This window comes from Austwickia chelonae (assembly GCF_003391095.1).
GTDB classification, from domain to species: domain Bacteria; phylum Actinomycetota; class Actinomycetes; order Actinomycetales; family Dermatophilaceae; genus Austwickia; species Austwickia chelonae_A.
Window position 1 is genome coordinate 1,036,667 of sequence record NZ_CP031447.1, and the last position, 56,888, is coordinate 1,093,554.

The following is a 56,888-nucleotide window of genomic DNA, read 5'->3' on the forward strand; positions in this document are numbered from 1 at the left end:
ACGGATGCACCCGTTACCCCTGGCCGGTGACAGGTCAGGAACCTTGAGGAATCGGCCTTGTCGATCTCGGTCATTCCGATCGGGATCAGGTCTCAACTACTGGTCGGTCTGAGCACGATGGGAGCCAACCGGATCATCCGGAGCGGGTCGAGATAAGCCTTGTCTCGGCGTAGCCCCCAGTGCAGACAGGTCTGTGGAGCACAGTGTGAGGCGTCGACGTCGATCTGTCCGATGACTTGCCCGGCGACAACTGCCGTGCCTGGAGAGAGTGATGAGGAGACCGGTTCATAAGTGGAGCGAAGACCGCCGGGATGATCGATCGACACGACCGGCCGTCCTGCGACGATTCCTCGGAAAGCCACAGTTCCTGGAGCAGGCGCCAGCACTGAGCTTCCCCTGGCGGTGAGTAGATCGACACCTCGGTGTCCGGCGAGCCAGGGCTGGGGCGGCGCATCGAACGGCCGGGCGACCAACGGTTCAGGAGATAGCGGCCACAGCCATCGCCCGCGAGGCCTGATCGCGGGCTTCGACGTCGTCCGGTGACCGCTGGGGGATAGCTGATCTGGACCCTGTGTCAGGAAAGACACGGAGCTAGGCCGAGCGTCTGCCGAAAGCGGCTGTGGGGGAGCCAAGATCGGAAGAAAGGCTCCCATGGCCAGAAGAGTCAGGGGGAAAGCGGCGGAGGGCACCTGCCAAGGGTGGCCGACATCCGACCACTTCCGGCCTTCTCAGCGGTCGCATGTGGATGGTGTCGGCGGCACCCGAGGGTTGTGGGTCAGGATCTCAGCTATGCAGGGTCCTGAGTCGACGCGCCGCTTCGATGAGGACGTCCTCGCGTTTGCAGTAGGCGAATCGAACCAGGCTGGAGTACGGCCCCGGCTGGTCACAGAAAGCAGTCACCGGGATCCCCACCACGCCACAACGGGCAGGAAGTTCTTGACAGAAGGTGGACGCGTCGGTGACTCCGAGGGGGGCGGCGTCGGCCAACAGGAAGTAGGTTCCTTGACCGCCACAGACGGTGAAACCCGCATCGAGGAGTCCTTCGGTGAGGATGTCGCGTCGCTTGCGCATACTCGAGGTGAGTTCGTCGAAGAGTTCGTCGTCCTGCCGGAGACCCGCGGCCACCGCAGGTTGGAAGGGCGCCCCGCCGGAGAAGGACAGGTACTGCTTGACGGTGGCTGCCGCAGCGATACCCTCTGCAGATCCGGTGATCCAACCGACCTTCCATCCGGTGACCGAGAAGGTTTTTCCCGCCGAGGAAAGGGTCAGGACCTGGTCACTCAGTGCGGACAGCTCCGGCAAGGTGCGAGTAAGTGAGGCCAAAGGGAGGTGGCGGGCGTCGTCGTAGACGAGGTGTTCGTAGACCTCGTCGGTGATCACCCAGCAGCCTGTTTCGAGGGCTACCTTGCCGATGAGTGTTAGTTCTTCTGCGGTGAAGACCTTTCCGGTGGGATTGTGCGGTGTGTTCACCACGATGGCGCGGGTACGAGGGCCGACCGCTGCTCGTAGGTCCGATTCTTCCAGGTGTAGATCGGGACCGCGCAAGGGAACGGTCCGACGACGGCCGCCGGCCAGGGCGACTGCGGCAGCGTAGGCGTCGTAGAAGGGTTCGATGAGGACGACTTCGTCTCCTGGCTCGCAGAGTGCATTGAGGCAGACGGAGAGGCCTTCGGTGGCACCCGCGGTGACGAGGACCTCGCTGTCGGGGTCGACATGCAGGCCATAGAAGCGTTGCTGGTGTTCGGCGATGGCTTCACGCAACGTCGCGCTTCCGCGTAATGCAGGGTATTGGTTGTGTCCGTCCTGCAGGGCTTGTGCCGCAGCACACAGGATGTGCGAGGGGCCGTCGGTATCGGGAAAACCCTGCCCCAGGTTGACGGCTCCATGGCGGGCGGCCAGGTCGCTCATGACGGTGAAGATCGTCGTACCGAACTCGCGCATACGGGATGTCAGGGGAGCGGTCATGCGCACAATGTATCCAGCGCTTTCGTGGAGGCACGATCGGCATCCACGGAGGGGACGGCCCTGCTGAGGAACCTTGGGTGAACGTCCGGCGGTGGATTCGTCGTGGACCCGGGAACGGCCGTAAGATGGAAGCACCGTCTCGGCTGACCGAGATGGAATTCGCGCGTACGCCGTTCCGGATGTGAAGGTCTTTGACCTCACAAAGGGGATGCTCCGTCGCAGTCCGGGTCGTTAGCTTTTCCGCACTTGCGGCTTGTCGACCCGGTGGCAGGGCATCGCGTACGCCAGGCACGACAATCGCAAACCCGCGGTCGTCGTGGACAACTGGAACTCATGAGGGGAGACCTCGGCATGGCCGTCGTCACCATGCGCCAGCTCCTTGAGAGCGGCGTCCACTTCGGACACCAGACGCGTCGCTGGAATCCGAAGATGAAGCGCTTCATCATGGCGGAGCGCAACGGGATTTACATCATTGACCTGCAGCAGTCGTTGACCTACATCAACGACGCCTTCGAGTTCGTCAAGCAGACGGTCTCCCACGGCGGCACCATCCTGTTCGTCGGGACCAAGAAGCAGGCGCAGGAACCGATCGCCGAGCAGGCGACCCGGGTCGGTATGCCTTACGTGAACCACCGCTGGCTCGGCGGAATGCTCACCAACTTCAACACCGTCCACAAGCGCCTCGCGCGTCTGAAGGAGCTCGAGGAGATCGACTTCGACGACGTGGCTGGCAGCGGCCGCACGAAGAAGGAACTCCTGGTTCTGCGCCGGGAGAAGGAGAAGCTGGAGCGCACCCTCGGCGGTATCCGCGACATGCAGAAGGTTCCCTCTGCGGTGTGGATCGTCGACACCAAGAAGGAGCACCTCGCGGTCACCGAGGCGCGCAAGCTGCGACTTCCGGTCATCGCGATTCTCGACACCAACTGCGACCCCGACGAGGTCGACTACAAGATCCCGGGCAACGACGACGCCATCCGCTCGGTCACCCTGCTGACCCGTGTGATCGCCGATGCCGTGGCCGAGGGCCTGATCGCTCGTAGCCAGGGACGTGGAGAGGGCGCAGGCGCTGCTGCTGAGGAGCCCATGGCCGAGTGGGAGCGCGAGCTTCTGTCCGGTGAATCTGCTGCTCCTGCTGCTGAGACTCCGGCCGCTGAAGTTGTGGCTGAGGCCGCGCCTGTCGCCGAGGAAGCCCCTCAGGCCTGAGGCGCAGCCTGTCGTTCCAGACTTCCGCATCGAACAGATAGGGATATCGCATGGCGAACTACACCGCCGCTGACATCAAGGCCCTCCGCGAGGCCACCGGTGCCGGCATGATGGACGTCAAGAAAGCTCTCGACGAGGCCGACGGCGACGCGGCCAAAGCCACTGAGCTGCTGCGCGTCAAGGGTCTCAAAGGCGTGACCAAGCGTGAAGGCCGCTCTGCCAGCAACGGCTTGGTCACCGCTCATGTTGACGGAGGCCTCGGCGTCATGGTCGAGGTTAACTGCGAGACCGACTTCGTGGCCAAGGGCGAGAAGTTCATCGCGCTGGCTCAGACCGTTCTCGACCAGGCTGTCAAATCCGGGGCCACCTCTTCTGAAGAGCTTCTGGCCAGCGAGATCGATGGCAAATCGGTCAAGGTCGTCCTCGACGAGGCCAATGCCACCATCGGCGAGAAGATCGAGGTGCGTCACATGGCGCGCATCGAAGGTGCCAAGGTCGTCTCCTACTTGCACAAGACCAGCCCTGACCTGCCTGCGCAGATCGGTGTGCTGTTCGCTTACGACGGAGACGACGTCGCGGCGAAGGATGTGGCTATGCACATCGCCGCTTTCTCCCCGACGGTGTTCACCCGCGAGGAGATCCCCGCCGAGACGGTGGAGAACGAGCGTCGTATCGCCGAGGCCACGGCCAAGGAGGAGGGCAAGCCAGAAGCGGCTCTTCCCCGTATCGTCGAAGGCCGAGTCAACGGCTTCTTCGCTGAGAACGTGCTCTTGGAGCAGAAGTTCGCGAAGGACCAGAAGAAGACCGTTCAGCAGGTTCTTAAGGAAGCGGGCACCGAGGCCAAGGGCTTCGCGCGCATCCGCGTCGGCCAGTGAGCTGACTCTGCTTCACGCGGGGCCGGTTCCTCTCCCCCTCCGGGGAAAGGCACCGGCCCCGTTGTCATGTCCGGCTCAGGCTTGACGGAGAACAGCGACGAGGAAGCCGTCTTCCGGGGTGAACGGACGCAGATCCCACGTGGACAGCAGCAAGTCCTCGGCGAGCCCAGCTGAATCGACGTCACTGCGGAATTCTTCGAAGGAATAACCGCGGCCTGCTCCGAAACCAAGGATCACCCGGCCGCCATCGCGCAGGTGCAGGCCGAATCGGCGCAGCACCTCCCCTCGAGTGCTGGGTGCGAGGAAAGTCATCACATTCCCAGCGCAGACGATGACGTCGAATCCCTCAGCGATGCCCTGCGCGGGAAGATCCAGCAGGGAGAGGTCGCCGACGAGCCATGTAGCACCCGGATGATCCTCCTGAGCAGCTTCGATCAGGACTGGATCAACATCCACACCGACCACCTCGTGGCCACGCTCATGGAGTGCGCTACCTACACGACCTGGCCCACAACCAGCGTCCAGGACTCGTGCGCCACGGGGGATCATCGCGTCAACGAGGCGCGCCTCGCCCGCGAGATCGTCCCCTCGGCGGGCCATAGTGCGGAATCGCTCGATGTACCAATGTGAATGGTGTGGATTTTCGGCGACGATACGTTCCCAGTTGCTTGGCTCGCGGTTCACGCGTTCTCCTCCAGATTGGATGATGCTCAATGACCACCGTAAGGGCAGGTGAGCACTCCACCAGGATCGACTACTGCCGCCTCGACTCGTGAGGCGGTCGGGGCGGTTGGGCGTGGTGACACGCCTCTCCAGTACAGGAGCGGACGACTTGGCGCGGCTGGGGCAGCCTGTGGGAGGATCGGGTGACCGCATCCGCCCCCACCAGGGAGACGACTTTGAGCACGGTACCTGCCCCGGAGAATGACCAGCGCGACTACCAGCGGGTGCTGCTGAAGCTCTCGGGAGAGGCTTTTGGGGGCGGGCAGATCGGGGTCGATCCGGATATCGTCCGTGGGATCGCTAAACAGATCGCTGACGCTGCACGCACTGGGATCCAGGTTGCGATCGTCGTCGGTGGCGGTAATTTCTTCCGCGGCGCAGAACTGCAGCAGCGGGGTATGGACAGAGCCCGCGCGGATTACATCGGCATGCTGGGCACGGTGATGAACTGCCTGGCCTTGCAGGACTTCCTGGAGAAACAGGGGATCGACACGAGGGTGCAGACCGCGATCACGATGGGGCAGGTCGCCGAGCCGTACATTCCTCGACGTGCGATGCGGCACCTCGAGAAGGGGCGCGTGGTCATCTTCGGTGCAGGCGCAGGGATGCCCTATTTCTCCACCGACACGGTGTCAGCTCAGCGGGCGTTGGAATGTCGTTGTGATGCGGTCCTGATGAGTAAGAACGGTGTCGACGGTGTCTACGACGCAGATCCCCGGATCGACTCCCAGGCGCGCAAACTTGAGCGAGTCAGCTATGGGCAGGCGTTGTCCGAGGGCCTCAAGGTGGTGGACGCAGCTGCCTTCAGCCTGTGCATGGAGAACCGGCTTCCCATGATCGTGTTCGGGATGCAGGGAGAGGAAACTATCCGGCGTGCTCTGACCGGAGAGCGCATCGGCACGGAGGTGTACTCGGCTTAACTCCATCCCGGGTGGGGCAAGAAGCCTGTGCTGGACGGCGCCTGCTCCGCCGATCGATCTTCCGACACACCGTATGGGCCGCGGTGTGCAGCGGAGTCTGACACGATGGGCCCCACTACACCACCGCACCGGATGCGTACCGCCGAGCCTCAGCAGCCGGCACACCAGGACAGGAGCAGTCATGCTGGACGAGATCATGTTCGAGGCCGAGGAGAAGATGGAGAAGGCGATCGAGGTCACCAAGGAGGACTTCGCCGGTATCCGGACAGGCCGGGCCAATGCAGGGATGTTTACCAAGCTCCTGGTGGACTACTACGGGGCACCGACGCCGATGCAGCAGCTCGCCAGTTTCCAGACGCCGGAAGCCCGGACGATGCTGATCACTCCGTTCGACAAGAGCGCGATGGCTGCTATCGAGAAAGCTATCCGTGATTCGGAACTAGGCGTGAACCCGAGCAACGACGGTAACGCGATCCGTTGTGTCTTCCCTGAGCTCACTCAGGAGCGGCGCAAGGAGTACATCAAGATGGCGCACCGCAAGGGGGAGGACGCCAAGGTCTCGATGCGCAACGTGCGACGTCACGCAAAGGATGCGATCGACAAGCTGATCAAGGACGGCGAAGTCGGCGAAGACGAGGGCATGCGTGCGGAGAAGGAACTGGACGCCACCACCAAGAAGCACACCGAACTCGTCGACACCTTGTTGAAGGGCAAGGAAGCCGAACTGCTCGAGGTCTGACCTCGATCAGTTCGCGGAGAGCCCACGACGAGCGAATGTCTACACCTCCCCTACCTGCCATGACCAAGGAGTCACAGGTCAAAACACCCAAGGCCGGGCGAAATCTGCCTGTGGCTATCGGGGTCGGAGTGTGCCTGGGCGCACTCATTATCGCTAGCTTGGTGCTTGTCCCCTGGGGGTGGGTGCTGCTCTACACGGTGGCACTCACCATCGGGATTTTCGAGCTGCGTCGAGGATTTGCTGCTAGCAAAGTGCACCTTCCTGTAGCACCTTGCCTGGTGGCAACGGTCTCGATGGGGCCTGCGGCCTATCTCGGCGGAGCTGGGGCGTTGTTGCTCACCATGGCGGCGACGCTGCTGCTGATCGTTCTCTGGCGTGCTGCCAGAGGGCTGGACGGCGCCGCGCGTGACGTGAGTGCAGGAGCCTTCGTCGTGGGGTATGCGCCTTTTCAGGCAGCATTCACCGCGTTGATGCTGACTGAACCAGACGGCGTCCGGCGGATCGTGGTCTTCGTTCTCGTCACGATCGCCAGCGATATCGGAGGCTATGCGGTCGGCGTAGTGGCAGGAAAGCACCCGATGGCGCCATCGGTCAGCCCGAAGAAGTCCTGGGAAGGATTTGCCGGGTCGGCGTTGGCCTGTGTGCTGACCGGTGGAGTGACAGTTCCGCTCGTTCTCGGCGGGCCCTGGTGGGCGGGGGCATTGATGGGTTTCGTGATTGTCTGGCTGGCCACCCTGGGCGACCTGGTGGAGTCCATGATCAAGCGTGACCTGGGGATCAAGGATCTGGGACGGATCCTTCCTGGCCACGGAGGGATCATGGACCGGATCGACAGTCTGCTGGTCGTCGCTCCAGCCGCCTGGCTGATGATGTCCTGGATCATCCCGTCGGCCTGATCCGTACGTTTTCCGGGGTACTGAGGATCAGTCGTCTCCGACGAGCAGGCTGAGGGCAGGGGGGATAACGATCTGGGACTTCTCCCGTTCTTGGCCAGAGAGCTGATCCCACTGGTCGTACTGGGGCCCATGCACCCAGTAGACCTTGGAGCTGACCGGGCCTTCACCGTTCTCGTGCCATTGGATTGCGTACCGGCTCATGTCGGTCAATACCGAGAGGGACGTTGGACCGTCGAAAGCGCGGTAGACCAGACGGGATTGGTCCGGCATCGCCACGGCGATCCCCCTCGCGGGATCATGCCCGGGGGAGAGCCGTGATACGACGGAGGACAGGACGAGAGCCAGGCTGGCCGCAGATTCCCCGCCCGGCCTCCGCACTACGGTGAAGCCGGTGTGAGCGGAACCCGGGACCAATTCCTGCTCGAGCTCCTGATCGAGTGAGCTGCGAAGGTTCTCCTTGCCGAGAGAGACCATCTCTGCAGTGCTTCCTACACCGGCTAACTCGTGGCTGGTCGGGATGATGACCCTCCCGTCGAGTTCTACAGTGAGGACTTCCACCACCGCAGGCATGACCGCACGTAGATGGGGAAGGCCGGAGACGGTGAGCAGGCTGTCCAACCCGACCACGCGTAGTCGTAGCGCGGCTTGGATCTGCTCGACACTCACGTCGAGGGCGTGCGCGACGAAACGATGGGCATGTTCCTCCTCGGTCGGGAGCTGAGCGAGCAAGGGGGAGGGCTCGGTGATCCTGGTCTCGGCTGCGGGCCTCTCCGGTGAGGATTCGACAGCACCGGCCAGGCAGGCAGCGGGTCCAGGAACCGGTTCAGGAACGGGGACGGAGTCTCCGCTTAGCAGCCGTCGCAAGGCATTTCGCCACGCCATCGATGTACCCCTCTCCACAGTGCCGCCAGAATAGATGTCTGACCAGTGTCCTGAGAGACTGGGGGCATCATGTCATCGCCAGCTCATCCTCCAGCGCACACGGATGTCCTCCCCCGAGGACGCCGTGATGCCTCCGCCATGTCCAAGGCTGACACACGCTCATCGACGGCTCCCGAGCGGGTGCGCGTCGAGCTGCAGAAGCGCCGACCCGGTCCCGGGCAGGTGACTTTCTCCGAACCAGGCAACCCGATGCCGCCGACGCACTTGGCAGATCTCGATATGCCGGGCCGAATTGCCGCTGTGAAAGCGCTGGGACAGCAAGGCTTTCGAGCGAAACAGTTGTCCACTCACTACTTCGGTCACCTGGCCACCGACCCCGCCGAGATGACGGATCTGCCCAAGAAGGGCCGCGAAGAATTGATCTCGGCGCTGATGCCATCCCTGATGACGCCGGTACGGACCCTGTCGGCTGACAACGGAGCCACCTTGAAACTGGTCTGGCGCCTGCACGACGGTGCTCTGGTCGAATCAGTGTTGATGAGGTACCCCCAACGCGTGACGATGTGTATCTCGAGCCAAGCCGGATGCGGAATGAACTGTCCTTTCTGCGCGACCGGTCAGGAAGGATTCACCCGCAACCTGTCCACCGCAGAGATGGTTGAGCAGGTGGTCGCCGGTGCTCGGATGCTGCGTTCGGGAGAACTGGCCGGGGGGACGGCGGACGAGGACGATACCGCGAGTGCGCTGCGGGTCAGCAATGTGGTGTTCATGGGTATGGGTGAAGCCCTGGTCAATTACCGCAGGGCTGTTGCTGCTATCCGCAGGCTCGTCGATCCGGCGCCGGATGGATTGGGAATGTCGGCTCGGGGCATCACGATGTCCACGGTTGGTCTGGTCCCGGGTATTGACAGGCTTGCCGGGGAAGGACTCCCTGTCACCTTGGCCTTGTCCTTGCACGCGCCGGACGATGAGCTCCGTGATGAGCTGGTGCCGATCAACTTGCGCTACAAGGTGGATGAGGCGTTGGACGCTGCATATCGGTACTTCGAGGCGACCGGTCGGCGGGTCTCCATCGAGTACGCACTGATCCGGGACATCAACGATCATGCGTGGCGGGCAGACCTCCTCGGGGAGAAGCTCGCAGCCCGGGGCAGAGGGTGGGTGCATGTCAATCCGATCCCGTTGAACCCGACCCCTGGCTCCAAGTGGACGGCTTCCCGTCCGGGAGTCGAACAGCAATTTGTCGAGCGACTCCGAGCACACGGGATCCCGACGACCGTGCGCGACACCCGAGGCAGCGATATCGATGGTGCTTGCGGGCAGCTCGCTGCGGCAACAGCCTGAACAAGGACGACTCGGGTCGGGAGCTGCCGAGGAGATCTGAGGCTCCCGACCCGTCCGGCTTATCGAGTGGCGTCGAACTCTTCCCTGGTGGCATAGGACGACTGAGTGCCACGGCGGGTCACGCTGTCTGCGGCATAGGAAGTGGCTTCGTGCAGAGCACAGCTGATGTCGCTGGTCCGGACGAAGGCTTCAGCGAAACAACCGATGAAGGCATCTCCGGCTCCGGTGGAGTCGACGGCGTCGACCCGGCGCGGTGCGATCAGCTCGGTCGACTCCGAAGCCACCCACAAGGCTCCTCGTTCCCCGAGGGTGACGATCACGTGCGGGCATCCCTTGTCGGACAAGACGCGCGCGGCTGAGGTGATCTCCTCGATGGTGCCGACCGGCATCCCGGTCAGTAGATGGAGTTCGCTCTCATTGGGCATGAAGAACTCACATCGGGCGACAGCTTCGTCGTCCAGGTCGGCTGTGGCTGGGGCAGGGTTGAGCAGTACCGGGATACCGAGCCGACAGCCCAGGTCGATCGCGGCGTAGACGGTGGGCAGTGGTATCTCAAGCTGCAGGACGATCAGTCGGCAGCCGGAGATGGCTTCAGCGGCTGCTTCTAGGTCTTGCGGGGTGAGTAGGTCGTTGGCTCCTGGGATGATCAGGATCCGGTTGGTGCCATCAGGCTCAACGAAGATAGGAGCGACTCCGCTGGTCCCGGTGGTGGTCAGGACGAAAGTGGTGTCTACACCGTTCGCGGCGAGATTGGCGACGGTGTTCGGGCCGAACTGGTCGTCACCGACGCGGGTCACCATCATGACTTCGGCGCCGAGTCTGGCTGCGGCGACAGCCTGATTGGCGCCTTTCCCACCGCAGCCCACTTGGAAGTCCGGTGCTCGTAACGTCTCGCCGGTTTGGGGCATGCGGTCCACATAGGAGATCAGGTCGACCATGTTCGACCCGATGACGGCGATATCCATCCCTGGTTCCTTAGTTGTGAGGGTTCTGTGCTGAGGCCTGGGGGCAGGACAGGCCGGTGGTCACGGTGAACGAGCGAGTTTTCCCTGCACCGAGTTCGATGAGTGTTCCCGCCCGTCGGGCTGCTTCACGGCCTTCCGGTCGGCTGGTGCCGGGGAGGACGAAAGCGGCGACTCGTTGATCGGCGTTGTGCAGGATCCACCGAGTGGCTACCGGGAAATCAGCGGTGGCGAAGGAGGTGACGAAGGTGTGTCCGTCGGGAGAGCGCAACTCGAAGCATGCCTCGGGGCCGAATCTGGCCAAGTCATCGGCGAAGTAGACAATCTCGGGGTCGCACAGGTCTGGTTTGTCGAGGGTGTCCAATCGCAGACGCCCGGCCAGGATGTCGGCAGTGAAGGATTCCCAGGCAGGGGTGGGGTGTACGTGGGCGGGAACACTTTCACGCAGATGCCAGGCCTCGTCCGGGATGGACTGGGCGAAGGCGGCGTCAGGTAGATAGGCGTGGTTCATGTGGCACATGTACTGCAATGGCATGGCTTGGCCGGCGGAGAGGTTGGTCACCTCCATCGTGATGTCGAAGACAGGACTTCCTGCAGTCAGGACGATTCCGGGACGGGCACGGTAGTGGTGGCCGAACCCTTGTACGTATTCGTAGTGCCCGCCGATGATGAGCGTGTCCTCGTGGATGGTCACCCAGCAGCTGTCCATCGGGGCACAAGCCATCTCGCCGTGCAGGGGGTGGTCGTCCTCCGACGCGGGGCAGCCTCCGGCCAGGAGGCCGGAGTGGAAGGAGAAACAGCCGTAGGTGTCGACGATGACTTCTGCTGGTCGGGGTGCATCGAACATGTCGTCCATGCCCAGATCGATTCCGTCGACATGGGCTTCCCAGATCATCTGTCCCAGATAGGGGAGGACCTCCAGCTCGACCCGGTCGCTGACGACCTTCAAACCGGCGACACCGGTCGAGTAGCGGAAGGTGGTCACGGTGAAGGGACCGGCCTGGACGAGCTCGCGGGATGTTTCGCCGAAGTCCTGGGGGCGCAGATGAACTGTGGTTCCGAAGGGTGTGGTCATGCCGGTGACTCCGTTCGTGCGGTGCGCTTCTGATCGATGAAGTAGAGGCCTACGGCGGCGAAGCAGGCCAGGCAGACGGCGAAGGACAGCTGTAGGGAGCTGAGGTCGGAGATCTTGCCCTGCACGATCGGGATGACGGCTCCACCGATGATTGACATGACGATGACGGCTCCACCGGTTTCGGTGTGTCGTTTGTCGGTGATGGTGTCGAGGGTGCGGGCGTAGATGGTGGCCCAGCAGGGCCCGAACAGGCCGCTGACGAGGACGCAGGCGTAGACCGCGGTCATATTGGGCACGAGCACGACGTAGAGCAGGGTCGCGCAGCCGAGGACCGAGTATCCGACCAGGACATTGTCGGCGCTGAAGCGCGTCATGCAGAGGTTGGCAAGGAATTTTCCGACGAAGAAGGCGACGAAGGACCACACCATGTAGGTCGAGGCTGCACGCTCGTTGATCGACCCGTCCAAGGTCAGCGCCAGACGGATGGTGAACGACCAGACAGCGGTCTGCATGCCGACGTACAGGAATTGTGCGGCGATTCCTTTGAGGAAGGCCGTGTTACCGAGCAGATACCGCAGGGTCTCTGCGATTCCGGCCTGAGTATGAGTGTTCGGATCACTCTTCGGCTTGCAGGCAGGGAACTGGGTGATGGCGACGAGGAGGAGCATCACGACCAACACCATGATGATGTATTTGTACGGCAGCAAAGTGCGTTGGAGCAGTTCGGCGGCGAACTGGCGTTTGGCTTCGTCGGTGAGAGCGCCCATCTGGTCACCGAGTCGGTCGCCGTCGGTGAAGATCAGGTATTTGCCCAGCAGGATGCCGAAGATCGAGCCGAGTGGGTAGAAGGTCTGACTGATGTTCAGCCTGAGGGTGGAGTACTTACGCGGGCCGATCATCGAGCTGTAGGTGTTGCAGCTGGTCTCCAGGAAGCTCAGGCCGACGGCGATGGCGAAGAGTGCCACCAGGAAGACGCTGTAGGTGGCGACATGGCTGGCGGGGAAGAAAAGCGTGCACCCGATGATGTAGCAGGTCAGGCCGATGAGGATGGCGGCTTTGTAGGAGCTCTTCTTGATCACGCGGGAAGCTGGGATGGCGATGACGAAGTAGCCGCCGTAGAAAGCGCTCTGCACGAAGGCGGAGGCGAAGTCACTCAGTTCGAAGACGGTTTTGAACTGAGTGATGAGGATGTCGTTCAAGCTGGCGGCCACGCCCCACAGGGGGAAGCAGATCGAGAGCAGGATGTATTGGTAGACAGGGGTTTTGTCGAGATACCCGTCGTCCTGCTGTACCGAGTGGTCACGGAGCAGTGCGGTGGCCATCATGCACCGTCCGGTGAGGGGAGGGCGGGCGGTGTGCTGGGGCCCGTGTGGTCGAACCGCGGCCTGGTGGCGTCGGGTGCCAGGAGGGAGCGGTCGAGGGGCGATGACGTCGTCATGGCGTTCAACCTCCGTTGGGATCGGTCCGACCCTACGACGGAGGTGAACCCTTGTAAAGGTTCTCTTTTTACATCTGTTCCACTCTCTTCCAATCAGCAGTTCACGTGCCCTGGAAGGAGAATCATCGACTCAAGTCGCGAGCAATCTGGTCGCGGTGAAACGATCGGTCACCAGCTCGGTGGCATAACCGGCGCGGAGTGCCACGCGGACCCCCTCCACCCGCTCCCGCCCCCCGGCGACCAGAAGGCGGTGTTGTTTAGTCCGTAGCTCCTCCAAGCCGATTCCTACCGTGCGCGCGTCCAGCTCGGGGTCGCAAACGGTTCCTTGGCCATCCAGGAAGCGGGAGCAGATGTCGCCGACAGCGTGTTTCATCACCCGGCGTTGTTCTGCTGCCGAAAGGTAGCCCAGCTCGAAGATCAAGGAGTCGGCGGAGACGGCGCCGACGGTGAAGACCGCGATATTTGCCTCACGGCCCAGCTCGATCACCCGTCGGATATGTCTCTCCTGCTCGACCAGTCGTTTGACCTCCAAACTGTCGAAGATGGCCGGCAACGGGAGGAACCGCATGAAGGCGTCGAAAGCCTTCGCGAAGAGTTGGATGGTCTCCACGTCCTGCGAACCAGGGGAACTCTGGCTCATGCCGCCCTTCAGCTGGATCACCTCCACCCCGCGCACATCCTTGTGCTGCAGGTGGCGGGCTACCGAGTAGAGCGTGCGCCCCCAGGTGACCCCGAGCAGATCTCCGTCCTGAACCAGGTCGCCGAGAACCCGGGCTCCCGTCCGGCCGAGTGATTCGCGCACCATGTCGGCCTGCTCGGTCGGAGGTGAGGCCACGTGCACTGCGCGCAGCCCGTACTCTGCGCGCAGAGCGTCTCCCAGGTCATTCGCGCTCTCCCGTGGATCATTGATGACGATCTCGACGTAACCCTGATCCTTGGCGAACTGGATGAGCTTGGAGACCGTGGGGCGGGAGACCCCGAGAGTCTGGGCGACCTCACCCTGGCTCATGCCTCGCTCGTAGTACAGGCGTACTGCGTCGATGGACTGCGCGTCCCGGCTGCCCAATGTCATGGCTGTTCTACCCTCCGAGTCGTCACATGCAGGCCTCCAGCATGTCGATTCGGAGCGGCCATGTCCTGGTGGCGCGCGGAATTCGGCTGTGTCCTGCTCAGGCCGCGGCGTCCCCGGCGGCCCGCGCGCGTCGAAGTCCCAGCGTACTCAGCAGGAACATCACGGCAGCGCCGGCAAAGCAGACATACGAGGCGATCTGTGCGATTTTACCCATGGTTCCGAATGCATAGGCAGTGAGCAGCATGCTGCGCAGGGTGTCGCCCATGAAGAGGGTCTGGCGCAGCTCGCCGAGCTTCTTGGTCTCTTCGGTGTCGGCGCGCGCTGGGTCCTTCGATGCCGCCATGAATTCACCGCTGACTTCGTTGTAGGTCTTCCCCTTGGCGGCGGTGTCCAGGTGCACCTGGATGTAATGGTCGGCGAAGGCTTTGGCCTTGTCTCCGCTGTCCATGGTGGTGCCGGCGTACTTTTCAAGATGAGGCTTGATCTTCGGGTCTTCGATCGCCTTGCCCGAGGGCATGGTGATCCGTTGTGCTGCCAGTTGGCTGCTGACCTGAGAGTTGGCGAAGTGCGAGGCCCAGGTGAGAAGTCCGCCGACGACAAGAAGAAGTGCGGCGATTCCAACGCCGGTGAGGGCGAGGAATCGATTGAAGGATGTACGAGTCATTGGGCGGCCTCCTGGGCGGCATTCTTCGTGGAAACACGGCGCTTGTGCGCGAGGTGATGTTTCACCGACTCGAGATTAGGTGACTCGTCACCTGTTGTCGACGGCAGGGGGTGTGTATCCGTCGCAGCAGGACGTTCGTCCAGGTCGGGGCGATGCCGGACGAGAGGAGCAGGGAGGGTGCGAGTCGCCGCTCAATGAGTGAAAAACGAAGCAGTCATGCGAAGTCGTATCCGTCCTGTGTCGATTTCGTAACCGGATTGAGGACTGTGATTTGTCAGACTGGAATGGCGTCAAAGGATCTATGCGGTGGTGCGGAACGCCGGAAGCCGACCCTGGCCAGGGGAGGGCGAAGGGCGAACAGGGCCAAGTTTTGTCCGTAGAACCGCGAGTTTCTCGATTGCTCAATCGTTGTGGCGGCTTCGTCATGGCGACCGGAGGCCACGGTGCCGCCCGCCGGCTTGTAGGGGGCAGGTGGGAAAGGCAGCGTGAGGCGCCGAGCGCGAAGGGCCTCGGCGTGCACAGGGGAGCGCCGACGCGGGATTGTAGGGGTCCCGCGTCGGCGCGGCCATTTTCCAGCAGAGACCACCTGTCCGATGTCGGACGTCGTCCTCTGCAGAAGAAGGGCTTCTGCTGAAATTCGACTTGCTGCCTGATATATCACTGCCTGGGTGGCATCCGCGTCAAGGTCCTGTCCATGATCGCTGCCACCAGCGGACTCAAGTTGCTCCCGCTGGGCGACGAGCAGCCAGCCGTCGACCGCGAACTGGCAACCGCCCGTCGAAGGGCGGGGAGTCGCCGGAATTTCCCGCCGCGCAACAAGGCCCGACAGCTCCCCAGACGCCAGGATGACTCCCATGAGCAATGGCGCTTACGCGAAGATCCACCGGGCCAGCGCGACCGACCCCGCAGCCTTCTGGGCCGGGGCCGCCGAGGTCGTCGACTGGATCAGGAAACCGACGCGGGTCCTGGACGACTCGCGGCCGCCGTTCTACCGCTGGTTCCCCGACGGCACCCTCAATACCTGCTACAACGCCCTCGACCGGCACGTGATCGTCGGACGTGGTGAGCAGGTGGCCGTCTACTACGAGAGTCCGGTGACCGGGACTGGCACCCAGTACACCTACGCGCAGACGCTGGAGAAGGTCGCCAAGTTCGCAGGGGCGCTGCGCAGCCTCGGTGTGGTGAAGGGGGACCGGGTCGTCATCTACATGCCGATGGTTCCCGAAGCCGTCATCGCCATGCTGGCCTGTGCGCGACTCGGCGCGGTCCATTCGGTGGTCTTCGGTGGCTTCGCCCCGGCCGAACTCGCCGCCCGGATCGAGGACGCCGCGCCGAAGGTCGTCGTCGCTGCGAGCTGCGGCATCGAGCCGACCCGGACGATTCCCTACAAGCCTTTCCTGGACGCGGCGATCGAGCGCAGCAGCCACAAGCCCGACCACGTGGTGATGCTCCAGCGCGAACAGCTCACCGCCGAGATGGGCGAACGCGACATCGACTGGACCGCGCTCATGGCCTCGGACGCGATCCAGCCCGCCGAGTGCGTGGAAGTCGCCGCGACCGACCCGCTCTACGTCCTGTACACCTCCGGAACCACCGGCAGACCGAAGGGCATTGTGCGTGACAACGGCGGCCACGCCGTCGCGCTGACCTGGTCGCTGCCCAACCTGTACGGCGTCCGCGCAGGTGAGGTCTTCTGGGCCGCCAGCGACGTGGGCTGGGTGGTCGGGCACTCCTATATCGCCTACGCCCCGCTGCTCACCGGAGCGAGCACCGTCGTCTACGAGGGCAAACCGATCGGCACCCCCGATGCCGGTGCCTTCTGGCGGGTCGTGGAGAAATACAAGGTGGCTGCGCTGTTCACGGCTCCGACCGCGATCCGTGCCATCAAGAAGGAGGATCCGCAAGCAGCCGAACTGGCCAAGTACGACATCAGCTCGCTGCGCAGGCTCTTCCTCGCCGGTGAGCGGCTCGACCCGGACACCTACCATTGGGCCGCCGACTATCTCGGCATCCCCGTCATCGACAACTGGTGGCAGACCGAGACAGGATGGCCGATCGCCACCAACCCGGTCGGGATCGAGGAACTGCCCGTGAAACCGGGCTCGCCGACGGTGCCCACTCCCGGGTACGACGTCCAGGTCCTCGACGACCAGGGTCGACCGGTCGCCGCGGGGGTCGAAGGGTCGATCGCGATCAAGCTGCCGATGCCGCCAGGCACGCTGCCGACCCTGTGGCAGGACGACGACCGCTATGTCAGCAGCTATCTGTCGGCCTACGAGGGCTATTACCTCACCGGCGACGGCGGCTATCTCGACGCGGACGGCTATGTCTACGTGATGGGCCGTACCGACGACGTGCTCAACGTGGCGGGACACCGGCTGTCGACGGGCTCCATCGAGGCGGCGCTCGCAGGTCACCCGCAGGTCGCCGAGTGCGCGGTGATCGGCGTGGCCGACCAGATGAAGGGTCAGGTCCCTCGGGCGTTCGTCGTGCTCAAGGCCGGGGTCGAGGTGACCGATCCCCAGGTCGCACAGCGGTTGAAGCAGGAGCTCGTGCAGCGGGTGCGCGACGAGGTCGGCGCGGTGGCGGCGCTCAAGCTGATCGACGTCGTCGTCGCCTTGCCCAAGACCCGCTCGGGCAAGATCCTGCGCAAGACGATGCGTCAGATCGCCGACGGTCAGGAGGCCCAGGTGCCGAGCACGATCGAGGACGTGGGCGTGCTCGACACCCTGCGCCCGGTGCTGCGCCCGGGACGGGGTGCAGGCGAGTAGGGCCGGGCGCGGGACCGACCAAGGGCGGGTGTGGTGGGCAGACATCGCACCCGCCCCTGTCGTGCGCCGGTGGCAGTTTCCGGAGCAGGCCAGGGAGGAAGACGACTTAAGTAGGTAGTTGTCCTGACTAGATCGCTATACGATCTAGTCATGTCCGACTCCCGTACGGCGAGCCCATCTCGCGCCGTCGACCCCTGGCCGACCGAGTGGATGCGCGGGGCGCTCGAAGTATGCGTGCTCGCGGCCCTGGCCCCCGCGCCGACATACGGCTATGCGATCGCCACCGACCTCGAGAAGGCCGGGCTGGGACAGATCAAGGGCGGCACGCTCTACCCGCTGCTCGGGAGGTTGGAGGCCGCCGGCCTCGTCGACGTCGAATGGCAGGCAGGGGAATCCGGCCCGGGCCGCAAGTACTACGCCCTGAACGACGCCGGTCGGGAGCACCTGACCTCGCGACGCGCCCACTGGCGCCGGTTCACCGACGTCACCCGGAATTTCATAGAGGAAGGACCACGGAGATGATCGGCAGCAGGAAGTCCCTCGCCCAGACCTATCCACACGTCGATCCCCGCTGGATGGAGGACCTCCTCCTGTCCCTGCGGCTGCGTGAACTCTCGGGTAGGCGCATCGGCGAGGTGATGGCTGAAGCGAACGCGCATTGCGAAGCCTCCGGAGAGGACGCCCGCGAGGCCTTCGGCGCCCCCGAGGAGTACGCGAAGAGCCTCGATTTCCCCGGCCAACAGCGAGCCGCCAGGCGGGTAGAGTCCTCCGACCTGTGGTGGGGTGGGGCCATGGTCCTCGGCGGTGCTCTTGCCTCCTGGGGCGGCTCGGCCGCGGTGCAGGGTCAACCGATGACCCTGCACCTCGGGCACCTCGGCACGGTGGCATTGCTCGTCGGCCTCTTCGCAGTGGTCGTCCATCGGCTCGAATGGGTTCTCACCCATCTGGTGGCGGTCATGGTGTTCAACGGCCTCGCGACAGCGGCCATGGTCGGGCTCCTGCTCTGGAAAGGGCCCAAAGTGCTTTCGGTGTCCTCGGTAGGTGCGCTCGTCCTCGGCTACGTCGTGCTGATCGTGGGCGCAACGCTGAAGACCCGATCACTGATGAAGGTCGGCGACGACATCGTCATCATCCCCGGGCAGGAGACCGCAATGGGCGAGCGTCGACGCGCAGCGGCGCTCGGGGTCGCCGGCGTCTGGATGCCACCCCTGGTGCTCGCCGCTTTCCTACTGATGCAAGGGGGCGTGCATATCTGAACGCGAGCCGTGGCCTGTGCCAGGTCGGGTGAGACCTGGTGACTCCGCACAGGAGGCACAATGTTCTTCGTGCCTTTGAACTCCGAGATCCACCCGCCTGACGGGACGGTCCCCGACTGGGCTTCTTCCGGGCCCGCCGACCCGAAGGTCGTGCGGGCCCTCATCGCGTTCTCCCGCTCGGCGATGACCCGGCGCCGCTTCCTCGCCGGTGCTACCACAATGGTCGGTGCCGCTGCAGTCGGTGGTCTCGCAGGTTGTGCGCCGCCTGTCCCGCACTCGGCCGGCACGACCACCCGTACCCTGCCCCCCGATACCTCGGCTACCGACAAGATCGTCCGTTTCGCGAACTGGACCCAGTACATAGACCGGGCGCCCGGCGGTACTTCACCCACTATGGCCGCGTTCACTGCCCAGACCGGCATCAAAGTCGACTACGTCGAGGAGATCGACGACAACGACACCTACGTCAACACGATCTCCCCGCGGCTGCGGGCCGGTCAGGACGCAGGTCGCGATCTGGTCGTCTTCAGTGACTGGATGGTCAACCGACTCATTCGCAACGCACTGGTAGCGCCCTTGGACCTCATCCGTATCCCCAATGCGGTCAACCTCCTCGAAAAACTCAAGGACGTCAGCTTCGACCCAGGACGCCGTCACAGCCTCGTCTGGCAGTCCGGATTCGCGGGGATCGGCTATCACAAGGGCCGCATCGGACGACCCTTGAAATCAGTTGACGACCTGTGGTCCAAAGACCTCGCCGGAAAGGTCGTTCTGCTCTCCGAGATGCGTGACACCCTCGGCATGATCATGCTCGCTCAAGGAATCGACCCCGCAGGAGAATTCGCCCGGACCGATATCGAACGTGCCGCCGATGTGGTGCGCAAGGAGATCGCCGACGGCCAGGTGCGCCGGATCCGCGGCAATTCCTATCTCGAGGATCTCAAGAGCGGCAACGCTCTCGCCGGCATGGTCTGGAGCGGTGATATCGCCACCTTGCGCGAGGAGACCGGTAGTGAAGACTGGGAGTTCGTCCTTCCTGACTCCGGCGGCATGATCTGGAGCGACAATGCGGTCGTCCCGGTCACCTCGCCACACCGTAGGGCCGCTGCTCAGCTGCTGAACTACTACTACACGCCCGCAGTGGCGGCCCAGGTCGCTGCCGCCGTCGGCTATGTCTGTCCCGTCCAAGGAGCCCGGGCTGCTGCGGAGAAACTCGATCCCGAACTCGCCGCGAATCCGTTGGTCTTCCCCGAGCAGCCCTTCATCGAGGCCCACGCCCGGGAGTTCCGAGCGCTGACCCCTGCCGAAGACGCCGAATACAGCGCGCTATGGGCGAAAGTGGTGGGCAACTGATGTCGATCTCCTCATCCACCGGGAACGCCGGCGACCTCCATCTGGAACATCTGACCAAGACCTACGAACGGACCCTTGCCGTCGACGGCATCGACCTCGACGTGCGCGCCGGACGCTATGTTGCGCTCCTGGGACCTTCCGGTTGCGGGAAGACCACCACACTACGGATGATCGCCGGCTTTGAACGGCCTACCAGCGGACGGATTCTCCTGGGCGAGGACGACCTGACCCGATCGCGTCCCCACGAACGACCCATCAACACCGTCTTCCAGAGCTATGCGCTCTTCCCTCATCTCGACGTTCTGGGAAATGTGGCCTTCGGCCCACGCCGACGCAAGGTCAAGGACGCCGAGACGCGGGCACGTCAAGCACTGGATCTCGTGCAGCTCGGAGCATTGGCTCGCCGCCGACCCGCCGAACTCTCCGGTGGTGAACAACAACGCGTCGCCCTGGCCCGAGCACTGGTGAACGACCCTGCGGTGCTCTTGCTGGACGAACCCCTGGGCGCACTCGACCTGCGGCTGCGCCGTGCCATGCAGGACGGCCTGAAAGAACTGCAGCACCGGCTTGGAACCACCTTCCTGCACGTCACCCACGACCAGGAGGAAGCCTTGACGCTGGCCGACGAGGTCGCGGTGATGCGCGGAGGACGGATCGAACAGTACGGAAGCCCACAACAGGTCTACGAGCTGCCACAGACCGCTTTCGTGGCGACTTTCCTCGGGCGGGCATTGTTGGCTCCGGCACGCCGAGTGGGCGGCATCGGTACGGGAGCGGGGGAAGCTGTCGAATTTGCTGTCGGCTCGGCGGGGATCGTCCGCGTTCCTGCCGACCGGATCGCGACGGCAGCGTCTTCTGACTCGGACCTGCTCATCGGGATCCGTCCTGAGCGGGTACGTCTACGCCCCGGAGCACCCGTGGAACCTGTAGAGGAGAAGAACCAGACATTGCTCGCGACGGAGCGTCCCTCACCCTACGGGCTGGACCTCATCGGTCCAGGAACGGTCACCTCAGCGACCTTCACCGGGCCAGGCACCGCCTATCAGGTGGCCATCGACGGGTTGCCCGACTGGCAGGTTCTTGCTGCCAACGACGGCGTCACCCCTCGCTTTGCGCCAGGTGACATCGTGCATCTGGTTTTCGATGCAGGTCACGCCTTCGCCGTGTCGGCAGCGGAGTTCTCCTCGTGAGGGAGCTGAGGTCGCGGTGGTCAGGGTGGATGTTGCTCATGCCAGGTTTGTCGTGGCTGGGTGTCTTCTTCGTCTTTCCGCTCGTGCAGCTCGCTTCGGTGAGTCTGCAGTCGGCCTATCCCGGGCACCCCGGGTACTACTACCGAGACATCAACCTGGGTAACTATGTCGAGGCCTGGGGACAATTCGCCGGGCATCTGGGGCGTTCTGTGCTTTACGCCGGAGCAGCGACCGTCCTGGCCTTCCTGCTGGCCCTACCCATCGCCTACGTCCTGGCTTTTAGAGCAGGCCGTTGGCGCACCCTGCTCATGGTTCTGACTTTCGCGCCTTTCCTGGTGGCTTTCCTGCTCAGGACCCTGGCATGGCGGCAGGTCATGTCCGATGAGGCACCGGTGGCCAAAGCACTGGGGGCGCTCGGGCTGCTCCCGGATGGGCATCTCACCGAGACCTCGGTGGCCGTCGTCGCGGGATTGGCCTACAACTACCTACCTTTCATGATCGTTCCTCTCTTCGCTGCTCTCGAACGTCTCGACCCTCGACTCCTGGAAGCTGCACACGATCTGTACGGAGGTCATCTGTCGACCCTCGTCCGGGTCACCTTGCCCCTGGCCACGCCAGGTATCACTGCTGGCGTCCTGCTCACTTTCATCCCTGCGCTGGGTGACTACGTCAATGCAGAGCTTCTCGGTACCGAAAGCACCAAAATGGCCGGGAACGCGGTTGAATCGCAGATGCTCCGGGTCGTCGGTGGCTATCCGATCGCCGCAGCGACCTCCATGATCCTGCTCATCGGGGTCCTCGTCCTCATTACTGCCTACCTGAAGCGGTTCGGCACTCGGGAGCTGACATGAGGACCCTGAAGAAGGCCACCGGCTGGATCGGCGATCACGCAGTCTGGATCGCCGCTGGAAATGTGCTGGTCCTGCTGTGCATCCCCGTGGTCTACACCGCTGTCTTCTCCTTCAACGATTACCATCGCAGCAACCTCGTCTGGAATCCCGAAGGGTCACCGACACTGACTCACTGGGCCGACCCCTGCGGTGCCGCAGGCATCTGCGACGCCCTGGCCACGAGTCTGCGAGTCGGGTTGATCTCCACGACCATCGCTACCGTTCTGGGCACCCTGATGGCGATCGCTCTGGTTCGTACCAGACTGCGTGGACACGGCCCGTTGGAAGTCCTGCTCCTGTTGCCGATGGCCACCCCCGACGTCGTGCTGGGCGCCGGACTGCTGACCTTGTTCGTTCAGGGACTCTCCACCGTGGGGCTCCAACTCGGTGAGACTGCGATCATCGCTGCCCACGTCATGCTGGCGCTGTCCTTCGTGGTGGTGGCGGTCCGTTCCCAGCTGGAGAGCATGGACCCACGCCTGGTCGAAGCCGCCGCTGATCTCTACGCGGGAACCTTCGCGACCTTCCGCCACGTCACTCTTCCGCTGGCAGCCCCAGGAATTATCGGTGCAGCACTGCTGGCCTTTGCGATCAGCATGGACGACGTCGTCCTGGCCACTTTTGTCGGTGGTGACGCCATGACCTTCCCCCGCTACGTCTATGTCACCGCTCTACGGGGGATACCTGCCCAAGCCAATGTGATCGGTGTCGGGCTTGCTCTTCTGGGCTTGGCTGCGGCGTTGGCCTTCGCCGCAGTGGGCTGGCTACGCCGACAGCGCAGGAGGGTTGGTTGATCTCCGTCCCTTGACCGAGAACGACCAGCCAATTGCACCCGACGACCAGTCCATCTCTCGACGGTACCGGCTGGCTCAGGAACCGGAGGCAGCCCGTTTCGTCCTGGCCTCAGCGATCTTGGCCTCTCGCTCGGCATGCAATTTGGCCATCGGGTCCTGGTCGCTGCTGAGCTGCGCCGGACCGAAGAAGGTCATCGCCAGTTTCCTCAGCCGCCAGCCGATGCGGTAGCCGATGCTCAGTCCATCCCTGCTCATGCCCTGTCCTTCTGCTTCGAGGGGAGAGGCAGCCGACCTGGACGGTGCCTCGATATGTGGGGCAATACTCAGGTCCTTGATGACCGATGAACATCGGAAACATCTGTTCCCCAAGGCCTCACAAGGCTCACCGTACCCCGGTGGCAGGTGCACACAGGGCGCTCCGGAGGACCAATATGGGGTCATGACGGATGCTGCTCAGAACCTGGTTCCCCTGCCCCCCTGCCCGACCGAGCTCTACATCGCAGGGCGTTTCCGGCCTGGTTCAGGCCGAGCCACCATCGACGTCGACGATCCCGCCGACGGGCGGGTCCTGGCGCGGGTTGCCGATGCCACCGTCGAAGACGCGAGATCAGCACTGGACGCGGCCTGCGCGGCCCAATCCGAGTGGGCATACACCCCTGCCCGGGAACGCAGCGAACTTCTCCGCTCTGCCTATGAGCTCATCCATGAACGCGCAGATCTGCTGGCGACGCTGATGACCTTGGAGATGGGGAAGCCCCTGGCGGAGGCGCGCGGCGAGGTCACCTATGGGGCCGAATTCTTTCGCTGGTTCTCCGAGGAAGCCGTCCGGATCCGCGGAAGTTACACCACCGCACCCACCGGCGGATCCCGCCTGCTGACCATGAAGAAAGCTGTCGGGCCCACTCTCATGATCACCCCCTGGAACTTCCCCCTGGCCATGGGCACCCGCAAGATCGGCCCGGCACTCGCCGCAGGATGCACCTGTGTCGTCAAACCCGCATCGCAGACGCCGTTGACCATGCTGGCGCTGGCGCAGATCCTGCATGACGTCGGCGTCCCGGCCGGTGTGGTCAACGTCATCCCGAGCTCCTCGACCGCTCAGATCGTTCCGGAGCTGATGGCTGATCCGCGGTTGCGCAAGATCACCTTCACCGGATCGACCGAGATCGGACGGTGTCTGATCGAGCAGAGTGGGCAGAACGTGTTGCGTGTGTCCATGGAACTGGGGGGTAATGCGCCCTTGATCGTCTTCGAGGACGCCGATCTTGATCAGGCAGTCGAACAGACGCTGTTGGCGAAGATGCGTAACATCGGGGAAGCCTGCACTGCGGCCAACCGGCTCTACGTGCACCGGTCGGTGATCGACGACTTCGCGGACCGCTTGAGCCAGCGGATGTCTGCGCTGACAGTGGGCCCGGGGAGCGCTGAGGGCACCCAGGTCGGACCGCTCATCGACGCCGTCGCGCTGAACCGGGTCCACGGGCTCGTCCAAGATGCGCTCGCGCACGGTGCCCGAGTGCTCTGCGGGGGAGAGCCGCTGTCCGGGCCAGGACATTTCTACCCTCCGACAGTTCTCGTCGGAGTGCCTTCCGGCGCGAAGTTGTGTCGTGAGGAGATCTTCGGCCCAGTAGCTCCCCTGGTGCCCTTCGACACCGAGGAAGAGGCCGTCCGTTTGGCGAACGACTCCGACTACGGGCTGATGAGCTACGTCTTCACCACGAATCTCACGAGAGCTCTGCGCATGGGAGAAGCCTTGGAATATGGCATGGTCGGAGTGAACTCGGGCGTGGTCTCCAATCCTGCAGCGCCCTTCGGCGGGGTGAAACAGTCTGGGCTGGGGCGTGAAGGCGGGGCCGAAGGCATTGAAGAGTTCCTCGAGACGACTTATCTGGGGATCTCGTTGTGAGACATCTGGCCGGTTTCCGTCCAGGACACCAGCTGAACGACCTGTCGATGTGTCGGAGCCGGGTCGGGAGCTGCGTCCCCGATCGGTAGGGGAGAATTGCCCGGTGAGCACGCAGAACAGCATCCGGGACATCGTCATCCTGGGATCCACCGGTTCGATCGGTACTCAAGCCCTGGACGTGATCGGGCGCAACCCGGAGCGTTTCCGGGTCGTCGCGCTCAGTGCGGGCGGTAGCGACCTGGGCCTCTTGGCGCGACAAGCCGTAGCTTTCCGGGTACCGACGATCGGAACTGCTCGGGGTTCCTCTGAAGAATTGCGAGCTGCTGTCGAATCTGCAGCCCGCGCTCAAGGCGTCGAGTGCTATCGGCCGACCCTGATCGTCGGTGAAGCGGCGTCCACGGAGATCGCGGGACTGCCGAGCGATGTCGTCCTCAACGGGATCACCGGTTCGATCGGTTTGATGCCGACGTTGGCGGCGCTGCGTGCCGGCTCGATCCTGGCCTTGGCGAACAAGGAGTCTTTGATCGTGGGTGGGCCGATCGTGAAAGCCGCGGCGAAGCCCGGCCAGATCGTCCCGGTGGACTCCGAGCACTCTGCGATTGCTCAGTGTCTTCGTGGCGGCGCTGCCCAGGAGGTGCGACGTCTCGTCGTCACCGCTAGCGGCGGCCCTTTCCGTGGTCTGAACGGGGAACAACTCCGCGAGGTCACTCCTCGCCAAGCTCTGGCGCATCCGACCTGGGACATGGGCCGTGTCGTCACGACCAATTCAGCCACCCTGGTCAACAAAGGGCTCGAAGTCATCGAAGCACATCTGCTCTTCGACATCCCTTTCTCGGCGATCGACGTGGTCGTGCATCCGCAATCCGTGGTGCATTCCATGGTGGAGTTCACCGACGGGTCAACCTTGGCCCAGGCCAGCCCACCGTCGATGCTGATCCCGATCGCTCTGGGCCTGGGATGGCCGGACCGGGTGGTCGATGCAGGGCCGTCTTGCGACTGGACCAAAGCTCAGGAGTGGGAGTTCTTCCCCTTGGACGACGATGCCTTCCCCGCAGTGCGGCTGGCCCGCAGATGTGGTGAAGCCGGGGGAACCTTCCCCGCCGTCTACAACGCGGCCAATGAGGAATGCGTCGACGCCTTCCACGATGGTCACATACGGTTCACCGACATCGTCGACACCGTTGACCGAGTCGTCGAGGAGTGGGCGAGTCAACCGGAGAACATGCTGGTGAATGAGGCCAGAACGGTAGGCGGGAGTGAAAGCCCGACGCTTGACGTTGAGCAGGTGTTGTCGGCCGAGCGGTGGGCCCGGCACCGTGCCCACCAAGTGCTCGAGACGCGCTGACGGAAAGGTTTTCCCACGTGCTGATGTATCTGCTCGGTGTCGCACTGATCGCCCTCGGCATCGGTGTGTCCATCGCCCTGCACGAAATCGGGCATCTGGTGCCGGCGAAGCTCTCCGGCGTGAAATGTCCGCAGTACATGATTGGTTTTGGCCCGACTCTGTGGAGTCGGCAGATCGGTGAGACCCAGTACGGGATCAAGGCGATCCCGCTGGGCGGCTACGTCCGCATGATCGGGATGTTCCCACCGAAACCCGGGGATCCTGAAGGCACGCTCCGAGGCTCCAGCACCGGGCGCTGGTCGGCACTGGTCGAGGACGCACGCGCGCAGTCTGCCCAGGAGGTGAGCTCGGGCGACGAGGACCGGGTTTTCTACAAACTGCGCACCTCACGCAAACTCGCCGTCATGCTCGGCGGTCCTCTCATGAATCTGCTCATCGCCACTGTGCTCATGGGCGGGATCGTCACTCTCCACGGACAGCACGTCCCGATCGACGGTGCGCGGGTCAAAGGTGTGGTGGCTTGCGTCAAACCGGTCACGGAGAGCAAGGACCGGGGTACTTGCCAGGACAGCGACCGTAAGTCCCCTGCGGCGGCGGCCGGAATGCGGGCTGAGGATGTCATCGTCGAGATCAACGGTTCGCCGGTCCGATCCTCCTCTGATGTCAGCAAGCTGGTGCGTCCTCGCATCGACCAGCAGACGCCTGTCGTGGTGCAGCGGGGCGACCAGCGAGTGGCCTTGACCGTCACTCCGATTCGGAACTCCTTGCCCGAGTACGACGAGAAGGGCGAACCACGGCGGCAGGCTGACGGCTCCTTCCTCCTGACCGAGGCCGGATATATCGGAACGTCCACCGGGCAGAACACCCGATTGGAGCAGCAGTCGCCAGCAGTGGTTCCGGGTCTGGTCGCTCAGGGAGTGGTGCAGACCGGAGGCGTGATCCTGCGCCTGCCGGAGAAACTTGTCGGGATCTGGGATGCCGCTTTCGGCTCGGCTGAGCGTTCTAGTGACAGCCCCATGTCGGTCGTAGGGGTGGGCCGGGTCGCTGGCGATGTGGCGAGCAGCATGGAGTTCATGGGGGTTCGACTGGCCGGGATAGGGGACCTTCTGGTCATCCTGGCGATGTTGTTGGCCGGGCTGAACATTGCGCTCTTCGTGTTCAACCTGATCCCCTTGATGCCTTTGGACGGTGGACATGTCGTTGGTGCGCTCTGGGAAGGGCTTCGCCGTCAGATCGCTCGTCTGCGGGGAGCCCCGGACCCGGGCTATGTCGATGTGGCCAAGGGACTGCCCATTGCCTATGCCGTATCGATACTGCTCATCGGCATGTCGGTGCTGCTGATCTATGCGGATCTGGTCAAGCCGGTGAAACTCTGAGATGTCCCGTGGGCTGTTCGAGGGACGCAACCACTGTCTGCTGCCTGGAATACTGGACGCATGACCGTTGATCTGGGCTTTCCATCCTTGCCTGCGCCCACGCTGAACCCGCGTCGTCAATCCCGCAAGATCCGGGTCGGCTCGACGGCTGTCGGCGGTGATGCGCCGGTATCGGTGCAGTCGATGACCACCACGGTCACCGCGGACATCAATGCCACCCTGCAACAGATTGCCGAGCTGACGGCGTCGGGGTGCGACATCATCCGGGTGGCTTGCCCGAGCCAGGACGACGCAGCCGCTTTGCCTGCGATCGCGAAGAAGAGCCAGATCCCGGTCATCGCGGACATCCACTTCCAGCCGAAGTACGTCTTCGCTGCCATCGAGGCCGGCTGCGCAGCCGTTCGGGTGAACCCTGGAAACATCCGTCAGTTCGATGACAAAGTGAAAGAGATCGCCAAGGCAGCCAGCGACCATGGCACCTCGATCCGCATCGGGGTCAACGCGGGCAGCCTCGACAAGCGTCTCTACGCCAAATACGGCGGGCCCACTCCCGAAGCGCTCGTCGAATCAGCGGTCTGGGAGGCCGGTCTCTTCGAGGAACATGGCTTCCACGATTTCAAGATCTCGGTGAAGCACCACGACGTGGTGACGATGGTTCGCGCTTACGAACTCCTGGCCAGCAAGGGTGACTGGCCGCTCCACTTGGGAGTGACCGAGGCCGGTCCGGCATTCCAAGGAACGATCAAATCCTCCGTGGCCTTCGGCCATCTGTTGGCACAGGGGATCGGTGACACCATCCGGGTCTCTTTGTCCGCGCCACCTGTGGAAGAGGTCAAGGTCGGTAACCAGATCCTGCAGACTCTGGGCTTGAAGCCCCGGAAGCTGGAGATCGTTTCCTGCCCGAGCTGTGGACGCGCTCAGGTCGACGTCTACACCTTGGCCGAGCAGGTCACCGCAGGGTTGGAGGGGATGACTGTCCCTCTGCGGGTCGCAGTGATGGGCTGCGTCGTCAACGGGCCCGGCGAGGCACGTGAAGCTGACCTGGGGGTGGCCTCGGGTAATGGCAAGGGGCAGATCTTCGTCCGCGGTGAAGTCATCAAGACGGTGCCGGAGGCGGCGATCGTGGAGACGCTCATTGAACAGGCGATGATCATCGCCGAGGAGATGGGTGAGCCGATCGACGGCGGCGACGGCCCCGTGGTCACGGTCGCGGGGTGACCGCGTCGGCCCACGGCCGGGACGTTCGATGAGACCGTTCGCCGTTCGCAGTGTTCGCCCGGTCGGGGAATCCGACCGGGCGGCTGCGCTGGAGCTCTGTGGGCGTGATCCCTTAGCGAACTGCTATGTCGTGGCTCGTATGGGCGAAGTCAACCTGGACCGAGCCAGGGGCGCACTGCTGGGGCACTATCCGCGGGGGCGTTTGGAAGCCTTGTGCTGGGCTACTGCGAATGTCATCCCCGTCGAGTGCGGTCCGCAGGATGCGGCAGCCTTCGGGGAGCGGCTGAGACGGCATCAACATCGATACTCCTCGGTTTTCGGGCCGTCTGCACAGGTCTCTTTGTTGTGGGAAGGTCTCTCACACGCCTGGCAGGAACCCCTGGACATCAGGCCACGCCAGCCTTTGTTGGCAATCGGCCCCGAAGAGAGCTTGGGAGTGGCCTCGGACAGACGGGTTCGTCCGGCCAGGTTGGAGGAGCTGACCCAGGTCGTTCCTGCAGCTGTGGCCATGTTCACCGAGGAGATCGGTTATCCGCCTTATCAGGACCGAGCGGGGGAGGCCGCCTACCGGTATGCGGTCCAAGGCCTGGTGGTCCGGAAGCAGTGTTTCGTCCTCATCGAGGACGGCCGGGTGGTCTTCAAAGCCGATATCGGCTCGATCGGGTTGGGGGTGGCGCAGATCCAAGGGGTGTGGGTTGCTCCGGATCGGCGTGGCGAAGGCTTGGCCGCTCCTGCGATGGCCAGGGTTGTGCAACTGGCGAGAGCCGAAGCGCCGTGGGTCAGTCTCTATGTCAATGATTTCAACAGGGCGGCGCTGCGCGCTTACTCGAGGGTGGGCTTTCGTCAGGTAGGTGAGTTCGCCACCATCCTCTTCTGAACAGCGACTCAGGGGAAGCCGGCCTCTGGGCGCTTTGGCCCGCGGCGCTCGCCCCCGACGCAGCGGGCCGATGGTGGCAGCGGGATATCCTGACGGTCATCAGTCGAGCCCTGACCGGGTGCTCATGCACCGGACGGGCCGCACCATCAGCCGAGGAGAGATCGATGACCGTCCTGCGCATGTCCACCTTGTTCCTGCGGACCTTGCGCGAAGATCCGGCCGATGCCGAACTACCAGGCCATCGGCTTCTCGTCCGAGCAGGGTACATCCGCAGGGTCGCTCCAGGGGGATACACCTGGTTGCCCTTGGGGCTGCGAGTGCTGCGTAAGGTTGAAACGGTCGTCCGGGAGGAGATGGACGCCATGGGCGCCCAGGAGCTTCTCTTCCCGGCCTTGCTGCCCCGCGAACCCTATGAAGCGACGAACCGGTGGACCGAATACGGGGACAATCTCTTCCGGGTCAAGGATCGCAAGGGCGCAGACATGTTGCTCGGGCCCACCCACGAGGAGATGTTCACGCTTGCCGTGAAGGATCTGTACAGCTCGTACAAGGATCTTCCGCTCTCGCTCTACCAGATCCAGACCAAGTATCGTGACGAAGCACGCCCGCGGGCCGGACTGTTGCGCGGTCGGGAGTTCGTCATGAAGGACTCCTACAGCTTCGACATCGACGACGCAGGGCTGCAGAACAGCTACGACGCACATCGCGCCGCTTACATTCGCATCTTTGACAGGCTCGGTTTCGATTATGTGATCGTGCAGGCGATGTCGGGAGCGATGGGAGGATCGGCCAGCGAGGAATTCTTGGCCGTCGACCCCAATGGCGAAGACACTTTTGTCCGTTGTGAAGGCTCGGAGTATGCCGCGAATGTCGAAGCGGTCGTGATCCCTCAGGCGCAGGCGCTGCCTACTGAGGTCGTCGAGGCGACGCCGGACAGGGTACTGGCATACACCCCGGACTCTCCGACAATCGACGCTCTGGTGGCTCGGCTGAACGCAGACCACCCGCGCGCAGATGGACGGTCCTGGACGGCTGCGGACACACTCAAACATGTCGTGGTGATGCTCAAAGCAGGTGACGGGGCACGGACGCCTTTGGTCATCGGGCTTCCCGGTGATCGGCAGATCGACCCGAAACGTCTGGAGGCGCAGGTCGCTCCCTACGAACTCGACGATTTCACCGAGGCGGACTTCGCCTCCTACCCGTCGCTGGTCAAGGGTTACATCGGCACCGGCCCTCTCGGACCGAACTCAGGGCTCGCCGACGACGACCAGCAGCGCGTCCGGTACCTGCTCGATCCTTCGGTCGCCGAAGGGTCGTCCTGGGTCACCGGCGGCGACAAGGCGGATTACCACGCGATCAATGTGGTGCTCGGACGTGACTTCCAGGCTGACGGTGTCGTCCAGGCCGCGGAGGTTCGGGACGGGGACCCCAGCCCTGATGGTCAGGGTGTGCTGCGCACGGCTCGCGGCATCGAGATGGGACATATCTTCCAGCTCGGACGCAAGTACGCAGAGGCCTTGGGGCTGAAGGTCCTCGACGAGAACGGCAAGCTTGTCACAGTCACCATGGGCTCGTACGGGGTGGGGGTTTCTCGCGCAGTGGCTGCGGTCGCGGAGAGCAGCGTGGACGAGGCTGGTCTGTGCTGGCCGCGGGCGCTCGCGCCTGCTGATGTACATGTCGTCGCCACAGGTAAGGACGAAGCTGTCTTTTCCCGGGCTGCCGAGCTGGTGGCAGACCTGTCCCAGGCCGGCCTCGAGGTGGTCTTTGACGATCGCCGCAAAGTCAGCCCCGGGGTGAAGTTCAAGGACGCTGAGCTGATCGGTGTGCCCACCATTGTGGTGGTGGGTCGGGGTCTGGAGAAGGGAGTGGCAGAGATCAAGGACCGCAGGTCCGGGGAACGCCGTGAGGTCGGAGTGGATTCCTTGGTCGATGAAGTGTGTGCGGAGGTCCGAAGCGCCTGATCGTGACCGGGCCGGTCTGGTGAAGACCTGACCGACCCGGTTCGGCACCGCAGGGGGCGGGATTCGCTAGTGGGACCGGCGGATCCCACCCCTTGCGTGTGGCACGAGAAGGCGATGGGTTCGGTTCTGCTCCAGAACGGTCAGGCAGTTTTGCCCGGCTCTGTCGGTGGCCGATGGATATCCGCCTCGCCCAGCCCAGCAGCGCTGGTGCGGACCTCGTCGATGTTCTCCTGTTCACGTGGTCCACGTCCGACGTGGTTGAACAGCAGGTTCAACAAGATCGCGGTCAGACTTCCCAAGGTGATTCCGGACCCGAAGATGATCTGTGCCCATTCCGGAACAGCGGTCTTCACATTCGGCTGAGCTGTGGCCAGCATGGCCAGGCCGATGCTTGTGGCGACGATCACGATATTGCGGTCGCTGGTGAAATCGACGCGTGACAGGGTCTGGATACCCACCACCGCGACTGTGGCGAACATGGCCAATGCGGCGCCTCCGAGAACAGGCGCTGGGATCCCGGCCACGATCGCGCCAGCCTTGGGAAGCATCCCCAGGACGACCATGATCACTCCAGCGGAGGTGACAACCCAGCGGCTCTGGATCCGAGTCAACCGGACAAGACCGACGTTCTCGGCGAAGCAGGTGTAGGGGAAAGAGTTCAAGACCCCGCCGAGGAAAGTTGCAGCCCCGTCTGCGCGCAGCGCGCGGGCAATGTCCTCTGACTCGATCTTCTTGTCGACGATCTCACCGGTGGCGAAGACATCACCGGTGGTCTCCACCGCAGTGATCAACATGACGACGATCATGGAGATGATCGCGGCAGCGGAGAAGACCGGCCAGCCGAAGTAGAAGGGCGTAGTCACCCCGAACCAGGAGGATTGGCCGAGCGCATCGAAGCGGGCATCACCCAGGAGGTAGGCCACAGCGGTGCCGGTGACCAGGCCGATCAGGACAGCGATCGTCCCCAAGAAGCCTCTGAAGAAACGCTGTACGAGCACGATCAGCGCGAGAGTGCCGATCGCGTACCCCAGATCCTTCGCGGAGACATCGGCCGACGCTCCGACCCGGTTGGTGGCGTCGAGAGCAGCAACCGGGAGCAGCGCGATACCGATGATGAGGATGACCGACCCGGTGACCACAGGGGGGAAGAAGCGAATCAATTTGCTGAAGTACGGAGCGATGAAGAAGGTGAACAACCCGGCGACGATCACCGACCCGTAGATGGTGACCAAGCCTTGTTCGCCACCGCCGGCCGCGAGACCGATGGCGATCATCGGTGAGACGGCGGTGAAGGTGACACCTTGGACGAGCGGGAGACGTACCCCGACTTTCCAGAAACCGGCCGACTGGATGATGGAGGCTATGCCGCAGGTCAACAGGTCAGCGTTAATCAGGTGGATGAGCTGTTCCTGGTTCAGCCCGATCGCGCTCGCCAGCAGGATCGGGACGATGACAGCACCTGCGTAGAAAGCGAGTACGTGTTGAAGACCGTAGATCGCCAGTTTAGGGACGGGGAGAACCTCATCGACAGGATGGACCTTGGCGTTCTGATCAGAGTGGACGACATTGGTCATGATGCACCTCCAGATGTGCGCGGCACGGCCGATTCCGCCGAGTCAGCGTCTGGGGCGCGCTGGATTCCACAGGGGCTCCCTTGCCCGAACACGCGTGAAGACGGGAACGGACTGTCACCGACGTGGGCTCAACGACGAGCGCTCCCGTCTTGACAAGTGCTTGTGAGAACACTGTGCCTGAGGAGAGGGCTTTTACCCGGGAGCGCCGCGCCGAAGGATATCACCGATAAGTCCATAAGACCGGAATGCCCCATGTTCGGCGTGTCCTGATCGCCAGGGAAGAGGACCGGGCCGAGACCTATCCTCCTTTAAGGTGACTGACGTGGACGAGATTTCGCTGACGGTCCTGCTGTCGTTGACCGCAGCTGCCTTCTTCGCCGGGTGGATCGACGCTGTGGTCGGAGGTGGAGGTCTCGTCCAACTTCCCGCGCTCATGGTTGCTCTTCCGCAGGCTGCCCCGGTCTACCTTCTGGCCACCAATAAGTTCTCCTCCGCCTGTGGCACCATAGCCAGCGCCGCAACCTATGTCCGCAGGGTTCGTCCGGATCCAGCTGCAGCGATTCCTTTGGTCATCTGCGCTTTCATCGGCTCAACAGTTGGAGCGATGCTGGCCTCGATGATCCCAAAATCTGCTTTCTCTCCGCTGGTCCTGGCCGTTCTGTTGAGCGTCGGGGCCTACACGCTGTGGAAGCCGTCGCTCGGTAGCGTGGAAGCACTACGGCACCGTGGGCTGAGGCATGCTTCCGGAGCTGGGGCAATCGGCGTAGCCGTAGGTATCTGGGACGGAGCGCTCGGGCCGGGGACCGGGTCCTTCTTCGTCTTCCTCTTAGTGGGCGTCCTCGGATATGCCTTCCTGAACGCCACTGCGCTGGCCAAACTGGCCAATCTCGCGACCAACCTTGCTGCGCTGGTGGTGTTCATCCCACAGAACGCCGTGCTGTGGCAGGTCGCACTGCCCATGGGGCTCGCCAACGTCGTCGGTGGTTACCTCGGAGCGCGGGCGGCCGTTTCCAGAGGGCATGCTTTCGTCAGAGCGGTCTTCATCGTGGTTCTCGCGGCCTTCATCTTGAAGATCGGCGCGGACGTCTGGCAACAGTTCTTCGGATGAATTGAGGCGACAAGTTGATTGACGGCCGTGTGAACGGAAAAGACACCGCCTGGGAGCTCGCCACCGGCAGCGAACGGGCAGTTCGACTGTTCCGAGAGCATTTCGACGAGCAGCCGGCCGGAGTCTGGGCTGCACCTGGGCGGGTCAACATCATCGGAGAGCACACTGACTACAACGGTGGGCTTTGCTTGCCGATCGCGTTGCCACATCGGGCCTATCTAGCCTTCCGCTCTCGCACGGACGATATCGTCCGAATGGCGACCGATCTTCCTGGAGAAGGGAGCTGGATCGGCACGAAGGACCTGGTGCGTCCCGGTGGGCTTTCCGGATGGCCGGCCTACTGCGCCGGACCTGCCTGGTCCTTCCGACAGGAAGGCCTTGATGCCGGAGGCTTCGATGCCGCGATCGTCTCCTGCGTACCTGTGGGAGCGGGGCTGTCCTCGTCAGCAGCAGTGGCCTGCTCGATGGCGTTGGCGCTCGCCCAGACTGCAGGGCAACCTACTGACGACGTAGCCCGTGCCCGGCTCGCTGACCTGTGTATCCGGGCAGAGAACGAGGTCGTCGGAGCCCCCACCGGAGGGATGGACCAGACCGTTTCCCTCCGCGCTCAGGACGGGCACGCGCTCCTCCTCGACTGCCGATCCGGTCAGGTCGATCATGTACCGCTGGACCTACCGAAGGCGGGGATGACCTTGTTGGTCGTCGACACCCGAGCCCCGCATTCTCTCGTCGACGGACAGTACGCCGAGCGTCGACGTACGTGTGAAGAAGCCGCTCAACAATTAGAGGTTTCCACCCTGCGCGAGGTCGAGGATCTGCCCGAAGCGCTACGCCGCTTGGAGAGCGACCTGGCCCGCCGTAGGGTCGCTCATGTCGTCACCGAGATCGACCGCGTCCGCCGCACGGTCGATCATCTGGCCGCTCGTCGCTGGGCACAGGTCGGTCAGCTCATGAACGACTCCCACCGTTCCCTGCGGGAGGACTACGAAGTGAGTTGCCACGAACTCGACGTCGTCGTCGACAGCGCTCAATCCGCAGGTGCCTTCGGGGCACGGATGACCGGGGGCGGATTCGGAGGGAGCGCGATCGTTCTGGCCGAGGACGATGACGTCGAACGGATCGTGTCTGTGATCGAGGGCGCTGCGTGTTCTCAAGGACTGCCCCGTCCCCGGTTCCATCGAGCACTGGCTGCAGCTGCAGCCAGCCGGGTCGCATGACTGGCCGGGGTGACCCGACGGGGCAACAATTCGAGATCCGGTACGGCAGGCAGCGTGCGGTCGTCACCGAGGTCGGAGCGGTTCTGCGTCGGTACGAGGTCGACGGTGACGATGTGATCATGCCGTTCGCGCGGGACGAACTGCCCCCTGCCGTGCACGGCGCGGTTCTCCTACCTTGGCCCAACAGACTAGGCGCCGGTAGATACGACTTCGAAGGTGTCACTTACCAGTTGCCGTTGAATGAACCGGAACGTGGCAATGCCAACCACGGGCTGGTTCTGCACACCCGCTGGGAAATGGCCGTCACCCGTCCGGAGTCGGTGACTCTGCGGTTGGATCTGGTTCCTCGCTCCGGCTACCCCTTCCTGATCAGCAGCCGGATCACCTACTGCTTGGGCGAGCACGGCCTGGATGTCGACGTGACCACTCAGAACCAGAGCGATCGCACAGCGCCCTACGGAGTGGGTTTCCACCCGTGGCTCTCCCCGGGCCCCTCCCAGATCGACGAATGCTCACTACAGGTCGAAGCAGACCGCTGGGTGGAGACGGACCAGAGACTGCTGCCGGTCCGGGAGACACAGATCCCGGATCGCCTCGACTTCCGACGTCCGCGCAGATTGGGACGGACCGTCATCGACGACGGCTTCGTCGGGCTGTCCACAGCGGGGTCCTCGGTCCGTCTCATTCGCCCGGACGGTACCCGTATCATCTGCCGAGCACGCAATGGCGTGTGCTGCTGGCAGATCTGCACCGGGGACGGGATGCCAGGAGGGCGTTCTCGGCAGGGCCTGGCCGCGGAGCCGATGTCCTGTACCGCAGACGCCTTGCGGACCGGCCGTCGCCTGATCCATGTGGCGCCAGGCGAGCAACACCACATCGGTTACACCCTGGAAATGGTCCCGACCGGATCCCTGGAAACACTGTGAACCCGGCCGGAAACCTGACCGACGGTCATCGTGTACGGCCGGCCACCCGCCGCATCCGGAGACCCTGAACCACCATGGACGCGGCCATGGAAGCGCCGATACCTTCACCAGCGCGTAACCGTAGGCTCAACAAAGGCTCCAGCCCCAGCTCCCGCAGGATGACGCCGTGGGCGCGTTCCCTGCTCTGCTGCCCGCCCACCAGGTAAGCATGGACGCCTGGCTCGAGCTGCCTGGCCAGCAACGCCGGTACGCAGGTGGCCAGCCCGTCCAACACGATTCCGGTACCAGCTGAAGACGCGCCGAGGATCACCCCGGTCAACACCGCGAACTCGGCACCACCGAGCCCGGCGAGCAGATCGACCGGGTCGGCGTCCTCCCCGAGCCGCCCGGCCTGGGCCATCCGGGACAGAGCCGCTGAAACGACCTCGACCTTGCGTGCCACGATGGCAGCATCCGACCCCGCACCCAGGCCGACGGCATCCTCCGTCGCCATGCTGGTCATGGCGCAACTGAGCGCCGCCGCCACTGTTGTATTCCCGACCCCGACCTCCCCGAGAGCCACCAGCCCGTTGACTGCAGCCTCGACGCCAAGAGACCGTCCTGCTGAGATCAGCTGCTCGACCTGGGCCCGAGACAACGGATCCTCATGCATCAGATCTCCACCCGACCTTTCACCGACCGGTCGGAAATCCCTGGCCCCGGCTACCGGTCCACCCTCGACTCCGGCGTCGACCACGATCAGGTCGAGCCCGGCCCCGGACGCCGCCGCGGCACCCATCGATTCCCCGGCCACCGCCGCGGACATCACATCTCGGGTCACCGATGGCGCATAGGCCGAGACTCCGAGACGAGCAACCCGATGATCGGCTCCAACCAGGATCAGACTTCCTCCTTCGGTGTTCCCTGCACCAGCAGCGACCACACGATCCAAGGCGCGATCCAAGACGCCCAAGGACCCTGGCGGGGACAACAGAGCGTCGGCTTCATCGGTGGCTGAGACGACCCTGGCCTGGTCGGGGGACCGTAAGTAATGGAGCGGCGGCTCGGGAGACCGACCGTTCTCCTGAGGCCACCGTTCACGCAGGATCACCTCGTCCAAGGGGAGACGACGACTCCACGCGGCTCGCTGCAGCCCCGGTTCCGGGGGACGTTCGTCTGGCCACCCCAGACAAAGCCACCCCAGCGTCTGGACACCGTCGGGCAGATGGAGGAGCTCGGCGAGTTCTTCGGGCCGGAACAAAGTCACCCAACCCATACCCAGACCATGCGCCCGAGCGGTCAACCACATGTTCTCGATGGCACAGGCACAGCTCCACAGATCGGCGTCAGGGAAGGACGCCCTACCCAACACACCTTCGGCCGGGGCCCGGCGATCGCAGGCCACGACCACACCTAGGGGAGCCTCACGTAAACCTTCCAGCTTGAGGTCCAGAAGACGCTGCGCGCGATCCTCCTGCAAACCTGCCGCCTGCTGCAAACGCAAGGAATCGGCCATGGCTGCTGCGCGCTCGCGAGTACGGGGGTCGGAGACCACGATGAACCGCCAAGGTTGGCAGTGTCCGACCGAGGGCCCCAAATGCCCGGAAGCGACGACCTGCTGAACCAGCTCATCGGGCACCGGGTCGGGCCGGAACCGGCGGATATCTCTACGAGCTGCGACGATCCGAGCCAGAGCGTCGACCTCGTCCTGAGGGAAAGCCCACCCACGCAGGTCCTCAGCTCGTTCCCGAGCGCTGGAACGGTCACCGACCGTGGGTACCGGTCGGGGCCAGGATACTCGTCGTCCGTCAGCAGTATTGATCGTTATTTCGCCGGTCATGACGATCAACCTACTGGCGCAGAAGCCCTCGGCATGGGGAACTTCCGCCTACGTGTCTCTCTGCTCTTCCTGCGGCACCAGCCACCATACGGCGAACGGTGGCAGCCAGACCCGGCCGTCCGATCCAGGTCGGACCTCCTGCCCGGTGAGCGCGTCCACACAGCGAGAAAGCCCGAGAGCGGCCAACCTGGCGCCGGGATGGAAACGCCAGTCCGGGGTCACGTTATAGAGCTGCAACATGGTGCCGACCGGATGAGACCGGCGCACCGGAAGGACTCCTGAGTCGTACAACTCGTCCACCGCTGTAGGCACCCCGGCATGCAGCTGAGGCAGCCGGCATCGAACTGCCGCCAAAGCGGCCAGATCGGTGAAAGCGATCCCCTCGGATGTGGTCCGATCGTGGCGGTAGGCGATCTTCGCCTCGGTCACCCTCGGACGGTGGACCCACCTGAGGTCGGCCGCATGACCTTCTTCTCGCTCCCAGCACGGGTCGTTGAGCAAAGCCAGCTCATCGCCACTCCAGAGCACAGGGATCCCACCCCACCCGTAGATCACGGCATGGGCCAGACGGAGCGCGGCCAGGTCTTGCACCGCAGCGTGGACATTCCCTTCCTCTTCGGCCGCCTGCAGCCCGATCAACGAGGCAGCAGTTCCGCAGATTCTCCGGTCACCGCTGTGCGGATGATGCTGGAAGATGGCCCCTCGCGCTCGTGAGCCAGGGAATTCCCCGGAGAACCAGTCGGACAGGAATGCTCGGTGGGTTGGCCCGTGCCAGCCCACTCGCGCCGCATCACCGTCGTCGATGGCCCACCCGATATCGTCATGGCACCTCAGATAGGTCACCCATACCGCGCCATCCGGCATCGGCGGCATCGCTGCCAGGACCCGAGCTGCCAGCCGGGCATCCTTCGTGGCCAGAGCCGACCAGATCTGCACCATGAGACTGTTGTGATAGGCCAAGTTGCTGACCTTGCCCGTCCACCGACCTTGCCCTAGATAGGCGGGTAGTTTCTCTGGGCTGACGATGGCTTCGGCTTGGAAAGAAACCGCAGGGCATACGATCCGGGACAGCGCGCGCAGCACCTGCGTGATGGAATGCACCTCTGCTTGTCCCTGACAGTCGGTGCCCAAGCGTTTCCACAAGAAGGCGAGGGCGTCCAGACGCAGGATTTCCACGCCGAGATTGGCTAAGAAGAAGATGAGTTCTACGTACTCGCACAGGACATCGGGGTTCGCCCAGTTGACGTCCCATTGATAGGAGTTGAAGGTCGTCCAGACCCACCCGTCGAGTTGGTCGTCCCAGGTGAAATTTCCCGGGGAGAACTTCGGAAAGACTTCGGGGAGATGTTCTTCGTAGGCGTCGGGGAGCTCCCGGTCAGGGAAGATATGGAAGTAACGGCGGTACTTCTCCTCGCCTGCTTTGGCGCGTCGTGCCCATTCGTGTTGGTCGGCGACATGGTTCAGGACAAGATCCAGTACCAGGCTGATCTGATGACGTCGCAGCTGGGCGGTGAGTTCACGTAGGTCTTCGAGGGTTCCCAGATCAGGTCGGACCGTCTGATGATCGGCTATGGCGTAGCCGCCATCGTGTTCGCCTTCCCTGGGCAGGAAGATCGGCATGAGGTGGAGGTAGGTGACGCCCAGCTCTTCCAGGTATCCGAGCCGATCGGCGACTCCACGTAGGTCACCGGCGAAGCGTTCGGTGTATGTGGCGTAGCCGATCATTTGTGGTCGAGCGATGTGGTCGGGAGCAAGCAGTCGTTCGTAGTCGAGGAGCCGGAGTTCTGCGCTACGTGCTGCGTGGGCTTGCGCCGCTATGGCAGCCAGCTTCTCGGCGATGGATTCGGCCTGCTCTCCGTAGACATCGCGTAGCCCGGAGAGGACATCGGGCCACCACCGCTGATGTCGCGCCTGGTAGAAGACGTCGGTGTCAGGCTTCTGCACGGCCATGGATCCATAGTGCCGGACAGCAGTGAATAAAGCCGATCAGCCACGGACACAAAGAGATCGAACATTTTTCTCGAGAATTCTCTGGGGCGTGGATATCTTTCTGATCTATTCACCGGCCGTTATCCTGCCGCTGTGGCGAGACGGACAAGTCAGACTGAATTCCCGGTGCGTCGTGCCTGCGATGCTGACGCCGAGGAGTTCGTCCGACTGAAGACCTTGATCTTTCAGGCCTGGCCTTTCCCTGTCGATCTTGCCGTCGAACCGGAATGGCCTCGACGGTGTGCGCAGATCTATCGGAATCTGCTCGCCAACCCTGGTTTTTCCTCCTTCGTGGTGGACGATCCCGAGCGGGAGGGAACCCTCCTGGGCTGTGTCACCGTGGCTGTTGACCAGCGGCTCCCTATCCCGGGGAGCAGCGGTCGGGTGGCCTATGTCGCCGATATGTGTACATCACCAGAGTTCAGAGGACGAGGTGTGGGGCGTTCTCTCTTACGCGCGGCCACGCAGTGGGCTCACCAGCAGGGAGCAGGCCGGGTCCACCTTTATGCCACCGAACAAGGGCGGCCTCTTTACAGCGCGGAAGGCTTCGAATCCGGCGGTCCTTTCCTCGTGATGGAACGTAGACTCGGCCGATCGGATTCGTGACAGTGGGAATGTTCTCCCGACGTCGTCAGAGCGCATCGCGGGGAATGGTCGCGTACACATGATGTGCCACCTCTTCGTAAGGGTGGGCTGTGATCATCGCTTCCAGTACTGCACGGGCGGAGCGACGCGGGCAGACGACTTCGATCCGTTCTTCCTCGACGACCTCCGGAGAACCGATTGAACCGATGGCCGGGTCGGCACCTTCCTCGGGGGTGAAACGCCCCACTCCGTTCGCGGTAAAACTGCAGGCATGATAGGCGCCGATGCCGCCTGCTCCGGTAGAGGCGGCGGCTGCACGGACGGCGTCCGCCGCCTCTACCGGAGCGAAGACCACGATGACGACGAGTTCGTCACGGTCGCTCATGGGCGCATTCCTCAGCGCAGGCTGGCGAGCGCGGCGTCGTAGTCGGGCTCCTGGGCGATTTCCGGCACGATCTGCGAGTGAAGCACTGTGCCGTCGCCGTCGATGACGATGACGCAGCGGGCGAGAAGTCCGGCGAGGGGGCCGTCGATCATGGTGATCCCGTAGTCCTGCCCGAAGCGGCTTCGGAAGCAACTCGCCGTGACGACCTCGGCGATTCCCTCCGCCCCGCAGAACCGTCCCAGGGCGAAGGGCAGATCGGCCGAGGCGCAGACGACGACGGTGTTCTCCAGCGAGGAGGCCATCTCGTTGAATTTGCGTACGGAGGTCGCGCAGACACCGGTGTCGATGCTGGGGAAGATGTTCAGAACGATGCGTCGGCCCTGAAGGGAGGCTGAGGTCACCTCGGAGAGATCGGTTCCGACCAAGGCGAAGGCGGGAGCCGTAGCGCCTTGTGCAGGAAGATCGCCGACGGTCTGGACAGGGGTGCCTTTGAATGCGGTGGTAGCCATGGGCTCTGTCTAGCAGACGTAGCTGGGCTGTGCCCTTGGGAGCGCTGGGCAGGAGCAGGAGGACCTTCTCATCGCGGTCGGCGGTCGAACAGCCTGATCGACGCCTGGTGGTCGTGGCTCTGCGGCAGATCCACGACCACCAGGCGTCCTGGTCAGCTCTCGAGCAGAGGTTGTCCGATGTACTCACCGGTTCCTGCGCCCGGTGGGACGGCGTAGGAAGCCGAACCGATGTGATGGGCCCACAGGTTGAGCAGGTCGCTGTCGGCCAGGCGCCGCTGGACAGGGACGAAGGCGGTGGCGACGTCCTTCTGGTAGCAGACGAAGATCAGCCCCACGTCCGTTTTTCCCTCTGGGGTGAGTCCGACGTCATAGTTGTAGGCGCGCCGCATCATCCGTTCACTTTCGTTGCGTGGTTGGGCGCGAGCGGCATGGGCTGCGGGGTTGATGACGGGGAATCCGTCGGAGTTCTTCGCGAGACGGTCGACAGGGTCCTTTTCATGTTTTCCGGTGAGGGGAGCGCCGTCGGAGATCCGCCGCCCGAAGGCTTCTTCCTTGGCCGCGACCTCGATGTCGTCCCAGGCCTCCATCTCGATGGACATGCGGCGGATGACCAGATGGGATCCGCCGACGAGCCAGGGGTAGGCAGGGTCGGTACTCCAGACGACGGCGGAACTATGTGCTGGATCGGACTCATTGGCGGTGCCATCCCGCATTCCCATCAGGTTGCGTGGGGTGTTGCCGGCTGGTTCTGTGCCGGGGGCATTGCCGAAGCCGGTCTGGACCCAGGCGACGGTGGCGAAGGCGGCGGCATCGCGGACGAGGCGCCGTCGGGCATAGGAAAGGGTGATCGGCTCTTCTGAGCAGATCTGGAGCACCAGGTCGGTCTGGCCCCACTCGGGACGGAGTCGATCAGTGTCGAAGGCTGGCAGCGTGGCGAGCGCAGGGGGTATGGAATCGGGTTTTCCGATGGCCTCGAAGAGGCCTTTTCCGAAGCCGAAGGTCACGGTGAGTCGTGCTGGAAGCTTCGCGATGTCGTCCTCCAGAGCACCTAGCGGTGGCCGGCCTTGGGTGAGCCGTGCTGCGTCGTCGCTGAGCATTCGTAGGAGAGCGATCACGTCGTCGCGTCGGCTTCCCCGACGCAGGTTCAACCCGACGAAGCTGCCGTGGGCCTGCTGCCCGGTCAGGATGCCGGACTGGTGTTTGCCGTGGAAGGGTTCTTTTCGATGACCGTGCAGTGGGACGGAGTGAGCGGGTGTGCTGCTGTCAGGCGTGGCGGTCGAGGTGCTCCAGGCATGGCCGAGGACGCCGCCGGCGAGGGCGCTGCCGGCGGCGACGGCGCCCCCGCCGAGAATCCGACGCCGGGAGATTCCGGAGTGGTTCTCGGCGGAGGGTGTGTTGGCAGAGGTGGACGACGTCACTTTGTGGTCGCTGTCGGGGTGGAAGAGTGGTAGTTCTCTGGTGGAGCAGTGAATTGTTTCGCCGGGGCAGTGAATTGCATGGTCTTACCGTCTTTGGTGTGTAGCGTGAATTTCACTTCTGCGCCGATGGGCAGGGCCCGGGTCATCTTCATCAGCATGATGTGGTTGTCGTAGGGCTTGAGCTCCAAGGTCTGTCCTGCCTTGATGACGAAGCCGTCCTTGATCTCTCGCATGGCTTTCTTGCCGTCGATCATGACGGTTTCGTGGAGCTCGGTCATCATCGAGGCGTCCTGCTCGGCTTTGGTGATCGTGATGTTCCGGTCGGTGGTGTTCTTGATCCGGCCGAAGGCGCCTGTCATGGAGTCGGGAGAGAGCTCCGGAGCTGCCTTGACCCAGGCATCACTCACGGTGAGTCCGGAGGAGTCTTGAGCTGTCGAGCTGTTGGGCTCGCTGGTCGTTGTGGCTGCGGTTTTCTTCTCTGCCTGGGGCTGGCCACAACCAGCCAGGGCCAGGGCGGCACAGCAGGCCAGGGTGAGGAGTCGGGTGTGTGTCGTCATGGGTTGTTCGTCCTCTGTGGTTGTCCGTCGACGGGTCTGGTGTCCGGACATGACGTTTCCCCGCTTGTCCGCTCTGATGTCGATGGCTGGTCCGGGAGGAGTGGCCATAGGCCGTTCGTTGACGAACTGGATCGGCTCGCCCTGGTTCTCAGAACGGGATTGCGACGGGAAGGTTTGTCCGGAAGCCCTTGGGCGGACCCCGCACGGGGGCCATGGCGAGGACATCCCGTCCGAGGTGGACGAGTACCTGGACGCAAGGCGCCAGAGTCTGAGAGGGAATCGTCGGGGTGATGAGGCGGGGGAACGGGCGCAGGAGCCTTCTGGCTGCTGCCCACAGTGAACGTTCTCCCCAGCCGAGTAATGCAGCGGTGACGGCGATGGCCAGCAGATGGGCATAGAGCATCTGGGCGGAGGGGAGTAGCTGGGCTATCTCTATGGAGGAAGCCGCAGCGGTGACGACCTGTTCGTGATCAGAGTGCAGAGGTCCGTTGGGTCGTGGCGGATGCAGGTGATGGGAAGGACCTGATAGCGCGCGGGCCGGTGTGTGCGCGTGCGACAGGTGGAGGAACAGATGCAATGCGCTCTGGACGAGGCTCAGTGCGGTGAACAAGGAGAAGACGCCGCGCTCGGCCTTGGTGAACCACAAGCCGGTGAGCGTGAGCGGGACGACGGCCAGGACCAGTGTCGCCGGAGCAGGCGCATGACCTCCTCCATGAGCGTGCCCGAACGCGCCCAACAGGACGCAGGACGCGACGAAGACACCGAGGCGTGTCAGTCGCAGCTGTCCGCGGGCGGGGTGGACCATGCGGACAGGTTAGTGTCCGGGAAGCCCGATCGGGGCAGAGCGACCTGGGCTTTTTGGACTTTCTCAGCTTGGAGCAGATGTTCACGTGAGGATGAGTCCTGGGAAGGCTCGCGGCTGGGTGCCGAAGGACTGCGCATGGGTCTCTGCGGCGGCTGCCCAGGTGATGAGGGAGGCGAGTGCCGGAACATTGCCGGATGCGGCAGGCGCCTCGGCGAGGATCCCCCCGGTCAGGGCAGATAAAGCCCTTTTGCACAGAGCGATTGCGCTTTCGTCATCGGGGATCGGCGCAGGAAGGGGATATCCGGAAGGGCCGGGGATCTTCTCGTCACCAGCGGAGGGTTGAAGGCGGAGCCGTGTCATCTGAGCCCAGTTCAGGGCAATGGCGATCCGTCCTCGGGCCGGCTCCGTCGAGCGTGCAGCAGCAATACTCAGAGCGTGTTCTGTCGCGCGGAGACTCCCGATGATCCGCGCTGCTTCGGGCGCTCCGACGACGGTTGGGGTCCGTGGTGACTCTGGGGAGAGGCCGAGAGCGGGAAGCGTGATGGTGCGTTGTACCCGCAGCGAGAGCAGGAGCCCGAGATCTTCGGGGGCGATGGACCCTAGTTCAGATAGCTCTTCGGCCGAGAGGCCTGCGGATTCTGCGAGGAGCAGGCCTTCGCCAGCCTGGGCAACCGCAGGAAAACGGTCTTTCTCCTCGGGATTCTCCTCGAACTCGAGGAGACGCGCCACGAGGACTTTCTCCTGTTCCTGATGCATTTTTTCCAGAGTCCGGGCCAGGGCCTGGTGAGGGCCAGCTGCAGTTTTTCGTGCGGCGTCGAGGGCTCTGCGGACGCGGATGAGTTCCCGGTGGACTGCTGCGGCGCGTGGGTCGAGGCTACGACGAGCGACCAGGGGTAGGTGGGGCGCAGCGGGCTCGAGTCGAAGTACTTGGCTGGCTAGGACAGTGAGCAGCACTCCTCCGCCGATGGCCAACACCCTGCGTCTAGACAGGACCGACTTACTGGGGACGGGGAACCGGGTGAGTTTGTCCAGCAAGCTTGGTGGCTTGCTGGCGAAGGTCGGAGCGGCTGGTACCTCGGGCAGTTTGGGAGGTGTGGGAGAGGCTGTCGTGGCGGCGGAGAATGGAGTTGTGGTGGTCGTCGCCGATCGCTCCGTTGGGAGCTCCTCCTTCCTCGAAGGCTCTGAAGAGGTGGCCTGCTCAGGTTCGGCGTGCTGCGTTGCTTTTTTCGGATTCGTTTTTTCTGTGGGTTTGTCCTTGCTGTCTGTCTTTGCTGGAGACTTTTCCGCCGGGGACGTTCGGGGCATCGACTTGGCGGGTTTCTTCAGGGCGACCGGAACGGTGTCGGACCCGGCCTTGCGGGGGGCGGGCGCGGATTTCTTGGACACACTCTTCTCGCCCGGGCTGGTGCGCGAGTTCTTAGGGGGTGTTGTCTTGCCGCGGCCAGGCTTCTTCTGTGCTGGGGGCGAGTCGGGCTCGTGGTCGGACTTCATCGCCTTGTATCCTCGCATCCTTTGTGTGCCGCGATGTGGGGCACGTCGGCGTGTGTATCGAATCATGTCCCATGCACGGATAGAGTGGCCAGGTACGAGGTCCGCAGATCGCGGGCCTCTCCGGATGAGAGAAGAGCGGGAGCACTCATGGCGATCAGCGATCAGGCAGCCCGGATCGGGAGCGTGGTTGCTCCGGCGGTGGCTGCGCTGGGGCTGTTCGTGGAGGACGTCTCCCTGACCCCGGCGGGGAAACGACGTACGGTGCGGATCACTATCGATCGCGATCTAAGCTATCTGGATCCGGAGGATGACACGAGCACTGTCCCTCCGCTGACCTTGGACGAGATCGCTGAAGCCACTCGCGCAGTGGATGCTGCTTTGGACGAGCACGAGCCTTTGGGCGATGCGCCGTACTCGCTGGAGGTGACTTCTCCGGGTGTCGATCGTGCTCTGCGTGAAAGACGGCACTACCGTCGCAATGTCGGACGGTTGGTGGACTTCGACCTGGGGGAGAGCGGCCGGATGACCGCGCGGATGGTCGCGGTGGGCCCGCAGGTCCTGACGGTCGTCTCGGAAGCTGGTGACCAGCGTGAGATCGAGCTGTCCAAGGTCGTCCGCGCCCGCGTGCAGGTGGAATTCGGGCATGCCCCAATCGACGACGAGGAGTCATGATGGATATCGACCTTGCCGCACTGCGGGCTCTGGAGCGGGAGCGTGACATCTCGCTCGACGTGATCGTCCCGGCGATCGAGCAAGCTCTTCTTCTGGCGTATCACCGCACGGAGGGTGCTTACCGTTTGGCCCGGGTTGACCTGGATCGCAAGACGGGGCATGTGATCGTGTGGGCCAGGGAGGACGCTCGCATCCTTGAGGATGGGTCACGAGGTGAGGCGGGGCCTGAGTTCGACGACACCCCTGAGGGCTTCGGACGTGTCGCAGCTTCTACCGCTCGGCAGGTGATCGTGCAGCGGATGCGGGAGCTCGAGGACGATGCCGTCCTGGGGGACTTCCGTGGTCGTGAGGGCGACATCATCACCGGGGTGATTCAACAGAGCCAGGGACGTACGGTACTGGTCGATCTTGGTACGGTCGAGGGCGCTTTGCCCTTGGCTGAGCAGGTTCCTGGTGAGGTCTATAAACATGGCGAACGGATTCGTTGCTATGTGGTCAGCGTGAAACGGGGGCCGAGCGGTCCCCAGATTGGGCTCTCGCGTACCCACCCGAACTTGGTTCGCAAGCTGTTCGCCTTGGAGGTCCCTGAGATCGCCGATGGCACGGTTGAGATCGCGGCTTTGGCCCGTGAGGCCGGGCATCGTACGAAGATCGCAGTACACGCCACGGTCCCGGGGGTCAACGCCAAGGGTGCATGTATCGGGCCGATGGGGGCTCGGGTGCGAGCTGTCATGGCCGAGTTGCGTGGGGAAAAGATTGATATCGTCGATTATTCGACGGACCCGGCATATTTCGTGGCCGCTGCCTTGTCTCCGGCTCGGGTGTCCTCGGTGGAGGTCGTGGATCCGAAGCTAAGGGCTGCGCGTGTGATCGTTCCTGATTACCAGCTGTCGTTGGCGATCGGTAAGGAAGGGCAGAATGCGCGGTTGGCGGCTAAGCTCACCGGTTGGCGGATCGATATTCGTCCTGACACCGCAGTGGCCAAGCAAGTTGCCTCTGAATCGGTTGCTGGAGCCGACGGGCCGAGTGGGGTCTGAGTCGAGGGAACGGGTACGATGGGTGAGGCCGCTCCCGCCGGTCCGGTGCGCATGTGTGTTGGTTGCCGCGGGCGGGATGCCCGATCGACGCTCCTGAGGGTCGTCGTTGTAGCCCGGGAAGATGTTCATTCACTGATCATCGACCGTGCTCGATGCCTTCCAGGCCGGGGCGCGTGGATTCACGCGCGGGCTGAATGTGTCGATCTGGCCGTTCGCCGTAAGGCGTTCGGTCGGGCTTTGCGTGCCACGACCGGTCTGGACCCGAGCGATGTCCGGGAGCAGATCGTGAAGTTGGCCGTACAGGAGCAGCTGGACACCGGCGCCGAAGGCGTCGGCCGATGAGAACCGGAAGCGGGTTTGACGCTGATGAGCACGCGATGAGTACTCAGCAATGAGCACTGCCCAGCTTTGAACATGGTTCGCGCCTCGACGGGCTCGGACCATAGACAGGAGAGAAGTGGCTAAGGTCCGGGTCTACGAGCTCGCGAAAGAGCTCGGAGTCGAGAGCAAGGTGCTGCTCGAGCACCTGAAGTCAAATGGTGAGTTCGTCCGTTCGGCGAGTTCAACCATCGAGCCTCCCGTAGTACGTAAATTGCGTGAGAATTTCCCCGCTGAGCTGGCTGGCAAGGGAGGCGGTGCTGCACCGCGCCCGGTTCCTGGCCCTCCGCGCCCGATGGCCAAGCCTGGTCCTATGGCCAAGCCCGGTCCGATGGCCAAGCCAAGCGCGCCTGCTGCTCCGGCGAAGCCTGCAGTGCCAGCGCCCGCAGCTCCGGCTGTGCCGGCAGCGCCCTTCGTTTCTGCCCCTGAGGCTCCTTCGGCCCCGGCGGAGGCTCCTACGGCCGCTAAGCCTGCAGCTCCCGGGCCGCGGCCTGGCCCTGCAGTGCCCAAGCCCGGCCCTAAGCCTGTTCCGAAAGCGCCTGCTCCCAAGCAGGGCGGCGGACAGCGTCCCTCTGGCGCAACACCGGGCCCTCGGCCTGGTGGTGGTCGTCAGCAGGGTGGCGCCCGTCCCGGCCCGCGTCCGGGTGCACCCCGCCCGGGGAACAACCCCTTCGCGCCGAGCCAGGGTATGCGCTCCGGTCGGGAGTCGAGCCCTCGTCCGGGGAACAACCCCTTCGCCTCTCGTCAGGGCATGCCTCAGCCGGGGCAGCCTCGTCAGGGCAACTCAGGCACCGGCGGGCCTCGTCCTGGTGGGCCTCGTCCTGGCGCTCCGGCCTCAGGCGGTCCGCGTCCAGGCGCACCGCGTCCTGGTGGAGTACGGCCCAACCCGGGCATGATGCCGGACCGTGCTGCGGTTCCTCGTCCGGGTGAGCGTCCGGCACGTCCTGGCGGCGGTCGTCCCGGTGGCGGCGGCGGTCGTCCTGGTGGCGGTGGCGGCGGCTTCGGCGGTCGTCCCGGTGGCGGTGGCGGTCGTCCCGGTGGTCCTGGTGGACGTGGCGGCACTCAGGGTGCTTTCGGCCGCGGAGGTGGCCGTAACAAGCAGCGCAAGAGCAAACGTGCGAAGCGTCAAGAGTTCGAGCAGATGCAGGCTCCCACCATCGGCGGGGTCAGCGTTCCTCGCGGTGACGGGTCGACCGTCGTCAGGGTTCGCCGTGGCGCTTCGTTGACAGATTTTGCTGACAAGATCAATGCCAACCCGGCGAGCCTGGTCACGGTTCTCTTCCATCTCGGTGAGATGGCGACGGCCACCCAGTCGTTGGACGAGGAGACCTTCAAGATCCTCGGTGAAGAGCTCGGTTACGACATTCAGGTCGTCTCGCCCGAGGACGAAGAGCGTGAGCTCTTCGGGTCCTTCGGTATCGATCTCGACGCGGAGACCGGTGGGGAAGACGACTCGCTGCTCGAACCACGGCCTCCGGTCGTCACGGTCATGGGCCACGTCGACCACGGTAAGACGAAGCTGCTGGACGCGATCCGGCATGCGAACGTCATTGCTACGGAAGCTGGCGGAATCACCCAGCACATCGGTGCCTACCAGATCACGCGTGAGCACGAAGATGTCCGCCGCCCGATCACCTTCATTGACACTCCGGGTCACGAAGCCTTCACCGCGATGCGTGCGCGTGGGGCCAAGGTCACGGATATCGCGATTCTCGTGGTCGCGGCGGATGACGGTGTGATGCCGCAGACCATCGAAGCGCTGAACCATGCCCAGGCCGCAGATGTGCCGATCGTGGTTGCGGTCAACAAGATCGATGTCGAAGGTGCTAACCCGGCGAAGATCCGTCAGCAGCTCACCGAGTACAACCTGATCGCTGAGGAATACGGTGGCGACACGATGTTTGTGGACGTGTCCGCGAAACAGCGTCTCAACATCGATGAGCTGTTGGAAGCAGTGCTGCTGACTGCGGACGCAGCGCTGGACCTGCGGGCTAACCCCGACAAGGACGCCCGAGGTGTGGCGATCGAGGCCAACCTTGACCGCGGACGTGGCGCCACTGCCACTGTCCTGGTCCAGTCCGGTACTTTGTGCGTCGGCGATTCCATTGTCGCTGGTAGCGCGCATGGACGTGTACGGGCCATGTTGGACGAGCACGGAAATCACCTGGATGTGGCGCTTCCGTCGCGTCCGGTGCAGGTGTTGGGTCTGTCGAGCGTGCCTCGGGCAGGTGACACTTTCATCGTGGCCCCGGACGACCGGACCGCGCGCCAGATTGCCGAGAAGCGGGAAGCCGCCGACCGGCAGGCCTCCTTGGCTAAGGCGCGTAAGCGCATCAGCCTTGAGGACCTGAACCAGGCTTTGGCCGCAGGCAAGGTGGAAACACTGAACCTGATCCTTAAGGGCGATGTCTCTGGTTCTGTGGAAGCGCTGGAAGACGCACTGCTCCAGATTGATGTCGGGGACGAGGTCGATCTGCGGATCATTGACCGTGGCGTCGGCGCGATCACGATGAACAACATCAACCTGGCGATGGCCTCCAACGCTGTGATCATCGGATTCAACGTTCGGGCCGAGGGACAGAACGCGGAGTATGCCGAGCGTGAAGGCGTTGAGATCCGGTACTACTCGGTGATTTACCAGGCCATCGAGGAGATCGAGGCCGCGCTCAAGGGCATGCTCAAGCCTGAGTTCGAGGAGCACGAGACCGGGACCGCTGAAATTCGGGAGATCTTCCGCTCGAGCAAGTTCGGCAATATCGCAGGTTCCTTGGTTCGTTCGGGTGAGATTAAGCGTGGCGCGAAGGCACGGATCACCCGTAACGGCGTTGTCGTGGCCGAGAACATCGAGGTGGCAGGCCTGCGGCGCTTCAAGGACGATGTCACCGAGGTCCGAGAGGGCTACGAATGTGGTATCAACTTGGGGTCCTTCAATGATCTGCAGCTTGAGGACCTCATCTCCACTTACGAGATGCGTGAGAAGCCGAGGAGCTGACTCGCACCTCTGTATCGGGATCGTCCGGCGCACATCGGATCGTCGATGTGCGCCGGACGACCGGTGAGGACGTTTTGTGGTTCTCTTGTCGAGAGCTGTCCGTTGAGCTGAGAAACTCAGGTCGTGCAGCATGAACCAATACTGAAGATCCCGGTCTGCGATGCTGGTCATAGCAGACCGGGATACCTGTTTCCTGCCGTTGCCGGCGTAGATCAGGCACTATCGGGTGTCGATCCGTCTCTTCAACGGCCTGAACGAAAGGAGCCCTCTCATGGCAGACCCAGCACGGGCCCGTAAGATCGCCGACCGCATCAAGGTGATCGTCGCGGAGACTTTGGAACATCGCATCAAGGATGAGCGCCTGGGCTTCATTACGGTGACTGATGTTCGGGTCACTGGTGATCTCCAACAGGCCTCGATTTTCTATACGGTATTCGGTAGTGAGCGCGAGCGTGAGGAGACGGCAGCTGCACTGGAAACGAACAAGGGCCGAATCCGCTCAGCTGTGGGTAAAGGGCTCGGGATCAGGCTGACGCCGAGCCTGGAGTTCGTTGCGGACGCGATTCCAGAGGGAGCGGCGCATCTGGACGAGCTCTTGGTAGTGGCGAAGCAACACGATGCCAAGGTGGCCAAAGCGGCAGAAGGTGCTTCTTACGCGGGGGACGCCGATCCTTACAAGAAGCCCGTAGACGAGGACGAGCCCGACTCAGATCTCGGGCAGCACAGTAGCTCCCCTTCTGAGCGGTCCTGAGCATGGCTCGTCCGTCGGACCCGTTGGTCGGCGACGGCCTGTTGCTCGTCGACAAGCCGTCAGGTATGACAAGCCACGATGTGGTTGGACGCTGTCGACGTATCTGTGGCACTCGTCGAGTTGGCCATGCTGGCACCCTCGATCCAATGGCGACCGGCCTCCTGCTGATCGGGGTCAACCGGGCTACTCGCTTGCTCACTTTCCTGGTCGGTTGCGACAAGACCTATGCGGCAACGATCCGGTTGGGGCAGTCGACGGTGACCGATGACGCCGAAGGCGAGTTGACTTCAGCAGTTGAGGTGATGCCTTCACTCGGCGAAGAGGAGCTCGACGCGGCGATCGCCCGGTTGACCGGTTGTATCGATCAGATCCCCAGCGCTGTCAGCGCTATCAAGATCGACGGTGTTCGCTCCTATACCCGCGTGCGGGGTGGCGAACAGGTTGAACTTCCGGCTCGACCGGTGCAGATCCATCGTTTCGAACGAGCAGGCATCAGGCTGGGCGAAGAGATGTGTGTGCTGCCAAATGGGAAGCACACATTGCGTCCGTACTTGGATCTCGATGTCCAGGTGACTGTGTCTTCCGGCACCTATGTGCGTGCGCTGGCCCGTGATCTGGGGGCAGACCTGGGCGTCGGTGGTCACCTCACTTCTTTGCGACGGACCAGAGTGGGTTCTTTTGCGGTCGAGGGTTCTTCGACCCCGGAGGCATTGGAATCGACTCGGGAGCGAGCAGAACCAGGACATTCCGGTTTACCCCTCATCAGCATGGCTGCGGCACTGGACGGCACGATGCCATATCGCGACCTTGATGAGAGGTCCGCAAGGTTGCTCTCTAACGGAGTGCGGATCGAGGCGGAGCGTCCTGGACGGGGCCTGGTCGCAGTTCGTGGCCCTGCTGGAAACCTGATCGCGGTCGTGGACGAAGGTGAAGCGAAGGTCAAGGTTCGGGCGGTCTTCGTCAGCCAGGGGTAAAGGAGTCTGTCACGCCTGTTGAGGGCGACCTTTTTCCTGGCTTATGCCTGTTATCGTCCATTTATGGTCCAAGCGGATATCGACGCATTCTGGGCGCACGCCCGGTTGCGTACGCGTCTGTCAAGGCCTGCTGGGTCATCAGGTGAGATGGCTCTCGGGCCGACACCTCCGGTGGCCTGGGCCTTTGGCGCACGGGAGGCGCCGGAGCAGGCGGACGAACTTCTCGACCTGGTTCTCCGAGGTTTGAAGACAGCGACAGCCTCAGCGCTCTGGGACTACGAGTTCGAGGGTGAGGACTTGCCGCAGGTAGGGCGGTTGGCCATCATCCTTGATGGGGACCAACGGCCTCGAGCTCTCATTCAGACGACCTCTGTCGACATCGTCCCCTTCGACGAAGTCGGGCAGGAGCATGTGACTGCAGAAGCTGAAGGCGACCTCTCGGTAGAGCACTGGCGTGAAGTACATGAGTGGTTCTTCAAGGAGAACCTTTCCACTCCACAAGGGTTCCGTTCGGATATGCCTGTGGTCCTGGAACGATTCACGGTGATCTACCCCACCCCTGGGCAGAGAGCGGTTCCGGAGTCTTCCTGGTGACCTTTGAGAGCCTCTCGCCTGGTGCGATGTTCTCCGGAAGATGGTCTCCGCGTGATCGGGGGACGCAACGAGGGAGCCGGTTCTCCTGCTAGGTCGCTAGAGTGACCACGTGCACCGTTGGAATACCCTCAGTGACCTCCCTGACGACCTATCGGCCTGCGCAGTGACGCTGGGCAATTTCGACGGGGTTCATCGCGGACACCGCGCTGTCGTCGAGCAGTTGGTTACGCAGGCTCGAGTAGCCGGTGTGACGGCAGTCGCAGTGACCTTCGACCCGCATCCGGTGTCGGTATTGCGTCCTGAACAGGCGCCGCCGCTCCTGGGCACACTTGACCAACGCCTGGAACTCCTTGCGGAGCTGGGTCTCGACGCTGTTCTCGTCATGAAGTTCACCAGGGAGCTGGCTACCTGGACACCTGAGGAATTCGTTCAGCGGGTCTTCGTCGAGGCTTTGCACGCTCAGCTCGTGGTCGTCGGGCAGGATACCCGTTTCGGGGTGCGTAACTCAGGGGACGTTGAGACTCTGCGGCAACTGGGGAAGAAGCTGGACTTCGAAGTCACTGTTGTTTCTGACCAGGGTGGTCAGACTCACGCCACAGAAATTGCTCGGTGGTCGTCCTCGCAAGCGCGGAGCTTGGTCGTGGACGGAGACGTGGAGGCTGCGGCAGACGTGCTGGGGCGCCAGCACGAGGTGGCGGGAGCTGTCGTCCACGGTGATCATCGCGGACGTGAGTTGGGATATCCCACTGCGAATCTGTGTGAGGACCCGGACGGACTGGTTCCTGCTGACGGGGTCTATGCCGGGTGGCTGGTGCGGTCGGGCACGGGAGGGGAGCGTCTGCCTGCTGCGATCTCGGTGGGGACGAACCCGACCTTCGACGGAACCCAGAGACGAGTCGAAGCCTATGTCCTGGACCGTACTGATCTCGATCTCTACGGGGAGCGGGTGGGCTTGGAATTCGTCCAGCGACTGCGACCGATGTACCGCTTCGGTGATATCGAAGAACTACTTACGGTGATGGCCGAGGATGTGCGCCGTACCAGGGAACTCCTGGGAGTCGACAACATCCGGGAGTGAGCTCAACTGACTTTGGGCTGGTGCGCTTCGCTCACCTACTCTGGAGACTATGCCTGGAGAGTCCTTTTTCGCGCGTCTCGAGCCACTGCTGACGCGAGTTTCGAAGCCCATCCAGTATGTCGGGGGCGAGCTGAACTCTCAGATCAAAGACTGGAACTGCGGCGGATTCATGGAGGGCTCGGACGGGAGCACTCGGGACCGGACCGTGCGCTGGGCACTGATGTACCCGGATGCGTACGAGGTGGGCCTGCCTAACCAGGGCGTCATGATCCTTTACGAAGTGCTCAACGAGCGACCGGACGCTTTGGCAGAACGGACTTATGCGGTCTGGCCTGATTTGGCGCAGCTGATGCGTGATGCAGGGGTTCCCCAGGTGACTGTGGACGGTCACCGTGCGGTGCACGACTTCGATGTCTTCGGGTTGAGCTTTCCGACAGAACTCAATTACACGAATATGTTGGAAGCTTTGGACCTGGCCAAAATTCCACTGCATGCTGCGGATCGCTCGGACGGTGACCCGATCGTCGTTGTCGGAGGACATGCCAGCTTCAACCCCGAGCCGGTGGCGGATTTCGTCGATGCGGTGATCGTCGGGGATGGAGAGGAAGCCGTCCTACGGGTGACGGACCTCATCGGAGACTGGAAGTCCCAGGGGCGGCCAGGTGGGCGTCATGAGCTGTTGCTGAGGCTTGCCCGCGACGGCGTCGCTTATGTTCCGGGTTTCTACCAGGTGGATTACCTGCCTGATGGGCGCATCAAGCGGGTCGCACCCACCGAATCGGGGATCCCGTGGCGGGTGGCGAAACACACCGTGATGGACCTTGACGAGTGGCCCTATCCGAAGACCCCGTTGGTGCCTTTGGCCGAGACGGTGCATGAGCGGATGAGCGTGGAGATCTTCCGGGGGTGTACACGAGGATGCCGTTTCTGCCAGGCCGGGATGATTACCCGTCCGGTGAGAGAACGATCGATCACCGGTATCGGGGAAATGGTGGAACAGGGTCTGGGGGCTACTGGGTATGAGGAGGTCGGGCTGCTCTCCTTGAGTAGCGCGGACCATTCCGAGATCGCAGAGATGACGAAGGGACTGGCCGATCGTTACGAGGGGACTCATACCGGGTTGTCCTTGCCGAGCACTCGGGTGGACGCTTTCAACATCGATCTCGCTGATGAACTGTCCCGTAACGGCCGGCGTAGCGGATTGACCTTCGCGCCGGAAGGTGGCAGTGAACGTCTGCGGAGGGTCATCAACAAACAGGTCAGTGAGCAGGACCTCATCGATACCGTTGCGGCGGCGTATGCAGCCGGGTGGCGTCAGGTCAAGCTCTACTTCATGTGTGGCTTGCCGACGGAGACCGACGAAGATGTCCTAGGTATTGCGGACCTGGCGGCAAAGGTGATCGACACAGGACGAAAAGTCAGTGGGCGTAAAGATATCCGTTGCACGGTGTCGATCGGTGGTTTTGTCCCGAAAGCGCATACTCCCTTTCAGTGGGCTGGTCAGTTGTCCGCTTCGGCAACCGATGACCGGCTGCGCAGATTGCGGGAGAAGATTCGTACCGACCGCAGGTACGGATCGTCGATCGGTCTGCGCTATCACGATGGTGAACCGGGGACCGTCGAAGGGCTTCTTTCGCGGGGAGACCGCAGGGTGGGTAAGGTCATCGAGGCGGTTTGGCGTGATGGAGGTCGGTTCGACGGGTGGAGCGAGTACTTCTCCTACGAGCGCTGGATGAGGTGTGCCGACGAAGTGTTCTCCGCGCAGCGGGCTGAGAACGGATGGGCGATCGATGTCGACTGGTTCACCACACGGGAACGGGGTGAACTAGAAGTGCTGCCCTGGGACCATATCGACTCTGGCCTCGACAAGGAGTGGCTCTGGGACGACTGGCAGGCCGCTTTGGATGAATCGGAACAACCGGACTGCAGATGGACGCCGTGTTTCGACTGTGGAGTTTGCCCGCAGATGGATACAGACATTCAGATCGGCCCGACTGGTCGCACATTGCTTCCGGTCACGGTACTTACTTCGGGTAAAGCCGCTTTGTTGGGGCGATGAATCCAACCGGAGAAACCAGGGGAGACGAACAGCTCGCCTTGGCCGGTTGATCACCGTTGGGTTCCTGTCCCAGGGGCTTCTGCGAGGACATGGATTCTTGGTGTCGGCAGGCATCGCCGTAACCTTGGTGTCTATGGCTCGTCAGCGTGTTCCTTCTGGTCCTCCGGCTGCACCCCCGGTGCAGCGCCTTCGTCTTCGCTATGCGAAACGTGGGCGGCTGCGTTTCTCCAGTACTCGTGATTTTCAGCGTGCGTTGGAGCGCGCACTGCGTC

The 56,888-nt window shown here is 63.4% G+C and carries 53 protein-coding genes (2 of these 53 running past the window's edge); 34 read left to right on the plus strand and 19 right to left on the minus strand.

Annotated elements, in window-relative coordinates:
- Nucleotides 1–47, plus strand: partial view of a DUF3152 domain-containing protein gene (locus tag DX923_RS04565; protein ID WP_240322737.1) — the end only. Its footprint begins 541 nt before the window's first position; the window shows 47 of its 588 coding nt (coding positions 542–588); the start codon falls outside the window, past its left edge; it ends in the stop codon at nt 45–47.
- Between the two features lie 45 nt (nt 48–92).
- Here the strand turns inward: DX923_RS04565 and DX923_RS04570 are convergent, their stop codons facing one another.
- Together DX923_RS04570 and DX923_RS04575 are read right to left on the minus strand one after the other, a co-directional pair.
- Nucleotides 93–473 carry a M23 family metallopeptidase gene (locus tag DX923_RS04570; protein WP_240322739.1) on the minus strand — a complete coding sequence of 127 codons (381 nt, stop codon included), beginning with the start codon at nt 471–473 and terminating at the stop codon, nt 93–95.
- 310 nt (nt 474–783) lie between these two features.
- On the minus strand, nt 784–1,965 hold the full coding sequence (locus tag DX923_RS04575; protein ID WP_116113020.1) for an aminotransferase class I/II-fold pyridoxal phosphate-dependent enzyme: 1,182 nt from the start codon (nt 1,963–1,965) through the stop codon (nt 784–786).
- Nucleotides 1,966–2,316: 351 nt separating this feature from the next.
- Between DX923_RS04575 and rpsB the strand changes: the two genes are divergently transcribed.
- Together rpsB and tsf are read left to right on the plus strand one after the other, a co-directional pair.
- On the plus strand, nt 2,317–3,168 hold the full coding sequence (gene rpsB, locus DX923_RS04580; RefSeq protein WP_116116156.1) for a 30S ribosomal protein S2: 852 nt from the start codon (nt 2,317–2,319) through the stop codon (nt 3,166–3,168).
- A 50-nt stretch (nt 3,169–3,218) separates the two neighbouring features.
- On the plus strand, nt 3,219–4,043 hold the full coding sequence (gene tsf / locus DX923_RS04585; RefSeq protein ID WP_116113022.1) for a translation elongation factor Ts: 825 nt from the start codon (nt 3,219–3,221) through the stop codon (nt 4,041–4,043).
- A gap of 75 nt (nt 4,044–4,118) precedes the next feature.
- Here the strand turns inward: tsf and DX923_RS04590 are convergent, their stop codons facing one another.
- Nucleotides 4,119–4,727: a class I SAM-dependent methyltransferase gene (locus DX923_RS04590; protein ID WP_205413105.1), complete on the minus strand. Its 609-nt coding sequence runs from the start codon at nt 4,725–4,727 to the stop codon at nt 4,119–4,121.
- 215 nt (nt 4,728–4,942) lie between these two features.
- Between DX923_RS04590 and pyrH the strand changes: the two genes are divergently transcribed.
- From pyrH to DX923_RS04605, 3 genes are all read left to right on the plus strand, one after another.
- The gene (pyrH, locus tag DX923_RS04595) at nt 4,943–5,686 is read left to right on the plus strand and encodes a UMP kinase (RefSeq protein WP_116116158.1); all 744 of its coding nucleotides are present in this window, start codon (nt 4,943–4,945) and stop codon (nt 5,684–5,686) included.
- 181 nt (nt 5,687–5,867) lie between these two features.
- Nucleotides 5,868–6,425: a ribosome recycling factor gene (frr, locus tag DX923_RS04600; protein WP_116113024.1), complete on the plus strand. Its 558-nt coding sequence runs from the start codon at nt 5,868–5,870 to the stop codon at nt 6,423–6,425.
- A 59-nt stretch (nt 6,426–6,484) separates the two neighbouring features.
- The gene (locus tag DX923_RS04605; RefSeq protein ID WP_116113026.1) at nt 6,485–7,321 is read left to right on the plus strand and encodes a phosphatidate cytidylyltransferase; all 837 of its coding nucleotides are present in this window, start codon (nt 6,485–6,487) and stop codon (nt 7,319–7,321) included.
- 27 nt (nt 7,322–7,348) lie between these two features.
- On the opposite strand, the gene DX923_RS04610 is transcribed toward DX923_RS04605, so the two are convergent.
- Entirely contained in the window at nt 7,349–8,203 is an 855-nt protein-coding gene (locus tag DX923_RS04610; protein WP_116113027.1) for a hypothetical protein, read from the minus strand.
- Nucleotides 8,204–8,341: 138 nt separating this feature from the next.
- Here DX923_RS04610 and rlmN point away from each other — a divergent pair, with 138 nt between their 5' ends.
- Nucleotides 8,342–9,547, plus strand: coding sequence for a 23S rRNA (adenine(2503)-C(2))-methyltransferase RlmN (gene rlmN / locus DX923_RS04615; protein WP_116113029.1), 1,206 nt, complete (start codon nt 8,342–8,344; stop codon nt 9,545–9,547).
- A 59-nt stretch (nt 9,548–9,606) separates the two neighbouring features.
- Here the strand turns inward: rlmN and rbsK are convergent, their stop codons facing one another.
- From rbsK to DX923_RS04640, 5 genes are all read right to left on the minus strand, one after another.
- On the minus strand, nt 9,607–10,512 hold the full coding sequence (gene rbsK / locus DX923_RS04620; protein ID WP_116113031.1) for a ribokinase: 906 nt from the start codon (nt 10,510–10,512) through the stop codon (nt 9,607–9,609).
- A 10-nt stretch (nt 10,513–10,522) separates the two neighbouring features.
- Nucleotides 10,523–11,584: an aldose 1-epimerase family protein gene (locus DX923_RS04625; protein WP_116113032.1), complete on the minus strand. Its 1,062-nt coding sequence runs from the start codon at nt 11,582–11,584 to the stop codon at nt 10,523–10,525.
- A complete protein-coding gene (fucP, locus tag DX923_RS04630) occupies nt 11,581–12,909 on the minus strand; it encodes an L-fucose:H+ symporter permease (protein WP_240322741.1) in 1,329 nt (442 codons plus the stop codon). Before fucP ends, DX923_RS04625 begins: the two co-directional genes overlap by 4 nt.
- A 243-nt stretch (nt 12,910–13,152) precedes the next feature.
- Nucleotides 13,153–14,094 (minus strand): sugar-binding transcriptional regulator, encoded by a 942-nt coding sequence (locus tag DX923_RS04635; protein ID WP_116113034.1) that lies wholly within the window; start codon nt 14,092–14,094, stop codon nt 13,153–13,155.
- A gap of 97 nt (nt 14,095–14,191) precedes the next feature.
- Entirely contained in the window at nt 14,192–14,758 is a 567-nt protein-coding gene (locus DX923_RS04640) for a hypothetical protein (protein ID WP_116113036.1), read from the minus strand.
- Between the two features lie 854 nt (nt 14,759–15,612).
- Here DX923_RS04640 and DX923_RS04645 point away from each other — a divergent pair.
- From DX923_RS04645 to DX923_RS04675, 7 genes are all read left to right on the plus strand, one after another.
- Entirely contained in the window at nt 15,613–17,529 is a 1,917-nt protein-coding gene (locus DX923_RS04645) for a propionyl-CoA synthetase (RefSeq protein WP_116113038.1), read from the plus strand.
- A gap of 150 nt (nt 17,530–17,679) precedes the next feature.
- A complete protein-coding gene (locus tag DX923_RS04650) occupies nt 17,680–18,051 on the plus strand; it encodes a PadR family transcriptional regulator (protein ID WP_116113039.1) in 372 nt (123 codons plus the stop codon).
- Nucleotides 18,048–18,785, plus strand: a complete 738-nt coding sequence (locus DX923_RS04655) for a hypothetical protein (RefSeq protein WP_116113041.1) — start codon at nt 18,048–18,050, stop codon at nt 18,783–18,785. The genes DX923_RS04650 and DX923_RS04655 overlap by 4 nt, the downstream gene beginning before the upstream one ends.
- Nucleotides 18,786–18,845: 60 nt before the next feature.
- Nucleotides 18,846–20,138, plus strand: coding sequence for a polyamine ABC transporter substrate-binding protein (locus DX923_RS04660; RefSeq protein ID WP_116113042.1), 1,293 nt, complete (start codon nt 18,846–18,848; stop codon nt 20,136–20,138).
- Nucleotides 20,138–21,328, plus strand: a complete 1,191-nt coding sequence (locus DX923_RS04665; RefSeq protein WP_116113044.1) for an ABC transporter ATP-binding protein — start codon at nt 20,138–20,140, stop codon at nt 21,326–21,328. The genes DX923_RS04660 and DX923_RS04665 overlap by 1 nt, the downstream gene beginning before the upstream one ends.
- A gap of 38 nt (nt 21,329–21,366) precedes the next feature.
- A complete protein-coding gene (locus tag DX923_RS04670) occupies nt 21,367–22,179 on the plus strand; it encodes an ABC transporter permease (RefSeq protein WP_240322742.1) in 813 nt (270 codons plus the stop codon).
- Nucleotides 22,176–23,012, plus strand: coding sequence for an ABC transporter permease (locus DX923_RS04675; protein WP_116113047.1), 837 nt, complete (start codon nt 22,176–22,178; stop codon nt 23,010–23,012). The genes DX923_RS04670 and DX923_RS04675 overlap by 4 nt, the downstream gene beginning before the upstream one ends.
- Nucleotides 23,013–23,087: 75 nt before the next feature.
- Here the strand turns inward: DX923_RS04675 and DX923_RS04680 are convergent, their stop codons facing one another.
- Nucleotides 23,088–23,267: a hypothetical protein gene (locus tag DX923_RS04680; protein WP_162872778.1), complete on the minus strand. Its 180-nt coding sequence runs from the start codon at nt 23,265–23,267 to the stop codon at nt 23,088–23,090.
- Nucleotides 23,268–23,451: 184 nt separating this feature from the next.
- Between DX923_RS04680 and DX923_RS04685 the strand changes: the two genes are divergently transcribed.
- The 6 genes from DX923_RS04685 to DX923_RS04710 all read left to right on the plus strand — a co-directional run bounded on the left by DX923_RS04685 (nt 23,452) and on the right by DX923_RS04710 (nt 31,698).
- Nucleotides 23,452–24,918 (plus strand): NAD-dependent succinate-semialdehyde dehydrogenase, encoded by a 1,467-nt coding sequence (locus DX923_RS04685; protein ID WP_116113049.1) that lies wholly within the window; start codon nt 23,452–23,454, stop codon nt 24,916–24,918.
- A 103-nt stretch (nt 24,919–25,021) separates the two neighbouring features.
- Nucleotides 25,022–26,263, plus strand: coding sequence for a 1-deoxy-D-xylulose-5-phosphate reductoisomerase (gene dxr / locus DX923_RS04690; RefSeq protein ID WP_116113051.1), 1,242 nt, complete (start codon nt 25,022–25,024; stop codon nt 26,261–26,263).
- Between the two features lie 23 nt (nt 26,264–26,286).
- The gene (locus tag DX923_RS04695; RefSeq protein ID WP_162873094.1) at nt 26,287–27,639 is read left to right on the plus strand and encodes a site-2 protease family protein; all 1,353 of its coding nucleotides are present in this window, start codon (nt 26,287–26,289) and stop codon (nt 27,637–27,639) included.
- Nucleotides 27,640–27,699: 60 nt separating this feature from the next.
- Nucleotides 27,700–28,857, plus strand: a complete 1,158-nt coding sequence (ispG, locus tag DX923_RS04700; RefSeq protein WP_116113054.1) for a flavodoxin-dependent (E)-4-hydroxy-3-methylbut-2-enyl-diphosphate synthase — start codon at nt 27,700–27,702, stop codon at nt 28,855–28,857.
- A gap of 28 nt (nt 28,858–28,885) precedes the next feature.
- A complete protein-coding gene (locus DX923_RS04705) occupies nt 28,886–29,734 on the plus strand; it encodes a DUF4081 domain-containing GNAT family N-acetyltransferase (RefSeq protein WP_116116161.1) in 849 nt (282 codons plus the stop codon).
- 164 nt (nt 29,735–29,898) lie between these two features.
- Nucleotides 29,899–31,698 carry a proline--tRNA ligase gene (locus tag DX923_RS04710; RefSeq protein ID WP_116113056.1) on the plus strand — a complete coding sequence of 600 codons (1,800 nt, stop codon included), beginning with the start codon at nt 29,899–29,901 and terminating at the stop codon, nt 31,696–31,698.
- 140 nt (nt 31,699–31,838) lie between these two features.
- On the opposite strand, the gene DX923_RS04715 is transcribed toward DX923_RS04710, so the two are convergent.
- Complete coding sequence (locus DX923_RS04715; RefSeq protein WP_116113058.1) at nt 31,839–33,272, minus strand: nucleobase:cation symporter-2 family protein; 1,434 nt, start codon at nt 33,270–33,272, stop codon at nt 31,839–31,841.
- A gap of 322 nt (nt 33,273–33,594) precedes the next feature.
- Between DX923_RS04715 and DX923_RS04720 the strand changes: the two genes are divergently transcribed.
- From DX923_RS04720 to DX923_RS04730, 3 genes are read left to right on the plus strand one after another with little or no spacing between them, the layout of a single operon-like run.
- A complete protein-coding gene (locus DX923_RS04720) occupies nt 33,595–34,380 on the plus strand; it encodes a sulfite exporter TauE/SafE family protein (protein ID WP_116113059.1) in 786 nt (261 codons plus the stop codon).
- A 14-nt stretch (nt 34,381–34,394) separates the two neighbouring features.
- Nucleotides 34,395–35,597, plus strand: a complete 1,203-nt coding sequence (gene galK / locus DX923_RS04725; RefSeq protein WP_240322746.1) for a galactokinase — start codon at nt 34,395–34,397, stop codon at nt 35,595–35,597.
- Complete coding sequence (locus tag DX923_RS04730) at nt 35,594–36,523, plus strand: aldose 1-epimerase family protein (protein ID WP_116113063.1); 930 nt, start codon at nt 35,594–35,596, stop codon at nt 36,521–36,523. Before galK ends, DX923_RS04730 begins: the two co-directional genes overlap by 4 nt.
- 25 nt (nt 36,524–36,548) lie before the next feature.
- Here the strand turns inward: DX923_RS04730 and bluB are convergent, their stop codons facing one another.
- Nucleotides 36,549–38,342 (minus strand): 5,6-dimethylbenzimidazole synthase, encoded by a 1,794-nt coding sequence (gene bluB / locus DX923_RS04735; protein WP_116113064.1) that lies wholly within the window; start codon nt 38,340–38,342, stop codon nt 36,549–36,551.
- A gap of 48 nt (nt 38,343–38,390) precedes the next feature.
- Complete coding sequence (locus DX923_RS04740; RefSeq protein WP_116113066.1) at nt 38,391–40,292, minus strand: alpha-amylase family protein; 1,902 nt, start codon at nt 40,290–40,292, stop codon at nt 38,391–38,393.
- A gap of 132 nt (nt 40,293–40,424) precedes the next feature.
- Here DX923_RS04740 and DX923_RS04745 point away from each other — a divergent pair, with 132 nt between their 5' ends.
- A complete protein-coding gene (locus DX923_RS04745; RefSeq protein ID WP_162872779.1) occupies nt 40,425–40,937 on the plus strand; it encodes a GNAT family N-acetyltransferase in 513 nt (170 codons plus the stop codon).
- Between the two features lie 25 nt (nt 40,938–40,962).
- Here the strand turns inward: DX923_RS04745 and DX923_RS04750 are convergent, their stop codons facing one another.
- The 6 genes from DX923_RS04750 to DX923_RS04770 all read right to left on the minus strand — a co-directional run bounded on the left by DX923_RS04750 (nt 40,963) and on the right by DX923_RS04770 (nt 45,565).
- Complete coding sequence (locus DX923_RS04750; RefSeq protein ID WP_116113069.1) at nt 40,963–41,301, minus strand: hypothetical protein; 339 nt, start codon at nt 41,299–41,301, stop codon at nt 40,963–40,965.
- Between the two features lie 11 nt (nt 41,302–41,312).
- Nucleotides 41,313–41,810, minus strand: coding sequence for a thiol peroxidase (gene tpx / locus DX923_RS04755; protein ID WP_116113071.1), 498 nt, complete (start codon nt 41,808–41,810; stop codon nt 41,313–41,315).
- A gap of 152 nt (nt 41,811–41,962) precedes the next feature.
- Nucleotides 41,963–43,228: a Dyp-type peroxidase gene (locus DX923_RS04760; protein ID WP_116113072.1), complete on the minus strand. Its 1,266-nt coding sequence runs from the start codon at nt 43,226–43,228 to the stop codon at nt 41,963–41,965.
- Nucleotides 43,225–43,785, minus strand: a complete 561-nt coding sequence (locus DX923_RS16105) for a copper chaperone PCu(A)C (protein ID WP_162872780.1) — start codon at nt 43,783–43,785, stop codon at nt 43,225–43,227. Before DX923_RS16105 ends, DX923_RS04760 begins: the two co-directional genes overlap by 4 nt.
- Before the next feature lie 148 nt (nt 43,786–43,933).
- Nucleotides 43,934–44,590: a hypothetical protein gene (locus tag DX923_RS16110; protein WP_162872781.1), complete on the minus strand. Its 657-nt coding sequence runs from the start codon at nt 44,588–44,590 to the stop codon at nt 43,934–43,936.
- 81 nt (nt 44,591–44,671) lie between these two features.
- Nucleotides 44,672–45,565: a hypothetical protein gene (locus DX923_RS04770; protein WP_162872782.1), complete on the minus strand. Its 894-nt coding sequence runs from the start codon at nt 45,563–45,565 to the stop codon at nt 44,672–44,674.
- Nucleotides 45,566–46,228: 663 nt separating this feature from the next.
- Here DX923_RS04770 and rimP point away from each other — a divergent pair.
- The 10 genes from rimP to DX923_RS04820 form a co-directional block, all read left to right on the plus strand.
- Nucleotides 46,229–46,753 carry a ribosome maturation factor RimP gene (gene rimP, locus DX923_RS04775; protein ID WP_162872783.1) on the plus strand — a complete coding sequence of 175 codons (525 nt, stop codon included), beginning with the start codon at nt 46,229–46,231 and terminating at the stop codon, nt 46,751–46,753.
- Nucleotides 46,753–47,790 (plus strand): transcription termination factor NusA, encoded by a 1,038-nt coding sequence (gene nusA / locus DX923_RS04780; RefSeq protein ID WP_116113079.1) that lies wholly within the window; start codon nt 46,753–46,755, stop codon nt 47,788–47,790. Before rimP ends, nusA begins: the two co-directional genes overlap by 1 nt.
- 18 nt (nt 47,791–47,808) lie before the next feature.
- Nucleotides 47,809–48,132 (plus strand): YlxR family protein, encoded by a 324-nt coding sequence (locus tag DX923_RS04785; protein ID WP_116113081.1) that lies wholly within the window; start codon nt 47,809–47,811, stop codon nt 48,130–48,132.
- 115 nt (nt 48,133–48,247) lie between these two features.
- Nucleotides 48,248–51,160, plus strand: a complete 2,913-nt coding sequence (infB, locus tag DX923_RS04790; protein WP_116113082.1) for a translation initiation factor IF-2 — start codon at nt 48,248–48,250, stop codon at nt 51,158–51,160.
- 271 nt (nt 51,161–51,431) lie between these two features.
- Nucleotides 51,432–51,911: a 30S ribosome-binding factor RbfA gene (rbfA, locus tag DX923_RS04795; RefSeq protein ID WP_116113084.1), complete on the plus strand. Its 480-nt coding sequence runs from the start codon at nt 51,432–51,434 to the stop codon at nt 51,909–51,911.
- Between the two features lie 2 nt (nt 51,912–51,913).
- Entirely contained in the window at nt 51,914–52,885 is a 972-nt protein-coding gene (gene truB, locus DX923_RS04800; RefSeq protein WP_116113086.1) for a tRNA pseudouridine(55) synthase TruB, read from the plus strand.
- 147 nt (nt 52,886–53,032) lie between these two features.
- Nucleotides 53,033–53,479: an ASCH domain-containing protein gene (locus DX923_RS04805; protein ID WP_116113087.1), complete on the plus strand. Its 447-nt coding sequence runs from the start codon at nt 53,033–53,035 to the stop codon at nt 53,477–53,479.
- A gap of 109 nt (nt 53,480–53,588) precedes the next feature.
- On the plus strand, nt 53,589–54,557 hold the full coding sequence (locus DX923_RS04810; protein WP_116113088.1) for a bifunctional riboflavin kinase/FAD synthetase: 969 nt from the start codon (nt 53,589–53,591) through the stop codon (nt 54,555–54,557).
- Between the two features lie 49 nt (nt 54,558–54,606).
- On the plus strand, nt 54,607–56,616 hold the full coding sequence (locus DX923_RS04815) for a TIGR03960 family B12-binding radical SAM protein (RefSeq protein ID WP_116113090.1): 2,010 nt from the start codon (nt 54,607–54,609) through the stop codon (nt 56,614–56,616).
- 133 nt (nt 56,617–56,749) lie between these two features.
- Nucleotides 56,750–56,888: the 5' portion of a TIGR03936 family radical SAM-associated protein gene (locus DX923_RS04820; protein ID WP_116116162.1), read on the plus strand. The gene runs 629 nt beyond the window's last position; the window shows 139 of its 768 coding nt (coding positions 1–139); it begins with the start codon at nt 56,750–56,752; its stop codon lies beyond the right edge, outside the window.

What these genes read in the sequence shown, in the direction of transcription:
- DX923_RS04575 (WP_116113020.1), bottom strand. Translation starts at nt 1,965, where the DNA reads ATGACCGCTCCCCTGACATCCCGTATGCGCGAGTTCGGTACGACGATC.
- rpsB (WP_116116156.1), top strand. Translation starts at nt 2,317, where the DNA reads ATGGCCGTCGTCACCATGCGCCAGCTCCTTGAGAGCGGCGTCCACTTC.
- tsf (WP_116113022.1), top strand. Translation starts at nt 3,219, where the DNA reads ATGGCGAACTACACCGCCGCTGACATCAAGGCCCTCCGCGAGGCCACC.
- frr (WP_116113024.1), top strand. Translation starts at nt 5,868, where the DNA reads ATGCTGGACGAGATCATGTTCGAGGCCGAGGAGAAGATGGAGAAGGCG.
- DX923_RS04605 (WP_116113026.1), top strand. Translation starts at nt 6,485, where the DNA reads ATGACCAAGGAGTCACAGGTCAAAACACCCAAGGCCGGGCGAAATCTG.
- DX923_RS04610 (WP_116113027.1), bottom strand. Translation starts at nt 8,203, where the DNA reads ATGGCGTGGCGAAATGCCTTGCGACGGCTGCTAAGCGGAGACTCCGTC.
- rlmN (WP_116113029.1), top strand. Translation starts at nt 8,342, where the DNA reads ATGTCCAAGGCTGACACACGCTCATCGACGGCTCCCGAGCGGGTGCGC.
- rbsK (WP_116113031.1), bottom strand. Translation starts at nt 10,512, where the DNA reads ATGGATATCGCCGTCATCGGGTCGAACATGGTCGACCTGATCTCCTAT.
- DX923_RS04625 (WP_116113032.1), bottom strand. Translation starts at nt 11,584, where the DNA reads ATGACCACACCCTTCGGAACCACAGTTCATCTGCGCCCCCAGGACTTC.
- fucP (WP_240322741.1), bottom strand. Translation starts at nt 12,909, where the DNA reads ATGATGGCCACCGCACTGCTCCGTGACCACTCGGTACAGCAGGACGAC.
- DX923_RS04635 (WP_116113034.1), bottom strand. Translation starts at nt 14,094, where the DNA reads ATGACATTGGGCAGCCGGGACGCGCAGTCCATCGACGCAGTACGCCTG.
- DX923_RS04640 (WP_116113036.1), bottom strand. Translation starts at nt 14,758, where the DNA reads ATGACTCGTACATCCTTCAATCGATTCCTCGCCCTCACCGGCGTTGGA.
- DX923_RS04645 (WP_116113038.1), top strand. Translation starts at nt 15,613, where the DNA reads ATGAGCAATGGCGCTTACGCGAAGATCCACCGGGCCAGCGCGACCGAC.
- DX923_RS04650 (WP_116113039.1), top strand. Translation starts at nt 17,680, where the DNA reads ATGTCCGACTCCCGTACGGCGAGCCCATCTCGCGCCGTCGACCCCTGG.
- DX923_RS04655 (WP_116113041.1), top strand. Translation starts at nt 18,048, where the DNA reads ATGATCGGCAGCAGGAAGTCCCTCGCCCAGACCTATCCACACGTCGAT.
- DX923_RS04660 (WP_116113042.1), top strand. Translation starts at nt 18,846, where the DNA reads ATGTTCTTCGTGCCTTTGAACTCCGAGATCCACCCGCCTGACGGGACG.
- DX923_RS04665 (WP_116113044.1), top strand. Translation starts at nt 20,138, where the DNA reads ATGTCGATCTCCTCATCCACCGGGAACGCCGGCGACCTCCATCTGGAA.
- DX923_RS04670 (WP_240322742.1), top strand. Translation starts at nt 21,367, where the DNA reads ATGCCAGGTTTGTCGTGGCTGGGTGTCTTCTTCGTCTTTCCGCTCGTG.
- DX923_RS04675 (WP_116113047.1), top strand. Translation starts at nt 22,176, where the DNA reads ATGAGGACCCTGAAGAAGGCCACCGGCTGGATCGGCGATCACGCAGTC.
- DX923_RS04680 (WP_162872778.1), bottom strand. Translation starts at nt 23,267, where the DNA reads ATGAGCAGGGATGGACTGAGCATCGGCTACCGCATCGGCTGGCGGCTG.
- DX923_RS04685 (WP_116113049.1), top strand. Translation starts at nt 23,452, where the DNA reads ATGACGGATGCTGCTCAGAACCTGGTTCCCCTGCCCCCCTGCCCGACC.
- DX923_RS04695 (WP_162873094.1), top strand. Translation starts at nt 26,287, where the DNA reads ATGTATCTGCTCGGTGTCGCACTGATCGCCCTCGGCATCGGTGTGTCC.
- ispG (WP_116113054.1), top strand. Translation starts at nt 27,700, where the DNA reads ATGACCGTTGATCTGGGCTTTCCATCCTTGCCTGCGCCCACGCTGAAC.
- DX923_RS04705 (WP_116116161.1), top strand. Translation starts at nt 28,886, where the DNA reads ATGAGACCGTTCGCCGTTCGCAGTGTTCGCCCGGTCGGGGAATCCGAC.
- DX923_RS04710 (WP_116113056.1), top strand. Translation starts at nt 29,899, where the DNA reads ATGACCGTCCTGCGCATGTCCACCTTGTTCCTGCGGACCTTGCGCGAA.
- DX923_RS04715 (WP_116113058.1), bottom strand. Translation starts at nt 33,272, where the DNA reads ATGACCAATGTCGTCCACTCTGATCAGAACGCCAAGGTCCATCCTGTC.
- DX923_RS04730 (WP_116113063.1), top strand. Translation starts at nt 35,594, where the DNA reads ATGACTGGCCGGGGTGACCCGACGGGGCAACAATTCGAGATCCGGTAC.
- bluB (WP_116113064.1), bottom strand. Translation starts at nt 38,342, where the DNA reads ATGACCGGCGAAATAACGATCAATACTGCTGACGGACGACGAGTATCC.
- DX923_RS04740 (WP_116113066.1), bottom strand. Translation starts at nt 40,292, where the DNA reads ATGGCCGTGCAGAAGCCTGACACCGACGTCTTCTACCAGGCGCGACAT.
- DX923_RS04750 (WP_116113069.1), bottom strand. Translation starts at nt 41,301, where the DNA reads ATGAGCGACCGTGACGAACTCGTCGTCATCGTGGTCTTCGCTCCGGTA.
- tpx (WP_116113071.1), bottom strand. Translation starts at nt 41,810, where the DNA reads ATGGCTACCACCGCATTCAAAGGCACCCCTGTCCAGACCGTCGGCGAT.
- DX923_RS16105 (WP_162872780.1), bottom strand. Translation starts at nt 43,785, where the DNA reads ATGACGACACACACCCGACTCCTCACCCTGGCCTGCTGTGCCGCCCTG.
- DX923_RS16110 (WP_162872781.1), bottom strand. Translation starts at nt 44,590, where the DNA reads ATGGTCCACCCCGCCCGCGGACAGCTGCGACTGACACGCCTCGGTGTC.
- rimP (WP_162872783.1), top strand. Translation starts at nt 46,229, where the DNA reads ATGGCGATCAGCGATCAGGCAGCCCGGATCGGGAGCGTGGTTGCTCCG.
- nusA (WP_116113079.1), top strand. Translation starts at nt 46,753, where the DNA reads ATGGATATCGACCTTGCCGCACTGCGGGCTCTGGAGCGGGAGCGTGAC.
- DX923_RS04785 (WP_116113081.1), top strand. Translation starts at nt 47,809, where the DNA reads ATGGGTGAGGCCGCTCCCGCCGGTCCGGTGCGCATGTGTGTTGGTTGC.
- rbfA (WP_116113084.1), top strand. Translation starts at nt 51,432, where the DNA reads ATGGCAGACCCAGCACGGGCCCGTAAGATCGCCGACCGCATCAAGGTG.
- truB (WP_116113086.1), top strand. Translation starts at nt 51,914, where the DNA reads ATGGCTCGTCCGTCGGACCCGTTGGTCGGCGACGGCCTGTTGCTCGTC.
- DX923_RS04805 (WP_116113087.1), top strand. Translation starts at nt 53,033, where the DNA reads ATGGCTCTCGGGCCGACACCTCCGGTGGCCTGGGCCTTTGGCGCACGG.
- DX923_RS04815 (WP_116113090.1), top strand. Translation starts at nt 54,607, where the DNA reads ATGCCTGGAGAGTCCTTTTTCGCGCGTCTCGAGCCACTGCTGACGCGA.